The organism is Nocardiopsis sp. N85, from assembly GCF_028882275.1.
Taxonomy (GTDB): domain Bacteria; phylum Actinomycetota; class Actinomycetes; order Streptosporangiales; family Streptosporangiaceae; genus Nocardiopsis; species Nocardiopsis lambiniae.
The window spans coordinates 170,119-218,350 of the sequence record NZ_JARBUT010000012.1 but is presented as its reverse complement, the minus strand read 5'-3'; the positions used below and the strand labels follow the sequence as shown (position 1 = coordinate 218,350).

Annotated in this window: 38 protein-coding genes (1 of these 38 cut by a window edge); 15 read left to right on the top strand and 23 right to left on the bottom strand. The window is 72.4% G+C overall.

Annotation, left to right across the window (positions count from 1 at the left end; genetic code table 11):
- Positions 1-131: 131 nt before the first annotated feature.
- The 9 genes from PWG71_RS18380 to PWG71_RS18340 form a co-directional block, all read right to left on the bottom strand.
- Positions 132-1,142 (bottom strand): ABC transporter permease, encoded by a 1,011-nt coding sequence (locus PWG71_RS18380; protein WP_274811050.1) that lies wholly within the window; start codon positions 1,140-1,142, stop codon positions 132-134.
- Between the two features lie 186 nt (positions 1,143-1,328).
- The gene (locus tag PWG71_RS18375; protein ID WP_274811048.1) at positions 1,329-2,375 is read right to left on the bottom strand and encodes a cobalamin B12-binding domain-containing protein; all 1,047 of its coding nucleotides are present in this window, start codon (positions 2,373-2,375) and stop codon (positions 1,329-1,331) included.
- Positions 2,375-3,736: a PP2C family protein-serine/threonine phosphatase gene (locus PWG71_RS18370; protein ID WP_274811047.1), complete on the bottom strand. Its 1,362-nt coding sequence runs from the start codon at positions 3,734-3,736 to the stop codon at positions 2,375-2,377. The genes PWG71_RS18375 and PWG71_RS18370 overlap by 1 nt, the downstream gene beginning before the upstream one ends.
- Before the next feature lie 465 nt (positions 3,737-4,201).
- Complete coding sequence (locus PWG71_RS18365; RefSeq protein WP_274811046.1) at positions 4,202-4,630, bottom strand: VOC family protein; 429 nt, start codon at positions 4,628-4,630, stop codon at positions 4,202-4,204.
- A 297-nt stretch (positions 4,631-4,927) separates the two neighbouring features.
- Positions 4,928-6,640 carry an ABC transporter substrate-binding protein gene (locus tag PWG71_RS18360; protein ID WP_274811060.1) on the bottom strand — a complete coding sequence of 571 codons (1,713 nt, stop codon included), beginning with the start codon at positions 6,638-6,640 and terminating at the stop codon, positions 4,928-4,930.
- Positions 6,641-6,815: 175 nt separating this feature from the next.
- Entirely contained in the window at positions 6,816-7,844 is a 1,029-nt protein-coding gene (locus PWG71_RS18355; RefSeq protein ID WP_274811043.1) for an ABC transporter permease, read from the bottom strand.
- Positions 7,845-8,260: 416 nt separating this feature from the next.
- A complete protein-coding gene (locus PWG71_RS18350) occupies positions 8,261-8,605 on the bottom strand; it encodes an SH3 domain-containing protein (protein ID WP_274811042.1) in 345 nt (114 codons plus the stop codon).
- Positions 8,606-9,203: 598 nt separating this feature from the next.
- On the bottom strand, positions 9,204-10,892 hold the full coding sequence (gene pgi / locus PWG71_RS18345; protein WP_274811040.1) for a glucose-6-phosphate isomerase: 1,689 nt from the start codon (positions 10,890-10,892) through the stop codon (positions 9,204-9,206).
- Positions 10,893-11,062: 170 nt separating this feature from the next.
- The gene (locus tag PWG71_RS18340) at positions 11,063-11,905 is read right to left on the bottom strand and encodes an ion transporter (protein WP_274811039.1); all 843 of its coding nucleotides are present in this window, start codon (positions 11,903-11,905) and stop codon (positions 11,063-11,065) included.
- 170 nt (positions 11,906-12,075) lie between these two features.
- Here PWG71_RS18340 and PWG71_RS18335 point away from each other — a divergent pair, with 170 nt between their 5' ends.
- Positions 12,076-12,393, top strand: a complete 318-nt coding sequence (locus PWG71_RS18335; RefSeq protein ID WP_446725050.1) for a hypothetical protein — start codon at positions 12,076-12,078, stop codon at positions 12,391-12,393.
- 45 nt (positions 12,394-12,438) lie between these two features.
- Here the strand turns inward: PWG71_RS18335 and PWG71_RS18330 are convergent, their stop codons facing one another.
- Positions 12,439-13,161 (bottom strand): FadR/GntR family transcriptional regulator, encoded by a 723-nt coding sequence (locus tag PWG71_RS18330; RefSeq protein ID WP_274811037.1) that lies wholly within the window; start codon positions 13,159-13,161, stop codon positions 12,439-12,441.
- A gap of 214 nt (positions 13,162-13,375) precedes the next feature.
- Between PWG71_RS18330 and PWG71_RS18325 the strand changes: the two genes are divergently transcribed.
- The 3 genes from PWG71_RS18325 to PWG71_RS18315 are packed head-to-tail and all read left to right on the top strand — an operon-like array spanning position 13,376 to position 16,220.
- Positions 13,376-14,152, top strand: a complete 777-nt coding sequence (locus tag PWG71_RS18325) for a (Fe-S)-binding protein (protein WP_274811036.1) — start codon at positions 13,376-13,378, stop codon at positions 14,150-14,152.
- A complete protein-coding gene (locus PWG71_RS18320) occupies positions 14,149-15,582 on the top strand; it encodes a lactate utilization protein B (RefSeq protein ID WP_274811035.1) in 1,434 nt (477 codons plus the stop codon). Before PWG71_RS18325 ends, PWG71_RS18320 begins: the two co-directional genes overlap by 4 nt.
- On the top strand, positions 15,579-16,220 hold the full coding sequence (locus PWG71_RS18315; protein ID WP_274811034.1) for a LutC/YkgG family protein: 642 nt from the start codon (positions 15,579-15,581) through the stop codon (positions 16,218-16,220). Before PWG71_RS18320 ends, PWG71_RS18315 begins: the two co-directional genes overlap by 4 nt.
- 83 nt (positions 16,221-16,303) lie before the next feature.
- On the opposite strand, the gene PWG71_RS18310 is transcribed toward PWG71_RS18315, so the two are convergent.
- A complete protein-coding gene (locus PWG71_RS18310; RefSeq protein ID WP_274811033.1) occupies positions 16,304-17,806 on the bottom strand; it encodes a cytochrome P450 in 1,503 nt (500 codons plus the stop codon).
- A gap of 430 nt (positions 17,807-18,236) precedes the next feature.
- Between PWG71_RS18310 and PWG71_RS18305 the strand changes: the two genes are divergently transcribed.
- The 4 genes from PWG71_RS18305 (at position 18,237) to PWG71_RS18290 (ending at position 23,169) form a co-directional block, all read left to right on the top strand.
- Positions 18,237-19,526 carry a DUF2786 domain-containing protein gene (locus PWG71_RS18305; protein WP_274811032.1) on the top strand — a complete coding sequence of 430 codons (1,290 nt, stop codon included), beginning with the start codon at positions 18,237-18,239 and terminating at the stop codon, positions 19,524-19,526.
- A 162-nt stretch (positions 19,527-19,688) separates the two neighbouring features.
- A complete protein-coding gene (locus tag PWG71_RS18300) occupies positions 19,689-20,474 on the top strand; it encodes an RNA ligase family protein (RefSeq protein ID WP_274811031.1) in 786 nt (261 codons plus the stop codon).
- Complete coding sequence (locus PWG71_RS18295; RefSeq protein WP_274811030.1) at positions 20,458-21,597, top strand: AAA family ATPase; 1,140 nt, start codon at positions 20,458-20,460, stop codon at positions 21,595-21,597. Before PWG71_RS18300 ends, PWG71_RS18295 begins: the two co-directional genes overlap by 17 nt.
- 246 nt (positions 21,598-21,843) lie before the next feature.
- Complete coding sequence (locus PWG71_RS18290) at positions 21,844-23,169, top strand: MFS transporter (protein ID WP_274811029.1); 1,326 nt, start codon at positions 21,844-21,846, stop codon at positions 23,167-23,169.
- On the opposite strand, the gene PWG71_RS18285 is transcribed toward PWG71_RS18290, so the two are convergent.
- The 3 genes from PWG71_RS18285 to PWG71_RS18275 all read right to left on the bottom strand — a co-directional run bounded on the left by PWG71_RS18285 (position 23,081) and on the right by PWG71_RS18275 (position 25,937).
- Positions 23,081-23,665, bottom strand: coding sequence for a hypothetical protein (locus PWG71_RS18285; RefSeq protein WP_274811028.1), 585 nt, complete (start codon positions 23,663-23,665; stop codon positions 23,081-23,083). The two genes, PWG71_RS18290 and PWG71_RS18285, sit on opposite strands and share 89 nt — an antisense overlap.
- Positions 23,662-25,584 (bottom strand): nSTAND1 domain-containing NTPase, encoded by a 1,923-nt coding sequence (locus tag PWG71_RS18280; RefSeq protein WP_274811027.1) that lies wholly within the window; start codon positions 25,582-25,584, stop codon positions 23,662-23,664. The genes PWG71_RS18285 and PWG71_RS18280 overlap by 4 nt, the downstream gene beginning before the upstream one ends.
- 173 nt (positions 25,585-25,757) lie before the next feature.
- A complete protein-coding gene (locus PWG71_RS18275; RefSeq protein ID WP_274811026.1) occupies positions 25,758-25,937 on the bottom strand; it encodes an FXSXX-COOH protein in 180 nt (59 codons plus the stop codon).
- Between the two features lie 239 nt (positions 25,938-26,176).
- On the opposite strand from PWG71_RS18275, the gene fxsT reads away from it, so the two are divergent.
- On the top strand, positions 26,177-28,717 hold the full coding sequence (gene fxsT, locus PWG71_RS18270) for an FxSxx-COOH system tetratricopeptide repeat protein (protein ID WP_274811025.1): 2,541 nt from the start codon (positions 26,177-26,179) through the stop codon (positions 28,715-28,717).
- Positions 28,718-28,803: 86 nt separating this feature from the next.
- Here fxsT and PWG71_RS18265 read toward each other — a convergent pair whose 3' ends face one another.
- Both PWG71_RS18265 and PWG71_RS18260 read right to left on the bottom strand, forming a co-directional pair.
- On the bottom strand, positions 28,804-30,126 hold the full coding sequence (locus PWG71_RS18265) for an HEXXH motif domain-containing protein (protein WP_274811024.1): 1,323 nt from the start codon (positions 30,124-30,126) through the stop codon (positions 28,804-28,806).
- Entirely contained in the window at positions 30,127-31,353 is a 1,227-nt protein-coding gene (locus PWG71_RS18260) for an FxsB family cyclophane-forming radical SAM/SPASM peptide maturase (protein ID WP_274811023.1), read from the bottom strand. It abuts the gene before it with no gap.
- 280 nt (positions 31,354-31,633) lie between these two features.
- On the opposite strand from PWG71_RS18260, the gene PWG71_RS18255 reads away from it, so the two are divergent.
- The gene (locus PWG71_RS18255) at positions 31,634-32,815 is read left to right on the top strand and encodes a CapA family protein (protein ID WP_274811022.1); all 1,182 of its coding nucleotides are present in this window, start codon (positions 31,634-31,636) and stop codon (positions 32,813-32,815) included.
- A gap of 76 nt (positions 32,816-32,891) precedes the next feature.
- Positions 32,892-34,475 (top strand): hypothetical protein, encoded by a 1,584-nt coding sequence (locus PWG71_RS18250; RefSeq protein WP_274811021.1) that lies wholly within the window; start codon positions 32,892-32,894, stop codon positions 34,473-34,475.
- Positions 34,476-34,664: 189 nt separating this feature from the next.
- Here the strand turns inward: PWG71_RS18250 and PWG71_RS18245 are convergent, their stop codons facing one another.
- The 3 genes from PWG71_RS18245 to PWG71_RS18235 all read right to left on the bottom strand — a co-directional run bounded on the left by PWG71_RS18245 (position 34,665) and on the right by PWG71_RS18235 (position 36,810).
- Entirely contained in the window at positions 34,665-35,120 is a 456-nt protein-coding gene (locus PWG71_RS18245; RefSeq protein WP_274811057.1) for a GNAT family N-acetyltransferase, read from the bottom strand.
- Positions 35,121-35,236: 116 nt separating this feature from the next.
- Entirely contained in the window at positions 35,237-35,956 is a 720-nt protein-coding gene (locus PWG71_RS18240) for a hypothetical protein (protein WP_274811020.1), read from the bottom strand.
- Positions 35,953-36,810 (bottom strand): hypothetical protein, encoded by an 858-nt coding sequence (locus tag PWG71_RS18235; protein ID WP_274811017.1) that lies wholly within the window; start codon positions 36,808-36,810, stop codon positions 35,953-35,955. Before PWG71_RS18235 ends, PWG71_RS18240 begins: the two co-directional genes overlap by 4 nt.
- Before the next feature lie 255 nt (positions 36,811-37,065).
- On the opposite strand from PWG71_RS18235, the gene PWG71_RS18230 reads away from it, so the two are divergent.
- Entirely contained in the window at positions 37,066-39,015 is a 1,950-nt protein-coding gene (locus tag PWG71_RS18230; RefSeq protein ID WP_274811016.1) for a hypothetical protein, read from the top strand.
- A gap of 169 nt (positions 39,016-39,184) precedes the next feature.
- Complete coding sequence (locus PWG71_RS18225; RefSeq protein WP_274811015.1) at positions 39,185-40,330, top strand: hypothetical protein; 1,146 nt, start codon at positions 39,185-39,187, stop codon at positions 40,328-40,330.
- A 718-nt stretch (positions 40,331-41,048) separates the two neighbouring features.
- Here the strand turns inward: PWG71_RS18225 and PWG71_RS18220 are convergent.
- Positions 41,049-41,645 (bottom strand): histidine phosphatase family protein, encoded by a 597-nt coding sequence (locus PWG71_RS18220; RefSeq protein ID WP_274811013.1) that lies wholly within the window; start codon positions 41,643-41,645, stop codon positions 41,049-41,051.
- 334 nt (positions 41,646-41,979) lie between these two features.
- Here PWG71_RS18220 and PWG71_RS18215 point away from each other — a divergent pair, with 334 nt between their 5' ends.
- Positions 41,980-42,936 carry a hypothetical protein gene (locus PWG71_RS18215; protein WP_274811011.1) on the top strand — a complete coding sequence of 319 codons (957 nt, stop codon included), beginning with the start codon at positions 41,980-41,982 and terminating at the stop codon, positions 42,934-42,936.
- 27 nt (positions 42,937-42,963) lie between these two features.
- Here the strand turns inward: PWG71_RS18215 and PWG71_RS18210 are convergent, their stop codons facing one another.
- Positions 42,964-45,018 carry a hypothetical protein gene (locus tag PWG71_RS18210; protein WP_274811010.1) on the bottom strand — a complete coding sequence of 685 codons (2,055 nt, stop codon included), beginning with the start codon at positions 45,016-45,018 and terminating at the stop codon, positions 42,964-42,966.
- A gap of 505 nt (positions 45,019-45,523) precedes the next feature.
- Positions 45,524-46,153, bottom strand: coding sequence for a tetratricopeptide repeat protein (locus PWG71_RS18205; RefSeq protein WP_274811008.1), 630 nt, complete (start codon positions 46,151-46,153; stop codon positions 45,524-45,526).
- A gap of 342 nt (positions 46,154-46,495) precedes the next feature.
- On the opposite strand from PWG71_RS18205, the gene PWG71_RS18200 reads away from it, so the two are divergent.
- Positions 46,496-47,893: a hypothetical protein gene (locus PWG71_RS18200; protein WP_274811007.1), complete on the top strand. Its 1,398-nt coding sequence runs from the start codon at positions 46,496-46,498 to the stop codon at positions 47,891-47,893.
- Between the two features lie 45 nt (positions 47,894-47,938).
- Here the strand turns inward: PWG71_RS18200 and PWG71_RS18195 are convergent, their stop codons facing one another.
- Positions 47,939-48,232, bottom strand: the 3' portion of a protein-coding gene (locus tag PWG71_RS18195) for a YchJ family protein (RefSeq protein WP_274811006.1). 129 nt of this gene lie beyond the right edge of the window; the window shows 294 of its 423 coding nt (coding positions 130-423); its start codon lies off the right edge, out of view; the stop codon is at positions 47,939-47,941.

Genomic DNA, 48,232 nt, shown 5'->3' with positions numbered 1-48,232 from the left:
GGACGTCGCCGTCCATGGTCGGGAACGTCACCCGCAGGTCGTCCACCCGGACGACGGGCTCGGGTGCGGATTCGCTCATCGGGGACGCCTCTGCTCTCTGGGGCCGAAGTCGTGGTCACGAGGGCGGTGCGCTAGTGGATGCGCACGCGCGGGTCGATCAACGGGTAGATCAGGTCGACGACCAGGTTGCAGACGACGATGAAGAACGCGCCGAAAAGGGTCACCCCGAGGATGACCGGCAGGTCGCTCTGGGTGATGGCGTTCACCGCGTACCGGCCGATGCCGTTGAGGGAGAACACCTGCTCGGTCAGGACCGCTCCTCCCAGGACCAGGCCCAGGTCCAGGCCGAAGATCGTCACGATGGGGGTCAGCGTGGGACGCAGGGCGTGCTTGAGCACCACCTTGCCCTCGCTCAGCCCCTTGGCGCGGGCGGTGCGGATGTAGTCCTCGCCCAGCACCTCCAGCATGCCCGCCCGGGTCTGGCGGGCGTACATGGCGGCGTGCAGGAACGCCAGCGTCAACCAGGGCAGGAACATCCCCGCGGCCCAGGCCAGGGGGTCCACGGTGAGGGGGACGTAGCGCGGGGTCTGGAACCAGCCCCAGGAGTGCACCGGGAAGGCCAGCACCAGCAGACCGGTGAAGAAGATGGGCAGGGACACGCCGGCCAGGGCGATCGCCATCGCGACCCGGTCGAAGAGGCTGCCCTTCCACACGGCGGAGATCACGCCGACCGCGATACCGCCGACGAGCCAGATGACGCCCGCGCCCAGAGCCAGCGAGAACGTGACCGGCAGGCGGGCCACGATCTCGGGGAAGACCTCCTGGTAGGTCTGGAAGGAGTAACCGAAGCAGGGGGCCGAACACTCGATGGTGTCGCGGCCGAACCGGTACTCGGCGCCGAAGAAGATCCCGCGTACGAACTCGCCGAACTGCACGATGACCGGTTCGTCGAGGCCCAGGCGATCGATGGTGGCCTGGATCGCCTCGGGCGTGGGGGCCCGACCCACGTACATGGTCGCCAACTGCTCGGTGGTGCGGCCGGCCCACTTGGGCACCACGTAGAAGATCGCGAAGGTGACCATGGTGACCACGGCCAGGAGCAGCAGACCGGCGCCCAGACGGCGCAGGATGTAGGTCGGCAAGGCGCGTGTTCCTTCTGTCGTCGGGCCCGCCTCGGAGGGGGATTCGGCAGGGGCGCGAAGTCGCGACCCGAGACGACAAAGATAACGCAGCGCATTTGAATGATCACGCTTGATCACACGGCGTGTGGCCTGACCGGAAACGGGAGAACGCGGGCGCGGACCCGGGGAAGACCTGCGGGGCCCCGCTCACCCTTCCCCGGGGGCCGCCCTGCCCAGGGCGACGAGCGCCGCGGCCTCGGGGTGGTCGAACAGCTCGGCCTCCAGAACGCCCAGCACCCCCACGACATGGCCCCACGGCGCCCCGTGCGATTCCATCACCACCCGGGTCCACTCCAGGAACCGGGTGAACACCCGATCGTCGCCCACGTAGAGGGCCGCCAGAAGGAAGTCCAGGATGTGCGCGAGTTCCTCCACCGTACGGTCCAGGTCCGCCCCCTCCAGAACGCGCCCTCGGCCCCCATGGGCCTCCTCCGCGCTGCGCAGGCAGACGCCCATCAGACCCTTCCGTCGGCGCAGGATGGTCGTGTACTCGTCGCTGAACGGCAACGACGCGGGACCGCGCCGGACCGGGAACGGCGGCCCCTTCTCCAACAGGTCGGCGGCCTCGGTGGCGGTGGCGGCCCACAGCGAAGCGCCCATGCGCTCGGCCAGGGTGCCGTCGCCGCCGAAGCCCGCGCCGCCCACGATCGCCGGGACCCCGGTGCGCCGGGCCGCCTCGATCATGCCGTGCGCGGCGATCAGCCGCGAGGGCAGCGAGCAGCTCAGGGCGACGATGTCCGGCGAGTACTCCTGAAGGTGCAGGGCCAGGTGCCGGGTCCGGACGCTCGCCCCCAGGAACCGGACCCGCCAACCGCGCAGCCGCAACACCTCGCCCATGAGGCGGGCGGGCAGGCTGTGCCACTCCCCGTCGGCGCAGACGACCACGACGACGCCGCGCGGCGTCGCGGCCTCGGTCGCGTGCTCGGTGATCAGGGCGGTGGCGCGTTCGCCCATGTAGGTCGCCGCGTGCTCGCGGGCCACACTCCAGTCGTCGGTCTGCCAGAGCAGGCCCACACGCCGCTGGGCCCAGGCCACGACCTCCAGAAGAAGCGTCTCGGGATCGTCTCCGCGGGCCAGGGCGCGGCGGACGACGTCCAGGGCCGTCGCCTCGTCCATCGCGGTGACCGCCTCGAAGTAGGCGTCCCGGGTCCGGTCGAGCCCGGACGCGGGGGGCTCCGCGGCGCTGCCCGACATCAGGAGGTACCCGGGGTGGCCACGGCCTGGAGCACCAGGACCGTGATGTCGTCGTGTTCGGCTCCGCCCAACCAGTCGCCCACCGCCTGGGCGACCCGGTCGGCGATGGCCGGGGCGGGCATGCCGCCGCACTCGGCCAGTAGGCGGGCCAGTCTCTCCTCCCCGAGCATCTCCCCGTCCAGCAGGGGGTTGCGGGCCTCGGTGACCCCGTCGCTGTACACCACCATGGCCTCCCCCGAGGCCAGGTCGGTCTCGGCCTCGCGGAAGACCGCCTCCTCGATCGCGCCGACGAAGATCCCGCCCGGCGCGAACTCCCGGACCGTGCCGTCGACCCCCACCACCAGGGGGGCGGGGTGACCGCCCCCCGCCGCGCGAATCCGCAGCCCTCCGCCGGGCAGCGGCCGTGCCGTGCCCAGCACCATGGTGCTGAACTTCTCCGGGTCGGTGCGCAGGAGCAGGACGTTGAGCAGCTCCAACAGGCGCAGCGGCGCGGTCTCCACCAGACGCAGCGCCTGGAGGGACTGGCGGATGAGCCCGGTGAGCACGGCGGCGTCGTTGCCCTTGCCGCACACGTCCCCGAAGGAGAAGTGGATCAGGTCCCCCGCGTCCTCCACCTCGTAGAAGTCGCCGCCGATGCGCTCGGCCTCGAACGCCGAGCGGAAGGAGGAGCCCAGCTCCACCCGGTCCACCCGAGGCAGCGGTTCGGGCACCAAGGCGGCCTTGAGGGTGGTGGCGGTCCGTGCCTGGTACTGGTAGAGGTGGGCCGATCCCAGCGCGGAGCCGACCCTCTCGGCGTACTCGGAGAGCAGGTCCGCCTCCGACGGGGTGAAGCGGCCGTACCGGCGATACCAGAGCAGGGCACCGAACGCGCCCGCGAGGCCGGGCAGGGGGACCACCCGGATCTGACCCGAGATCTCCCGTCCGGTCACCTCGCGCAGCAGCCCTTCCGCCGGGTCTCCAGGGGGGAGGTCCACGGCGTCCGGACCGGATTCCGCCCCCTCGGTCAGCCACGGGGCGGCCGAGGCGGTCTCGGCGGACCAGCGTCCGCGCACCACCACGCCGTCACCGCCGTTCTCCCGACCGGACACCCCGGCCGTCCACCGCGGCGAACCGCCGGGGCGACCGGCGAAGAGCACGCAGACGTCGGCGATGGAGTCGAGCGGCAGGCGGACCGCCCGTTCGGTGAGGCGTTCGGGATGCAGCACCCCCGCCAGTCCGCGGAGGGACTCGCGCACCAGCGCGATACCCGACGGGTCGGACCGCAGGGTCGAGACGACCGACCGGAAGGACGTGGGTCCTCCCCCGTCGGCCGACGGCACGGATTCATCGGTTCCGGGCGGCGGCAATACCTTGCTCCCCATGAAGGCGCGGGTGGGGCGGATGAACGGCGCACATCGCCATCACCCGCTCACGAGGGTGGGGACGACGCCGCCGGGACGGCCCCGGATGAGGGGACGGTCGCCCCTGTGATCGGAACGGTATCCGAGCACGGTTCTGTTCCCGGGCCGCACCGAGGAGCGGGGGCATGCCCCCTGGAGTGGTGTGACTTCCTCTCGGTCGCGTCCTCGCAGTTCATTCAGACAGACGACAGGGCTTGAACCGCTGCCGTGACCTCTTGGCCACGCCCACCGGGACGGACACCGGTGCCGCGCACCCGGGGACGGACCGGTGCGGAGCGCGGTCCGCCCTGACCCGGCCGACCCCACCACGGTCCCACCCCGACCGGTTCCAGGAACACCTCCGCCGACATGCCGACGTCACGCCCCGCCCGGGGCGACATCCGCGGCCTCCGGGGGTGGAGGCCGCCTCCGGTCTCCACCCCGAACTCATGAGGAGGTGGCGGCAGCCGCGACGATGACCTGCCAGAGATGGCCGTCCAGGTCTGCGCAGACACCCGTGTACCCCCACGGCTGCTGCTGAGGCTCCGCAACGATCTCACCCCCGGCCCGCCGGGCCCGCCCGATCACATCATCGACCGCGCTGTGTGCGCCGACCGTCAAACTCAGCAGCACTTCGTGCGACTTCGCCGGTGCGACCTCACGCCCTTCCCCCAGAACCCAGCCGAACCCTCCCGAAGGAATGAGCATCAGCCGCGTCCGCTCACCGATCTCGAACCGCAACGGCTCCGGCACCCCGTCCTCGGCCGGCTCGCCCAGCGCCTCGAACCCGAACACCTCCCGGTAGAACACCATCGCCCGCATCCGATCCGCGATCGGCAGGCTCAGAACGATCCCATCGACATCACCCGAGGACATGAGCACTCCCTTTCCCTACGTCTTCCGACCTCTCCCGTTCCGACCCCCATCCACCTTCGAACTCATCGCCCCCGCGCCCACATCTTTCACCTCGGCTGCCCCTTCGGGGCCTCCGCGCCCTCGTGCGCCCTACCGCGAGGCCACATGACGCGGAGCCAACGCTCCGCGTTGACGCAGGTCATCAAGCACGAGCGCCGCGCACGCGGGGATGATCCCGGGTGCGCGGCACGGTGGTCGTCGCGGGAGGGCCGAGCCCCGCGTACGCGGGAACGGTCCCGCTGTCCTACCTACTGGTTCTCACTCCCGGGTGGTGCCCAGCGACATGTAGTCGTACATCGAGTAACCCGCGTGGTAGTACACGTTGGTGAGGTTCGGCGGCCGGTACATCACCGTGCGCTCGAACACCGCCGGCAGGATGACGGCCTGTTCCATGGCCCGCTCGTCGATCCGTGTGTAGATCGAGGCCCGCTCCTCGGGGTCCTCGATCGTGACGACCTCGTCGAACCAGCCGTTGACCTCGTCGTCGTCGAACTCGGAGATGTTGGAGTTGCCCGCGTCCTGGATGGCGTCGCCGTCCAGGATCTTGCTCATGAAGCCGTAGCCGCTGGCCCAGTCCGGGGCCCAGCCGTAGACCGTCAGCCCCAGGTCGTTCTCGTGGACGAAGTCCGGGGAACCGGCCTGGGTGTTGGTGTAGGTGTCGGACGGGTACTGCTTGATCTCGACCTCGATGCCCACGCGCTCCAGAGCCTGCTGAACGGCCTCGGCGGTGCTCACATCCGAGGGCCGGTCCGCGCGGGCGCCGATGGAGGTCGAGAAGCCGTCGGGCCGCCCGCACTCCTCCAGCTTCTCGCGGGCCATCTCCAGGTCGCCCTTGTCGTCGTCGGACGGGTAGGGGTCGATGTCCGGGTCGGCGCCGGGCAGGGCCGAGGGCATGATCTGGGTGGCGATGTCCCCACCGCTGTCACCGCCCCAGGCGCGGTGCAGGGCGTCGCGGTCGGCCGCGTACATGACCGCCTGGCGGCAGGCCGGGTCGTTCAGCGGCTCGACCACGGTGCTGATGTTGACGTACCGCAGGGTGTTGGTCTGCGGGTTGTCCACGCTGACACGACGGGCGTCATCGGTGATGAGGCTGCCGCGCATCGCCGGGCCCACGCCGACACCGGCCATGTCCACGTCGAGTTCGCCGTTGACCAGGCGCTGGTCGATCTCGTTCTGGTCGACGCCCAGCTGCACCTCGATGCGGTCGGGCAGCGCCTCGCGGGTGGGGTCGGTGGAGGCGTCCCACTGGTCGTTGCGGACCAGGTTCAGTGACACGCCCGGCCGGTACTCCCCGTCGAACTTGTAGGGACCCGAGGAGACGACCTGGCTCTGGTACTGCTCACCGCGGTCGGCGTCCGGCGGTACCGGCGCGGTCTGCGGCTGGATGAGGACGTACGGGAACTCCGAGAAGCTCTTGTTGAGACGGAAGACCAGGGTGTGGTCGTCCGGGGTCTCGATGCCGTCGAAGCCGTCCAGGGGGTCGCCCTCGGCGGCGTAGGGCCCCTCGTAGTCCTCGCTGTCCGCCAGGAGCTGCTGGAAGTACTTGGGCCCGTTGGGCAGGGCCTGGTCGCCGAAGTTGCTGCGGGCGATCGCGTACTTGACGTCCTGGGCGGTGATGTCCGACCCGTCCTCGTACCTCAGCCCCTGTTTGAGGCGGACGGTCCACTCGGTGGAGTCCTCGTTGGCCTCGGGCAGCGCCTCGGCCAGGTCGGGCTGGAGTTCGGTGCCGGCCTCGCCCGGGGCCTCGGTGTAGGTGAGCAGGGTGCGCGCGTAGTAGCGGGTGAAGTTCCAGCTGAACGCGTAGTAGGTGTTGCCGGGGTCCGGGGAGTCGAAGTCCGCGGAGATGGCGTACCGGAGGGTGCCGCCGGTCTGGTCGGACGGATTGACGACCTCCGCCTCCGCCTGGTTGAACTCGGCGTCGACCTCCCCTCCGCCGCCGCCTCCGCCCCCGCCGCCGCACGCGGTCAGCATCAGGACCAGGGCCGTGCCGACGGCCGCGGGAGCCGCGTGTCGGCGCCCCCGGAACGTCGCGGGTGTGCCGTGGTGGGTGTTCACCTTGCCTCCAGGATCGGGTTGCTGCGGGAACCGTGCGGAGCACGGTCGAGAACCGGGTCCGCCCGCCGCGTACGGCGAACGGGCGGGTCCGTCAGTCGGAGGAACGCGGGTCGAAGGCGTCGCGCAGGCCGTCACCGAACAGGTTGAAGGCGAGCACGGTGATGAAGATGGCCAGGCCCGGGATGATCACGAAGTGCGGAGCGATGGTGTAGAAGCGCAGAGCGTTCTCCAACATGCCGCCCCAGGTGGCCGTGGGCGGGTTGACGCCGACGCCGAGGAAGCTCAGGGCCGCCTCGAAGAGGATGTTCGTGGGGATGAGCAGTGTGGAGTAGACGAGGATGGGGGTGACGAGGTTGGGCAGGATCTCCCGGAAGACGATGTGGGGGCTTCCCGCGCCGAGGCTGCGGGCGGCCTCGATGAACTCGCGCTCCTTGAGGGTCAGGGTCTGCCCGCGCACGATGCGGCCGATGTAGGGCCAGTTGAAGAAGCCGATGATGAAGATCAGGACACCGATGCGCAGTCCGTTGCCGGTGAGGCCGAACGCTCCGTCGGGGATGACGCCGACCAGGGCGATGGCGAACAGCAGCAGCGGGAAGGCCAGGAAGATGTCCATGGCCCGGCTGATGACGGTGTCGACCCAGCCGCCGAAGTAACCGGCGACGACGCCGAGAACGGTGCCGATGACGACGCACACGACGGTGGCGACGGTGGCGACCAGGAGAGAGGTGCGGGCGCCGTGGACGATACGGCTGAAGAGGTCGCGGCCGTTGACGGGCTCGACGCCCAGGAGGTGATCGGCGCCGATGCCGCCCCAGGGGTCCAGCATCCCCGGCACGGGGTCGTCGGGGTCGAGCAGGACGCCGCCGGTGGCCGGGTCGATCATCTGCTGGTTGAACTGGTTGGGCGGGTGGCCGAACCAGGCGGTCAGCAGCGGGGCGAAGATCGCGACGAGGATGAGCAGGATGACGACGATCCCGCCGGCCATACCGACCTTGTCCTTGCGGAACCGTTGCCAGGCGATCTGGCGCAGGGATCGGCTCGCGGCGTTCTTCGCCCCGGCGACCACCGCTTCGGGGTCGGCGTGCTGGGAGGACTCCGGCGCGTCCATCGGCGCGGTCATGTGCGGCACTGCCCCCGTAGATCGCTTTACGTAGTAGATCGACTACGTAGAGCTTGCACGAATGGCGTGTCCATTTCCAACATCCGCGCCGACCGCAGGGCACCGTCCCCGTCCGCGCCCGGGTGGTGTCCCGCCGACCCGTCGGCGTCGGACCCTCGGCCTCCTCACGACCCCGGGCACACCACCGGCCGGGGACCCTGGGGTCCCCGGCCGGCGCCGACCCGAACGGCCGACACGTCGTCTCCCCGGCGGCCGGTCGACCCTCCGCGCACCCCGGGCGGGGACGCGCGGGACCCCGCGCCCCGTTCCCCACCGGATGGGGAACGGCAGGAAAGAGTGCTTCGAAAAGGAGGGCGGAAAGGAAGCGGTGCGCGCGAGGAGCACACGGAAAAGGACGGCGCGCGAAAAGGGGTCCGTCAGACCATGCACTGCCCGCTGGTGCGGCTCAGGTACTGGTTGGAGGCCCAGCGGTTGGTCCCGGCGAGCTGGCGGAACCCGTTCTGGACCGTGGAGGTGGCCGACACGATGGAGTTGATGCCCAGCCAGCCGACGGCGGGGTGGTTGGTGCCGGGGCCGCTGCGGACGCGCAGCCCGTCGACGGTGACACGGTAGGGGCACAGGACCTGGGAGGCCGAGGCCTCCTGGGGGGCGGCGGTGGCCTGCGCCGGGGAGGCCAACGCCAGACCACCGACGACGGTGACGGCGGACAGGGCGATCGCGGCGAGCGAGCGTGAGAGCGAACGCTTGGGGGGCGTGGTCACGATGATCCTCCGAAGATCATGGGAAAAAGCGGGAAGGCATTTCCATCCACCGGTACCGGAAACGATTCCGACGGACCCTTGGAACCGTAACGGCAATGCACCGCTCAATGCTTGAATTGTCCGGCTCAGGTCATGATGTTTCATCATTGGACCGTTTCTCTGAGCAGAACGGGACCCTTCCCGGCACGACCCACCTGCCCTCCTCACCCACGGCGAGGATTTAACGACGGCGTTCTCCCCCCACGTGTCCTGACCGAAAAACACGATCCCTTTCGGCTCCCGGTACCTTCTCCTGTGGCGGCGCCCCTGTACGGCCGTTGTCCCAGCGCACCGCCTCCGGCGCACGGCACCCACCCGGACCCGCGTCCCCCGCGCGCGGCACACCCGCCCGCCCTGTCGCGTCCCGGCCGCGCTCCGAGCGGTTCCGACCGCACGAGCGTCGAAGACGCGCACCATCCACACGGACCGGCACCCCGCGTGGGGCCCGACGCTCCCTTCCACCGGAGCCCCGAACACGTCGCGGGCCGCGCTCGCGTCCCCACGGGAGGGGAGGGTCGCGGCCCACGCCCGTCATCACGCGGTCCGCGCGATGACGGGGCTAACGCCCGCGCAGTGTGCGGTACCGGGCCACCAGGGCGGCCGTGGAGGCGTCCAGTCCCGATACCTCGGCCCCCTCGGTGAGCGCGGGTTCGACCCGCTTGGCCAGCACCTTGCCCAGCTGCACCCCCCACTGGTCGAAGGAGTTGATGTTCCACACCGCCCCCTGCACGAAGACCTTGTGCTCGTACAGGGCGACCAGTTGCCCCAGCACCGATGGGCTGAGCCGCTCCGCCAGGATCGTGGTGGTGGGGTGCCCGCCCGCGAAGGTACGGTGCGGGACCAGTTCGGCCGACACCCCTTCGGCGGCGACCTCCTCGGCGGTCTTACCGAAGGCCAACGCCTGCCCCTGGGCGAACATGTTGGCCATGAGCAGGTCGTGCTGGGGCACCAGGGCCTCGGGCAGGTCGGGGGCCGGCTCGGCGAACCCGATGAGGTCGGCGGGCACGAACCGGGTCCCCTGGTGCAGCAGCTGGAAGTAGGCGTGCTGTCCGTTGGTGCCCGGGGTGCCCCACACGATCGGCCCGGTCTCCCAGGTGACCGGCCGCCCGTCGCGCTGCACCGACTTGCCGTTGGACTCCATGTCCAGCTGCTGGAGGTAGGCCGGGAACCGCGCCATGTGATGGGCGTAGGGCAGCACCGCGTGGCTCTCCGCCCCCCAGAAACCGCCGTACCAGACCCCGATGAGCCCCAGCAGGAACGGCAGGTTGCGCTCGATGGGCGCGGTCGCGAAGTGGGTGTCCATCAGATGGAACCCTGCGAGCATCTCCCGGAACCGCTCGGGACCGATGGCGATCATCAGCGACAGCCCGATGGCCGAGTCATAGGAGTAGCGACCGCCCACCCAGTCCCAGAAACCGAACATGTGGTCGGTGTCGATCCCGAACCGGGTCACCTCCTCGGTGTTGGTGGACACCGCCACGAAGTGCCGGGAGACGGCCTCCTCCGCACCCAGTCCATCCACCAGCCATCGGCGGGCGACGGTGGCGTTGGTGATGGTCTCGATCGTGGTGAAGGTCTTGGAGGAGATCACGAACAGTGTGGTGGCGGGGTCGGCGTCCACCAGCGCCTCGTGCAGGTCGGCGCCGTCGACGTTGGACACGAACCGGAACTCCAGCCCCCGGTCGGTGTAGGGGCGCAACGCGTCGTAGGCCATGGCCGGGCCCAGGTCGGAGCCGCCGATACCGATGTTGACGACCCGCCGCACGGGCAGCCCGGTGTGCCCGACCCAGCGCCGGGAGCGCACCTCGTCGGCGAACTCCGTCATCCGGTCCAGGACCTCGTGCACCCCGGGGACCACGTCGTGGCCGTCGACCTCGATGACCGCCGAACGGGGGGCGCGCAGGGCGGTGTGCAGCACGGCCCGGTCCTCGGTGAGGTTGATGTGCTCGCCGCGCAGCATGGCGTCGCGCAGTTCGGCGACCCGGGTCGCCTCGGCCAGGTCCACCAGGAGACGCAGGGTCTCGTCGGTGAGGAGGTTCTTGGAGTAGTCGACGTGCAGGCCGCCGACGTCGAGGGTGAAACGGTCGGCCCGCGCGGGGTCGGCGTCGAACAGGTCGCGCGGACGCGTGCCGGTCAGCCGGGCCCGGTGCCCGGCCAGGGCCGTCCACTGGTCCCGTCGGTCCAGGGCGATGGCCGCGCGGGCACGCTCTCCGGGGCCCTCTGCGCGGGGGAGGGGTGTGGCAGACATCCGGTCGCTCCTCGTCGTCCGTAAGGTCCAGGTGCGGGGCGAGGGACACGTGTGCTCGGTCCGCGCCGTGCGCTCCGCGTTGCGGCTGTGATCCTTACCCTGCCACGTCCGGAGCCGAACGCGGGGTTTTCCACAGGTCCTCCCCGATCCGTCCCATCGGATGGGACGGATCAGCCCGGACCGACGCCCTCGCGCTCGCGTCGCAACGACGCCACCTCGGCCCGCAGGGCGCGCAGTTCGGCGAGGATGAGGCGCTGTCCCTCGGGGCCTTCGTCGTCGGGTCCGGAACCGCCGTGGCCGGCCCGGCCCTCGCCACCGCCCCGGGGCGGCTCGTCGTCGTCCCGTTCGAGGGCCTCCACCGCAACGGCGATGAACAGGTTGAGGGCCACCAGTGTCGACACGAGCACGAAGACGACGAAGAACACCCACGCCATCGGCTCGTGCTCCATCACGTCCTTGGCGATGGTGCCCCATCCGTCGGCGGTGGCGATCTGGAACAGCGTGAACAGGGAGGTGGGCAGGTCCGCGAAGTACTGCGGGGAGACCTCCGCGAACAGCCGGGTCGCCATCACCGCCGACACGTACAGCAGCAGGACCACCAGGAACAGGATCGACATCATGCCGGGCATCGCCCGGAACAGCCCGGCGACGACGTGGCGCAGGCTGGGGATGACGGAGAGCAGGCGCAGGACCCGCAGCACACGGAGCACCCGCAGGACCGCGAACGGTCCGGAGGCCGGCAGCAGGGCGATGCCGACGATGACGAGGTCGAACCAGCTCCACGGGTCGCGGAAGAACGCCGCGCGGTGGGCGAACATCCGCAGGGCCAGTTCCACCACGAAAAGGGCGAGGATGCACAGGTCGATGGCGTGCAGGAGCCCTCCGTGGGCGGCCATGACCCTCGTGGAGGTCTCCACGCCCAGGATGACGCCGTTGACGAGGATGAGGGAGACGACCGTGCCCTGGAACCAGGAGGCGTCGACGATCGTACGGACCCGTTCGCGCGCTGTCACGGGGAAGGGGGCTCCGTTCCTGTGGTGGGGGGTGGGCCGCAGAATCCTACCGTCCGTAACGGACGGCCGTTCCCCTCTCGTCCCGCTCCGTCCCGCTCGGAACTGGAATCCCCCGCTCCGAACAGGCATGATCGAAGGTCCAGGGATGACCGAGGGTGAGGGGGCCGCCGGTGGTCGGATCAACCGAGGAGTACCCGGACCGGAACCGGGACGAGGACATCGACGACGTCGACGCCGACATGGACGTGGGCGCCCCGAACCAGGACAGCGTGGTGGCCGGGTACCTGCTCGATCATCCCTACGGTCTGCGGATCGAGGAGATCGAGGACCAGGGCGCTCTGGGGATCGGTGCCGAGTTGCGCCGGGAGGTGCCCGAGCAGGCGCCCGAGCCCGAGGAGGAGACGCCTCCCACGTCGCGGCGCGAGGATCTGGCACGGGTGCTGCGGGCCGAGGAGTTCGCCGAGAGGTTGCGCGAGCGCGGAATGTGACGACGCGGGTGCGGCCCGGCCCGACGGTTCCGGAGCGCGCCGGGTCTACCGGTCCCGGGTCTCCCGGGTCGCCAGTTCCGCGGTGAGCCACCGCTCCACCCGCATGACGTGGACGGTGGCGGCGGCGCGGGCGGCCTCGGGGTCGCGGGCCAGCAGGGCCTCGTGGATGCGCCGGTGATCCTCGCGCAGCGCGTCGGTGAACCCGGCCTCGCGGTGGCCGGCCCACACACGGGCGTTGAACGTCCGTGAGGACAGACCGTCGTTGACGGCGGCCAGGGTGGCGTTGCCGGTGCCGGCCACGATCGCCTGGTGGAAGCCGAGGTCGGCGGTCACCGTGTCGGCGGCCGTGGCGGGGTCGCCGTCGATGCGGTCCAAAAGCGCGCCGATCCGCTCCAGGTCGGCGTCGGTGGCGCGGGCGGCGGCCAGGGCGGTGGCGGCGGGTTCGATGATCCTGCGGACCTGGAGGACTTCCAGGAGCGTCTCACCGCCGGAGACCTCGGCCAGCACGGAGAAGGTCTCCAGCAGGTCGGCGGGGCGCAGCGCGGTGACGTAGACGCCCGCTCCGTGGCGGGCCTCCAGGACTCCCAGGGTGGTCAGGGAACGGATGGCCTCGCGCATGGAGCTGCGGGAGACGCCCAGGCGGGCGGACAGGTCGCGCTCGGTGGGCAGGCGTTGACCGGGGCCGACCTCCCCGGAGGAGATCATCTCCTTGATGCGCTCGACGGCCCGCCGTGTGACCGAGGTGCGCTCGGAGTCGGAACCGTCCACGACACCCCCCGTCCGCAGAGTGCGGGCCGCCGCGCGACCTCTGACACCCTGCACGCGAAAGTGATCATACCAATCTGGACGACCACCCCTTGCCGTCCCTCGAAAAGACGAGTTCCTTGCCGCTTTTCGCCCACATGTGCAAAAGTGGTCAGACCACTGAGAGGCTCGTGGCGAGCGGTACGCCCGCCGATCCGGCGCGGCGCGAAGGAGGCACATGAGGGTCGCGTTGTTCATCACCTGTGTCAACGACACACTCTTCCCCGACACCGGACGGGCGGTGGTGCGCCTCCTGGAGCGGCTGGGTCACGAGGTGGTCTTCCCCGAAGGCCAGACCTGCTGCGGGCAGATGCACTACAACACCGGCTACCGGCGTCCGGCGAGCAGGCTCGCCGTGCGGTTCGTGCGGACCTTCGAGGACGCCGACGCCGTCGTGGTGCCCTCGGGCTCCTGCGCGGCCATGATCCGCGACAACTACCCGCGTCTGGGCGGGAGCGGCAGCCGCCTCTCCCGCAAGGTCGCCGCGCTGACCCCCCGCGTGTACGACCTCACCGAGTTCCTCGTCGACGTTCTGGGCGTCACCGACGTGGGCGCCTACTACCCGCACAAGGTCGTCTACCACCCCACCTGCCACGGACTGCGCATGCTCGGGCTGGGCGACCGCCCCTACGAGCTGCTGCGCGCGGTGCGCGGTCTGGACCTGGTGGAACTGCCCGGGGCCGCCGAGTGCTGCGGGTTCGGCGGCACGTTCGCGGTCAAGAACGGCGACGTCTCCTCGGCCATGGGCGCCGACAAGGCCCGCCACGCGCTGGAGACCGGGGCCGAGGTGCTGTGCGCCGTGGACAACTCCTGCCTGATGCACATCGGCGGCGTCCTGTCGCGCCAGCGCGCCGGCATGCGGATCGCGCACATCGCGGAGATCCTGGCGAGCACGGAGAAGGACTTCCGGAGCGACACCCGCGACCGGACCGACAAGGAGGAGGCGACCCGATGAGCGACGCCACGTTCCTGGGCATGCCGCCCTTCCCCGAGGCGGCCCGCACCGCCGTCAAGGACTCCCGGCTGCGCTACAACCTGCGCAAGGCCACCCACACCATCCGCGACAAACGCGCCCACGTGGTGGACGAGATGGGCGACGACTGGGCCCGGCTGCGCACCGAGGGCGCGGCCGTCAAGACGCACACCCTGCGCCACCTCGACCGTTACCTCGAACAGCTGGAGGCCTCGGTGAGCCGCGCGGGCGGGCACGTCCACTGGGCCTCCGACGCCGCCGAGGCCAACCGGATCGTCACCGCCCTGGTCAAGGCCACCGGTGAGACCGACGTGGTCAAGGTCAAGTCGATGGCCACCCAGGAGATCGAGCTCAACAACGCGTTGGCGGCCGAGGGCATCACCGCCTACGAGACCGACCTGGCCGAACTGATCGTCCAGCTCGGCAACGACCTGCCCTCGCACATCCTGGTCCCGGCCATCCACCTGGGACGCGCCCAGATCCGGGAGATCTTCCTGGAGCAGATGGCCGAGTGGGGCACCCCCGCTCCCCCCGGGCTGACCGACGACCCCCGGGCGTTGGCCGAGGCGGCCCGGGCCCACCTGCGCGAACGGTTCCTGCGCACCCGCACGGCCATCTCGGGCGCCAACTTCGCGGTGGCCGACTCGGGCACGCTCGTGGTGCTGGAGTCGGAGGGCAACGGGCGCATGTGCCTGACCCTGCCGCAGACCCTCATCTCGGTGGTGGGCATCGAGAAGATCGTTCCGACCTGGGACGACCTGGAGGTGTTCATGCAGCTGCTGCCGCGATCGTCCACCGGCGAGCGGATGAACCCCTATACCTCGACCTGGACGGGTGTGACACCGGGCGACGGCCCCCAGGAGTTCCACCTGGTGCTGCTCGACAACGGCCGCACCGACGTACTGGCCGACACCGTGGGCCGCCAGGCGCTGCGCTGCATCCGCTGTTCGGCCTGCCTGAACACCTGCCCGGTCTACGAGCGCACCGGCGGGCACTCCTACGGTTCGGTCTACCCGGGACCGATCGGCGCCATCCTCACGCCGCAGCTGCGCGGGATGGGGTCGGAGGTGGAGGAGTCCCTGCCCTACGCGTCGTCCCTGTGCGGCGCCTGCTACGAGGTGTGCCCGGTCGCGATCGACATCCCCGAGGTGCTGGTGCACCTGCGCGAGGAGGTCGCCGAGGGACACGGGCACCTGGGCGAGAAGACGCTGATGGCCGGCGCGGAGGCGGTGTTCTCGTCCTCGACCGCCCTGGGCGCGGTGCAGCGCGCCGCGGGGCTGGGCCGCACGCTGGTCCCGCGCCACCTTCCCGGGCTCGCGGGGGCCTGGACCGACACACGCGATGTCCCGGACGTGCCGGCCGAGTCGTTCCGCCGCTGGTGGAACGAGCGAGAGCGAGAGGAAGGCCGATGAGCGCCAAGGAAGCGATCCTGGCCCGGGTACGGGCCGCCCTGGCCGACGTGCCCGCCGACGAACCGCTGGAGCGCGCTCCGGACCGCGCCCATCTGGACTCCCACGGGGTCGGACCCACCCTGGACGTGCTGGAGGACCGGCTGATCGACTACAAGGCGCTCGTGCACCGGACCCCCGCCGACCGGGTGGGCGAGGAGATCGCGGCCGCCCTGGCCCGGCGCGGGGCCCGGCGCGTGGTGGTGCCCCCGGCCCTGCCCGGGGAGTGGCTGGCCGGGACCGGCATCGAGACCCTGACCGACTCCCGGGAGGAGCCGCTGACGGTGCGGGAGCTGGACGCCTCCGACGGAGTGATCACCGGGTGCGCCGTCGCGATCGCCGAGACCGGGACGATCGTCCTGGACGGCGGCCCCGATCAGGGTCGGCGCGCCATCACCCTGGTGCCCGACTACCACCTGTGCGTGGTGCGCGCCGACCAGGTGGTGGACGGGGTGCCCCAGGGGGTGCGCCTGTTGGACCCGGCCCGTCCGCTCACCTGGATCAGCGGGCCGTCGGCCACCAGCGACATCGAGCTGAACCGGGTGGAGGGGGTGCACGGCCCGCGCACCCTGGAGGTGCTGCTGGTGGAGGCCGCCACCTGAGATGCCCCGGACCGGTGGCCGACGCCACGGGGGACCCCGTGCACGCGCGGTCCGGCCCCTCCAGGGGTCCGGGCCGCGCCCGTTCAGCCCCGGGGGCTCCAGGTCGCCAAGAGCCGGTCCAACGGATCGGGGACGTCCTCCTGCTTGGCGAAGGGCGCCTGGTAGCGGGCTCCCGCCCCCTGCGGGGCGCGACGCCTCTTGGGCGCGGGGACCGCGACGACCGTCTCCGACTCCTCCCGGCCGCCCTCCCGGGACAGCGGGGCCTGATAGCGGGCCCCCTGCGCCGCGGGCCGTCGCCTTCTTCGGATCCAGGTGCGCATCGGGCCCGCTTCCCGTGGCGGCTCCTGCCGTTCGGTCCGTTCACCGGTCGCGGTGAACCACACCGGCAGTTCCTCCAGACCGTGCATCGACAGCGAGGGCCGCCGACGCAGATCGGCCGGTTCGACCGCCAGGACCATGCCGCGCAGCCGGTCCACGGCCATGTCGATGGCGGTGCGCACCATCTCCCGGGAGAAGGCGGTGGCCGGGCACCGGTGCGCGCCCGCCCCCCACGCCAGATGGGAGCGGTTGCCGGCCAGGGCCATCGCGTCGTCGCCGCCGCGCGACACCGACGGGTCGGTGTGCGCGGAGGCCAACCCGAACAGCAGCGGCTCGCCCTTGCGGATGTGCGCGCCCGAGAACCGGATGTCCATGGTGGAGTAGCGACCGGCCAGCACCTGGATGGGCGAGTCGGTCCACATGACGTAGTCGATGAAGTCCTCCGGTGTGAGGGTGCCGCCCAGGTAGGCGGTCCACACGTTGGGGTCCTCCAACAGCTTGAGCAGGGCGTTGCCGATGAGGTGGGTGGTGGGTTCGTGCCCGGTCGCCCACAGCATCGACAGTGCCTCGACCGCCTCCTCGTCGGTGAGCGCGTTGGGGTGCGCCAGTAGGTGTCCGACCAGGTCCTCGCCGGGTTCACGGCGCTTGCGCTCCACCAGACCGTGGAAGTAGCCGCGCACCGAGTCCCCGGCGTCCGCCGCCTCCCGCGGGTCCGCGCTCCACGAGCGTTCGGCGATGTCGGCCAGGAGCCGCCCGTACTCGTCCGGCAGTCCGAACAGCTCGTTGAAGACCATCGCGGGCAGCGGGGCCGCGTACTGACCGATGAGGTCGGCGCTGCCGTCGGCCGCGGCCCGGCCCAGCAGGTGCACGGCGGCGCGTTCGACCACCGGGACCAGCTGGGCGGTGCCGACCGCGGCCAGCGCCTCCACGATGGGGGCCCGGAGCCGCTGGTGCTCGGTGCCGTCGTGCCCCAGGGCCCCGCTGCGGGCCGGGGACCCGGCGGAACGCCAGGGACGCGGATCGGCCGAGAAGTAGGTCTGGTCCCGCAGCGCCTGGAGGTTCTCCTTGTAGCCCAGCAGGAGCCACCCGGGAACCCCCGGGCCCAGTTCCACCGGGACCAGTCCGCCGTGCCGTTCGCGCAACTGTCGCCAGGGCAGCTCTCCTCCCCGGTGCAGCGCGAGGGCGCCGTCCTCGCTGTAGGGGCAGCGGCCCGCCCCGTCTCCGCTCGCGGTTCCCTCATGGTCGGTGGGACCGGTGCCCTGGTGCATGGAGACTCCTCGGTGACTGCGGTTGAGGAGACGGTAGAACCGGGATGTTTCCGCAATGCTTCGGGTAGGAAAGTTCCACCTTTCCTCGACGGGCACCCGATCCCAGGAGAGGGCGAGTCCGGATTGGGAGGTATGGCGGACTTCGGGTCCTCTATCAGCCCTTACAGGATGCTCCGCACGTATACGCGGAAGCCACTCGCAGGCGCCGCTGACCGGCGATGTCGGGCCCCGTCCGTCGGGTTCCGGGTTCGGCCGCGAGCATTTCCCCTGGCGGGTGAAGTGATACGGGACACTTTCCCCGGCAAAGCCGCCGGCACGCCCGCCCGGACGTTTTTCTCGGGTATTTCCGTTCTCTCACGTGCGGGGCGGGTACGCGCCGCTCGGTAGGATCGTCCACCGATCACACGACACCGCGAACGAGGGGAACACCGTGGGTGCCAAGAGGCGACGAACGGCCGGGCGCCGCGACCGGACCGTCCCCGACTGGGACGGTCCCTCGACCGCGTCGTCCCCTGCCGAGATCGTCACCGAGGCGGTCGACGCCCTGGTGATGGGACGCGGTGGCGACGGCGTCGACCTGGCCGCGGCCCTGCTCGCCGACACCGAGGACGCCGCCCGGGTCCACGACGCCGAACGGGCCCTCACCGAGGCGCTGCGCGACGCGATGACGTCGGTGTGGGCGCGCGGCTGGCAACCCGCCGAGACCACGCGCCGCGTCGAACGCCTCCTCGGCCCGGCCGCCGCCGCGGTGTGCGCCCACGCGATCACCGCCGACCTGGAGCGGCACGCCCCCACCACCGTGGCCCCCGACTGGATCGCGCAGGCGCGTGCCCTCGACACCGTCGGGGATCCCCTCGCCCACCTGGCGGACGCCCACGGCCTGCTGCGCTTCGAAGCCGTCGAACAGGTCCTGCGCACCCTGGCCGCACTGCGCGTCCTGCCACCGTTGCAACGCCTCGTCGACCCGCCCGGCGCCCACCGTCCCGGCCGGGCACGCCCGACCCGCGCGCGCACCGAGGTGGACCGGGGCAAACTCGCCCGGGTGCGGGCCCTGCTGGCCAAGGCCGAATCGACGGAGTTCCCCGAGGAGGCCGAGGCGCTCAGCGCCCGCGCCCAGGAACTCATGGCGCGGCACAGCATCGACCGGGCGCTGCTCGACGAGGACGATCCGGACTCCTCCGAGGCCGGGCACGCCCGGCGACTCCCCGTGGACGCCCCCTACGACGAGTCCAAGGCCGTCCTGCTGCACGAGGTCGCCGAGGCCAACCACTGCCGGGCGGTGTGGCACCGCGAACTCGAAATGTGCACGGTCATGGGCTTCCCCGACGACGTGGACGCCGTCGACCTGCTGTTCACCTCCCTGCTGGTGCAGGCCGAGACCGCGATGCGGGCGGGCAGTTCGGCGCGCGACCGCTCCGGCCGCAGGGCGGGGAAGGACTTCCGCTCCTCGTTCATGTCGGCGTTCGCCGTGCGCGTCGGGGAGCGACTCACCGAGGCCGCCCGCACCGCCCGCGACGCCGTCCAGGCCGAGGCCGGCCGTGACCTGGTCCCGTTGTTCGCCGCCCGAGAACGCGAAGTGGAACGGGCCGTGGAACAGGCCTTCGGCGAGCTCACCTACTCGCGGGTGCGCGGCCCCTACAGCGAGGACGGGTGGAACGCCGGACGGGCCGCCGCCGACGCCGCCTCCCTGGGATCGCGCCGCCCCGTCACCGGACGCTGATCCCCGGCGGCACGGCACCGCACCACGGGACGCGCTCGGCGGCGGTGTCCTCCGGACCGCCCCGGTACCGTGCGGCGGTGCCCTCCCGGGGTGTCCCGGTGCCGTGCGGCGCCCCGGAAAATCCCTGGCCCGGCGGCCCGGCGCCGCGCTAGAACGGTCCTCATGCACAAGTACCCGCGGACCCGGCACATCCAGGGATCACGCCTGCAACCCGGCGACCGGGACCTGTCCGCGGTCCCCTTCTCCGCCCTCGCCGGACGGCACCTGGTCGTGGAGGAGAAGCTCGACGGCGCCAACGCCGGCATCGGCTTCGGGCCCGACGGCGACCTGCGCCTCCAGAGCCGCGGGCACTACCTCACCGGCGGCCCCCGCGAACGCCAGTTCGCCCCGTTCAAGGCCTGGGCCGCCGCCGTGGCCCCGCGCCTGCGCGAGCGGCTGGGCGACCGGTACGTGCTGTACGGCGAGTGGATGTACGCCAAGCACACCGTGTACTACGACGCCCTCCCCCACCTGTTCTGCGAGTTCGACGTCCTGGACACCCGCGGGGGCGCCTTCCTGGACACCCCCTCACGCCGGGCGCTGCTGGCCGGCCTGCCCATCGTGTCGGTGCCCGTACTGCACACCGGGCCCCTCCGCCGGGTGGAGGACCTCGCCGATCTGGTCGGCCCCTCCACCTGTCGCACCCCGCACTGGCGGCGGTCCCTGGAGGAGGCCGCCCGCGCGGGCGGGGCCGACCCCGCCCGCGCCCTGGCCGAGAGCGACGGCTCCGACCTCATGGAGGGCCTGTACGTCAAGGTCGAGGAGGACGGCCGCACCGTGGACCGCTACAAGTGGGTGCGCGCCGACTTCACCACCGCCGTCCTGGACTCGGGGACGCACTGGATGGACCGGCCCGTCATCGCCAACGGCCTGGCCGACCCGGAGGTGCTCTATGCGAACGTTCACTGAGTTCACCGACCTGTGTCCGGCCCCGCCCACCTGGGACCTCGACTGGGACAGGATCCGCGACGCACTCCCCGAGGTCCGCGCCCTGGAGGGGGTGGAACAGGACCCGGTCCACCACGCCGAGGGGGACGTGGCCGTGCACACCCGCATGGCCTGCGAGGCACTGGCCTCCCTGACCGAGTGGCGGGCCCGCCCCGCCGACGAGCGGGTACGGCTGTTCGCCGCGGTGCTGCTGCACGACATCGCCAAACCCCTGTGCACCCGACGCGACGCCGACGGCAGGGTGACCGCCCACGGCCACTCCCGACGGGGCGACCTCATGGTGCGCGGCCTCCTGTGGCGGATGGGCGCCCCCGTCGCCTGGCGCGAGCACGTGGCGGCGCTGGTCCGCCACCACCAGGTCCCGTTCTGGGCGCTGGAACGCCCCGACCTGCGCGGCATCGTGTTCCGGGTGAGCCTGACCGCGCGCAACGACGACCTGGCGATCCTGGCCACCGCCGACATCCTGGGCCGGGACTGCGGGGACGCCTCCGAGGTGCTGGAGAACATCGACCTCTACCGCGAGTACTGCGCCGAACAGGCCTGCCTGGACCAGCCGCGCGCCTTCCCCTCCGACCACGCCCGGTTCCGCTTCTTCCAGCGCCCCGAGCGCGACCCCGACCACGACGCCTACGACGACACCCGGATGACCGTCACCGTCATGTCCGGCCTGCCGGGGGCGGGCAAGGACACCTGGATCGGACGGGAGCGCCCCGGCGTGCCGGTGGTGAGCCTGGACGCGATCCGCGGCGAACTGGGGGTGCGGCCCACCGACGACCAGCGCCCGGTGGCGGCCGCGGCCCACGAGCGCGCCCGCGAGCACCTGCGCGCGGAACGGTCCTTCGTCTGGAACGCCACGAACGTGTCCCGGTCGATGCGCGACCGCTGCACGACCCTGGCCGCGGCCTACGGCGCCCGGGTCGAGATCGTCGCGGTGGAGGCCCCGCCCCGGACGCTGCGCGCCCGTCTGGACCGCCGTCCCTCCCCGATCCCGACGGCGGTGGTGGACCGCCTGGTGGGCCGATGGGAACACCCGGACCCCACCGAGGCCCACCGGCTCACCCTGGTGGACACGGGAGGCGCCTGAACGATCTTCTTCATCGGCTGTTGACGTGTTACGCGCACGCACGGACCCTCATCGCACTAGGCTGTCGCCGTCCCACTGCGGCGCCGGCGGGGAACACACGGCCGCGACGCCGCCTCACGGCCCATCCGGCCACCGAGGCAGGTAGGAGGACGGCAACCCGGGAATGCCATCGGATTCCCGCACGCCGTCGGACAACGACGTCGACTTCCTTCCGAGAGCCATGCCCGAGAACGTCACATGGACGGGGTGACCACCGAGACCCGCGCGGTGGCCTCGCCCCCCGTCCCCGAGAACTCCGTCGCCCAGACCCCGTGGCGGCGCCACTTCGCCCTGTTGTGGAGCGGCGGGGCGCTCAACGGCCTGGGCACCATGACCTTCACCCTGGCCGTGCCGCTGTTGGCGCTGGCACAGACGGGTTCGCCCGTGACGGCCGCGTGGATCGCCGTGGCGGGAATGCTCCCCCGCATCCTCCTGCACGCACCTGTCGGCGTCCTGGTGGACCGGGTGGATCCGCGCCGGGTCATGATCATCGGCCAGACCGGGCGTCTGGCGGTGACCGTCCTCCTGGTACCCCCCGTCCTGCTGTGGGACGCACCCGTCTCCCTCCTCATCGCGGCCATGGCGGTGCACGGGATCTGTTCCACACTGTTCGCCACCGCCGCCACCGCCGCGGTGCCCCACCTGGTACCCGAGGAACACCTGGCCGAGGCGGTGGGCAGGAACGAGGCCCGCGCCCACGGCACCCAGATGACCGGACGACCGCTGGGCGGTCTCCTGTTCGGCCTGGCCGCGTGGGCGCCCACGGCGTTCAACGTCGTGATGTCCTCGGGCGCGCTGCTGACCGCCCTGTTCCTGCCCCGGCCGGTGCGCCCCGCCCCCGTGGACAGGGACGAGGAACGGGAACCGTTCATCGAGGAGTTCCGGGCGGGCTTCCGATGGCTGTACCGCGATCGCCTGCTCAGGTCGGCCCTGGTCGTGTGCACCATCACCAACGCCATGTTCCAGACGGTATGGCTGCTCATCATGTCGACGGTCACGCACGAGGGTTTCCCGCCCGTGCTCATCGGCGTGGTCCTGGCCGCCACCGGGGTGGGCGGCCTGCTCGGATCACTGCTCGCGCCGCGTCTGGTGAGGCGTTTCCGCCCGGTGCACATGATCGCCCTGTGCCTGTGGTCGTGGATGCTCCCGCTGGGCGCCCTGGCGGTGGCCCACCACCTCGATCCCCGCTGGCTGATGGCCACGCTCCCCTTCACCTGGGGCGGCATCGGGTTCGTGGGGGCCCACATGAACGTGACGGTGGGGACCTATCACGCGGTCCACGTGCCCCGGAACCTCCTGGGCCGGGTCCTGGGGGTGGACCAGTTCTTCGCCCAGGGGGCCATGCCCCTGGGTCTGGTGTGCGGCGGCCACCTCTTGGAGGCCTGGGGGCCGGGACCCACCAGTGCCCTGCTCGCGGCGGCCAACGGGGGGATCGCGCTGGTGTTCACGGTACTGATGGTGGTCCTGAGCCGTCCTCGGGCCCGGACAGGGAACCCAGCAGTCGCCGTAGCCCCCGATCCAGGTCCGCTTTGACGAGTTCGGCGCTTCCGGTCTCGGCGCGTTCGGAGGTCACTCGCACGAAGACCCGGTCCACCGTCGCCACCAGCTCCTCCGCGAAGGCCCCCGCCTCCGCGGGCAGCACGCCCCGCAGCCTCTCCAGGGCGGTGAGGGCCGCCAGGGCGTCATCGGGAAAACGGTCCATGAGGTCGGCCAGGCTCTCCCGGCCCGGCCCGCTGGGCCCCATGAGCCGAACGTGCAGTATCCACCTCCCGGTCATGCCGAACCTGAGCACACTCGCGGCCGCCTCACCGATGAGGGCACGATGCGCCTCCTCGGACCGAAGGCCGCGTTCCCGCTCGAACCGGTCACGTTCGGCTTCGAGCGCGTGGCGCGCCCGCTCCCGCTCGGCCTTGACCGCCCGCCCCCCGGTGACGGCCGAGGCGGTGATCGTCGCCGTCGCCGTGGTCACCCCCGTGATGAGGGCGACCAGGACGGTGGGGTCCGACCATTGCGCCAGGACCGGCGTCACGCCTCCTCCGACAGCCGGGCGGCGGTGGACACCTGGTGCGGCGGCAGAGGCGGGTGATGCGCGCTCACGGCCCGGGCCGCCAGTCGGGCGGCGAGGTCGCGGTCGCCCCGCAGACGGCGTACCCGGGCCGCGCGCAGCAGGACCGGACCGCTGTCGGCGGCTTCGACCAGGGCCTCGTCCAGCTCCTCCGACCAGGTGCCGACCCCGGCGAGGGTGGCCTGGGCCAGAGCGCGGGCGGTACGGGTGGAAGGGCTCTCCGGTGCCTCCAGGCGTTCGAGGTCGCGCAGGGCGGAGACGGCCTCCCCCTGATCCGCGAGGATCTCCCCCCGGGTGCGGCGGGCCTCGGCGTTGGCACCGTCGCGGGACAGCACCCGATGGAGGACGTCCAGGGCGGATTCGGCCTGGCCCGCCTGCCACAGGGCCTGGCCCAGGCCGGTCTGCATCCCCGGGTCGGCGCCGGCCCGACCGGCCGCCACCGCGAGGGCGTTCAGGGCGGCGGGACGGTCACGGGCCAGCAGCAGGCAGCGGGCCTGGGCGAGCAGGGCGTGGCCCACGGCGACGCCCTCCCCCAGGGAGGCCCGGAGTCCGGCCGCGTCCTGGTACAGACGGGCCGCCGACGGGAAGTCCCCCTCGTGAAAGGCCAGGTCGCCGAGCAGGGAGATGATCCTGGCCCGATCGCGGGGCCGGGGTGGCGGCTGGGCGGCCAACGCCCGACGGGCGTGCTCACGGGCCACGGGGAGGTCTCCCCGCGTCCGGGTGCGGCAGGCGAAGGAGAAGTGCGAGGCCGCCCCGCGGGGGACCTCGGGGAGCGGATCCGGAGAGGTCAGGGGGCCGGTCAGCCTCGGGTGGCGCACGAGGTAGGTGCCGTTGGCGTGGTGTCGGCCGACCAGGTGCCGGTCCTGGAGGGCTCGGGCGGCCTCCTCCCCGCCCCGGAAGGCCCGCGCGCCCTGTTCCCCCGATTCGAGGACTCGGGCGAGCCAGGCGCGCAGCGCGCGGGGGGAGACGAGGCACTCGGCGGCCGTCTCGGCCACGGCGCGCGCCGTATGGGCGCGCAGGGCCCGGTCGGTGTCGGCGGTCGGGTCACGGGTGAGCGTGCGGGCTCCGGCGGGCAACGCCTCCCACAGCGCCCGTCCGACCACCTGGAGCAGGCCCGGGTCCACGATTCCGCCCCGATGGGGCGTTCCGGGGACGGGGAGGCACAGTTCCTCGGCGAGCAGCCGTCCCTGCCCCGGCTCCAACCGGTGACCCACCCGGTCCAGGGCCAGATCGACGGCCTCGGCCGCCGCCTGTGCCGTGAGGGGGTGCAGCGGGATCTCGGCGAACCGCACGGTGTACTTGTCGAGCAGGCGGCGCAACTCGTCCCAGTGGTCGGTGCGCACGACGAGCAGCAGGCGCAGCTCCTCGTGCCCGTCCAGACAGGTGAGCAACTCCTCCAGCAGGTCGCGCCGGTGATGTTCGCCCGCGCCCCCCGGCCGCAGGAGGAGTTCGACCCGGTCAAGGACGGCGTACACGGGGATCCGGCGGCCATAGCGGTCGGTGCGGGAACGTGTGCGCAGCAGGTCCGCGACGGAGCGTCCGGGCGGTCCTTCGGGGTCCCAGGAGGAGACCAGGGCGCGGCCGTAGGGGTTCTGGTCGGGCAGGACGGCGGCGGGGAACCCGGAATCCAGACAGAGGTCGTCATAGGGCAGGACGTCGCCGCCCCTGTCGGTGACCCCGGGAACGGCCCCCGCGCGCACGAGGGAGGTCTTGCCCACGCCCGTGTCACCGTGCAGGACGGTGAGCCGATGACCGTGCCAGGCCGCCGTCAGGGCGGCGACCTCCCGTCCTCGTCCCAGGAAGAACGGCCGATCCCGGGCACGGAAGGGTCGCGGGCCGACGAACGGCCCGGGTCGGTCGTCCCACCCGGCGGTTCGTTTCATGAAAATGGCTCCCGACCAGCGAGAACGAGAAATCGACAAGAGCAGGAACGACAATGGGAATGCTGTGGGAAACAAGGAGAACAATGCCCCACACAGGCATTCTCACCTGGAACGATGCGCACGGTTCACTCGACGAGCGCTCCACACCACGGGGAATCCGCCGTGGGAACGACTCAGGCCTTATCCCCTTCGTTGGCGAAGGAGGCGACGATCTCACCGTCGGCCTCTCCGGCACCCAGGACGGACCCGAGCGCACCGATGATCACCGACTCCCCGAAGCGGCCCAGGTCCCGTAGGGACAGGCCCTCAAGAGATACCAGGGCGAGGTCATCGCCATGTTGCACTGCCGTCACAGACCTCTCCGTTCCCACCCATCCGGAGGGCGGCGGACCATCCCCCGAAACGTTTTTTCCGACTACTTCCTCGTTGAGGTTTTTACCACGCGACTGTCGCTCCCTAACATGATCGCCTACCCTGAAAACCACCCGGTCCCGGAAGCACGGAAAAAGGAATGGTGACACGGACGGGACATCAGGACCGGATGCGGTAAAGGTTTTTCTGGTGTGACGCATGTGAAAACGGAGGAAGCCAAGTGGCCGATGCGCAAGGACCGGTGGGCGACCGAGCGCCGGGGCATTCTCCCGAGGTCTGGGGAGGGGTCCCCGGGCGCAACAAGAACTTCACGGGACGCGCCCAGCAGCTCAACGCGCTCAGGTTCGGTCTGATGAACCAGATCACCGCCGTGGTCCCGCACACGCTCCACGGCTACGGAGGTGTCGGCAAGACCCTCATGGCGGTGGAGTACGCCTACCGCTACCGCCACGAATACGACCTGGTGTGGTGGATCAACGCCGACCAGCCGGGCCTGGTGCGCTCATCCCTCGCGCACCTGGCCCCCCACATGGGCCTGCCGGGGGTGAGCTCCACCGGCATCGAGGAGGCCGCCGAGACCGTGTTGAACGCCCTCCGCAGGGGCGACCCCTACCGGCGGTGGCTCCTCATCTACGACAACGCCGACGAACCCGAGGACCTGCGCGATGTGATCCCGGAGGGTCACGAGACCGGGCACGTGCTCATCACCTCTCGCAATCACCGCTGGCAGGCGGTCGCCGAGACGGTCTCGGTGGACGTCTTCCCCGACGTCGAAAGCGTCGAGTTCCTCAAGAAGCGCATTCCGCGCGGCATCACCCGGGCGGAGGCGGAGGAACTGGCCGAGGCCCTGGGTCACCTTCCCCTGGCGTTGGAACAGGCGGGAGCGCTTCGGTCGGAGACCGGCATGTCCAACCGCGAGTACCTCAGGTTGTTGGCCGAACAACCCGTCTCCCTGCTGCGCGAGGGCGCGCCGAGCGAGTATCCGACACCGATGACGGCCGCCTGGCAGCTGTCGGTGAGCAAGCTCCGGGAAAACCTGCCCGAGGCCATGGACCTACTGCGCTGCTGCGCCTTCTTCGGGCCCGAACCGATCCCCCGGGACGTCTTCTTCCCGGTGGAGGAGGGCCCGGTCCGCCCGGAGATGGTCGACCTGTTGGCCAACCCCATCCGGCTGAGCCGGGTCATCGGCCAGCTGGCCCGGTACGCGCTCATCCGGCTGGACAACTCCAACCGGACCATTCAGGTGCACCGACTGATCCAGACCCTGATCCGGGCCGAACTGTCCGCCGAGGAACAGCGGGTCGCGCGCGAGGAGGTGTGGTCCCTCCTGGCCGCCGCCGCGCCGTCGGCGATGAACAACCCGGCCTCCCAGGACCGTTACCTCGAACTGCTGCCCCACCTGCGTCCCTCCGGCATCGCCGAGAGCATCCTTCCCGAGGCCAGGGAGTTCGCCCTCAAGGTCCTGACCTTCCTGTACACCTCCGGTAACTACGCGATGGCCGAACGCTACGCACACGAATTCGTCGAGCGGTGGGCCTCGGTGTCCGGCCCCGACGACCCCCACGTCCTGGAGGCACGGCTCAAGTACGCCAACCGACTGCGCGAACTGGGCCGTTATCAGGAGACGTACGACCTGGACCGGGCCCTCCTGGAACAGACGCAGCGCGTTCTGGGCCCCGAACACCGGTTGACCCTGGCCGTGCGCTCGGGCATCGGCGCCGACCTGCGCGCCAAGGGCGAATTCCAGCAGGCCCGCGAGAGCGACGAGGAGACCCTGCGGCTGCACCGGGAGGCGCTGGGCCCCACCGATCCGGCGACCCTGCGCGCCATGTACAACCTGGCCGTCGACCTCGCCCTGACCAGCGACTTCTCCGGGGCGCGCGACCTGCACGAGCGCGTCTACATGCTGCACAAGCGTCACAGTGCGACCCAGTCCGCCGTGCACCTGCTCATCTATCTGCACGGCCTGGCACTGGCCGTGCGGCTGGCCGGGGACTACATCGAGGCCTGCGACCTGGGCGAGGACGCCCTGGCCTACGGCCGCGAACAGTTGGGCGCCGATCACCCCCGGACCCTGCGCACCCAGATCGACCTGGCCACCTCCCTGCGCATGAACGGGGACCTGGACCAGGCCCTGGAACTGGCGCAGGACGCGCACTCCCGGCACCTGCGGCTGTACGGGCTCGACCACCCCGAGACCCTCGCCGCCGCCATGTGCCTGGCCAACACCTGGCGGATGCACGGCGCACTGGCGGAGGCGCTGCAACTGGCGGAGGACACCGACCTGCGTTACGACCAGATCTACGGCGCGGAACACCCCTACAACCACGGGTGCACCAGCAACGTGGCGCTGTTGTACCGGATGTTGGGCGACCCGTCGAAGGCCCGACGGCTCAACGAGGCGTCACTGGCGGGTGTGGAGGGGAAACTGGGCCGCGACCACCACTACGCGCTGGGCGTCACCCTCAACCTGGCCAGCGACCTGGCCGCGCTGAACGACACCAAGAACGCCGTCCGCCTGGGCCGGGGCAGTCTGCGCCGTATGCGGGCCCTCCTCGGCGAAGAGCACCCCATGGCCCTGTCCTGCTCGGCCAATCTCATCCTGGACCTGCGTGCGGAGGGAGAGGACGACGAGGCCGACCGACTGCTCGCCCAGGTGGAACCCCTGTACGCCCGCGTCCACGGCCGCGAGCACCAGTTCACCGAGGCCTTCCTGTCCGGTCAGCGGATGAACTTCGACTTCGATCCCCGCCAACTCTGACCGTGCGCCGGGGCCCCGCCCCGAGGAGAGGGAGAAGGTCGCCGGCTTTTCATGGAGAGAAGCCGGCGTGGAGGGGTACGAACCGGTCAGGCCCCCGAACGGTCGCCGTTGCGCTCCAGCCATCGGGCCAGGTGCTCCCGGGCGGCCCGGTCGGCGGCCTTCGCGGCAGCCGTCGGCACCGGCTCGTCCTGCCAGGCCTCCAGGGTGCGGTTGGTGGCCGTGAGAAACCGTTCCCCCTCCGGGGTGAGCCGGCCCGACCCCGCCAGCACCCGGGCGGCGTCCAGGGTGGAACGCCGCCAGTGCGCGAAGTCGGCGTGGGCCCGCTCCGACCGCGCCCCGGCCGCGGTGTGCCGGTGCCGCCGCCAGAAACCGGCCACGCCCAAGTGGGCGTACACCCCCTGGAACAGTCCGGCCGCGGGTCGCGGGTCGGGCCGCCAGGGCGCGTAGTAACGGCTGCCGTCGTCGGGCAGGGTGAGCGGGACCAGGTCCCACAGCGCGGTCATTTTGGCGTGCTGCACCTCGTGGGCGAAGGTGAGCGCCAACGCCACCGGTTCGGGTGGGGTGGACAGCCCCAGGTTCCCGAACGCGTGCCGGGCGGTCGCGCTGGTGTGCGCGCCGTCCGCGGTCCGGGTGGGGGTGAGGGTGAGGACGGTGTCGACCGTCTCCTCCGCGATCGTCCAGTGGTCCTCCACCAGGATCTCCCACGCCTTCCACAACACGGCACGCCAGTGGTCGACCTCCGGTCCGGTCAGACGGCGGGCGACGATGTCGGCCCCGGGCATGCGGTCGGGATCCTGGTCGTCCAAGAGCAGGGCCAAGCGGTATCCCGCGTGTTCGGCCTCCATCCGGCGCAGCGCCTGCCAGCCGGGGCCGTCCCGGTGCGGATCGGCGGGCACCGCCACCTCCCTGTCCCGCGTGGCCAGGACCGCCCGGCCGTCGGCGACCTCGGCCACCGCTCCGGTCTCGCCGCCGACCACGGCCCGGCCCAGGGACACGAGCGGGGCCGTGGGACCGTCCGGGGGGACCTCGATCCGCAGCGTCGTCCCGGCCCGCAGCGCGGCGGCGGCCGCCAGGGACGCCAGGACCGAGACACGGGGGTCATCGCGGCGCCGCCCTTCCAGGGCCAGCACCGTGCGCCGGGCCCACACCCCGACCGTGGGGTGGCGCAGGGTGACCGCGACCGCAGCGGGGTCCGTCTCCTGCGCGGCGATCAGGGCCCACCACGCCTCTTCGGCATGGCCCGTGTCGGGGTGGCCCGCCTCCCTGGCCGCGTCCAGCACCCGGCGCACCAGCAGCAGGTGCTTGCCGTACTGGGCTGCGCGCAGGTGCGCGGTGGCCTTGGTCCCCCCTCCTCCCACGGCCAGGGCGTCGAACACCTCGTCGGGAACGGTGGCGGGGGTGGTGGGCATTCAGTGTTCTTCCCGGATGCGGGCCACGTCGGCGGCCACGGTCTGGTGGACATGGGTGATGAGCCGGGCCAGGTCGGCGCAGTACACGGACGGGTTGCGAAACCCCGTGCCCCTCCGGTGGCGGTGCGGATAGAGGCCGCCCCCGCACACCCGGACCAGAGGGCACGCGACGCAGGTGTCGCTCAGCGCCCGCAGTCCGATCTGCCGGGCGACGATGCCGGGCGTGTACAGGGCCTCGGTGAAGGGGTGGGTGAGGATGTGGAAGGGCGTGCCGGCGGCGCCCTCGGCCACGGCCTTGAGGCTGTCGACCTGTTCGACCGATCCGTCGGTCTCGATCACCACCATGGCGGCCGGGGAGAGCCCCACGGACTCGGTGCGCGAGGGGGAGCCCAGGACCAGCCGGATGATCTCGGTGAACATACGGATGTCGGTCTCCCGCACGGGCGCCCCGTACCAGCGGTCGAACACGGCGGTCAGCCAGTCGCCGTAGGGGGTGCCCTCCCCGGTCAGGCCCGGTGGCGGTGCGTCCCAGGTACCGTGCGGGAGGAGGAAGTCGACGCCGGGCGGGTCGAACTCCAGCAGCGCCTCATAGGTGGTCACGGGGTCGGATTCCAGGTCGACGGTGGCCAACAGCCCGGACAGCAGATGCCGGTGACGGCGGGTGAGGCGGTCGAGGGCGGCCCGGACCTCGGCGTGGGTGCCGCGTCCGTTGGCACGGCGCCGGTGGCGGTCGTGGTCCTCTTCGGCACCGTCGACGCTCACCCCGACCCGCACGCCCAGTTCGTCGAACAGGTCGAGGAAGGCGTCGTCGACGAGGACACCGTTGGTCTGCACGCGCAGGGAGACGTGGACGTCGGGTTCGCAGGTCTTGCGGAGGGCGTCGGCGACATAGCGGATGTGGTCCGCCCCGGCCAGCAGGGGCTCGCCGCCGTGGAGGATGACGTCCACCCGGGAACGGTCGTGGGTCCGGGCGTGCTCGGCGATCCGTTCGGCGACGCGGTCGACGATCGATCGGGCCATTCGGCGCGGTTGGCGTCGCCAGCCCTGGTCCGCCATTTCGTACATGTAGCAGTAATCGCAGGCCAGGTTGCAACGGCTGTGGATCTTGAGGACGAACTGGCGAAAAGGGGTGGGACGCCATCCCTGGGCGAGCAGTTCCTCCACGTCGAGTCCGGCGGGCCATTCCGCCTGGTGGGGACGGGCTGTCGTGACAGGGTCGTCGGTCACGCGGCGCCCTCCTGGGACGAAAGCACACAAAAAGGGGGAATAGGACCGATTCCCTTCCCTATGTGCTCTTATGCGAGCGGGGTCAAACCTTGCTCTCGGACGGTCCCTTCCTCCGGGGGCGGCCCGGAGCGCGTTCACCGGCGACGATCACGAACGCGAGAACGACGCCGCCCGATGTTCGTGGGAACGGTTTCATCACGTTCGATTCTTTTCCTTTCCTCGACCGACCACACACCCATCGGTTCCCATCGCTCACCCGTGCCGTTCCTACCGTGGAACGATGACCGCATCCCGGCCCGCCCACCGCGCCGTCGTCCGTCTCTGCACCCCGTCGTTGCTGCTCGTGGCGGCCCTGGCGGGGTGCTCCGTTCCCGAGGTCGAGCACACCACCACCGCGGGTCCGCCCAGCCCTTCCCCGCACGTCCCCCGCACGCTGAGCGTGATCGGCGGCGGTGACGTGCTGGTCCACTCCTCGGTCTGGGAGGAGGCCCGCCGGAACGGGGAGGGGGAGTTCGACTTCGCACCCCTCTTCGCCGGGATCGCCCCCACCCTGAACGAGGCCGACCTGGCCCTGTGCCATCTGGAGGTCCCCTTGGCGCCGGAGGAGGGGCCCTTCACCGGTTACCCGGTGTTCGCCGCGCCCCCACAGGTCGCCCGAGGGCTGGCCGAGTCCGGTTACGACGGCTGCTCGACCGCCTCCAACCACACCTTGGACGGCGGAGAGGCCGGGGTCGTCCGCACCCTGGACGCCATGGAGGAGGCCGGGTTGGGCGCGGCCGGCAGCGCCCGCACCGAGGAGGAGGCCGCCCTGCCGACGATCTACGAGGTGGCCTCGGCCGACGGGGGCGACCCCGTGCCGGTGGCGCACCTGTCCTACACCTACGGCTTCAACGGCTTCCTGCCCCCCGAGGGCAAGGAGTGGATGGCCGACCTCATCGACGAGGAGGCCATCCTCGCCGAGGCCGCCCTGGCCCGGGAACGCGGCGCTCGGATCGTGGTGCTGTCGATGCACTGGGGCACCGAGCACATGCACCAGGCCGACGCCGACCAGCGCGAACTGTCCCGGCTGGTCGGTTCACCCGACATCGACCTGATCCTGGGGCACCACGCGCACGTGGTGCAGTCGGTGGAGCGCGTCGACGGTGAATGGGTGGTGTACGGCCTGGGCAACCAGGTCTCCGGCCAGTCCTCGCCGCCCATCGACTCGCGCCGCGAGGGGGTCCTGGCGAAGGCGGAGTTCACCGAGGTCGAACCCGGCGTATGGGAATCGACCGCCCTGGAGATGGTGCCCACCTGGGTCGCCCTGGACCCGTTGCGCGTGGTGGACCTGGCCGACGCGCTGGCCTCCCCCGGCCTGTCGAAGGTGGACCGGGAGGTGTACGGGGCGGCGGTGGAACGGATCGCCTCCCATGTCGACGGGCTGGGGGTGAGCGCCGATCCGGACTTCTCGATGGCCGGTTGACCGTCTCGGGGTGGGGCTCCGACGCGATTTCGGCGTTCCCGTCTCCGGCGGTGAGGGGCGCGGTTACCCTGAAACCGTGAGTACCACGACTTTCGGTGGGGAGACGGTGACGCAGGGCATCGCCTCCGCTGTGCGGGGATGCCTCGATTGGGCGCGGGACGCCGGCACCGGTCCCGTACCGGACGCCGACGCTCTGGCCCTGCTGCTCACCGCGCACCTGGAGCTCGGCGCGCCCGAGCCCGGGGACTGGTACGTGGACGACGTGCACGAGGTCGCCCGCGTCGTGCGCGCCGGCGCGCGCCCCGACGGCCGCCGCCACCCCGGTGCGCTCCGCGACACCGCTGTGCTCCGCTCCACCTGGCTGGCCTGGTGCGATCACCTGGTGGACCAGGGCGGTCTGGTCTCGGACGAGAGCCCTCGCCGCCTCCGGTCCGCCATCGAGGAGGTCGACCTGACCGTGGGAGGGGACCGCGAGCCCGCCCCCGCCCCCGCGGGCGCCGAACCGCTCCTGGACCGGCTCGACGGCACACCGCCGCGACCGGTCGCCCCCGCCGAACCGAGCGATCTGGACGACGCCGCACGTCAGTGCCGCACGCTGGCCGATGCCGCCCGGCTGACCGTCTGGGTCGATCGGGGCCGGCTGCTGCGCCCCGATTCCGAGGGCCGCGACGCGCTGTGCGCCGAGGACGTGCCGGCCGCCGCGGCCCACCTGGAGGCGTCACCGGCCGAGATCGACCACCTGTTCTCCGTCGCCCGCTCCGCGCGTCTGCTGCGCACCACCTACACCCGGGTCCTGGCCGGACGCGCCGCCTACGCCTGGTCGGCCGGTGTCCCCGGAGCGGTCGCCGACGCCTGGGCCGACGCGCTGCCCGCGATGACGGCCGAACACGGCACCATCGCCCTGTTGACGCTCACCGATCTGTTCCTCATGGGCCGGGAGCGCACCCCCCGCCAGATCACCGCCGCCTACCGGGGCAGGGACGGGATCGACGAAGAGCGGGTGCGCGTCGCCCTGGAACTCCTGGCCGACCTCAAGGCGGTCCACCGGACCGACGGAGGATTCCGGATCGGCCGCTTGGGCGACCACTGCGTGGTGCGCCGGCTCCGACGGGTCGGCGTCCCGGTGCGGGTGACCCGGGCGATCACCGACATGGACGCCCACGAGGTGCTCTCCCTGATCGAGGAGGGGCGTCCGACGGACACCGGGGACCTCCTGCACAGGTGGATCGAGGGGCGGGATCCCGACACCGCCGCCGGCGCCCTGCTGGAGGCCTCCACCGCCCCCGGGGCCTGGCACCGCCGCAGGAACGTCACCGAACTGCTCGCCCGGCTGGGGGTCGATCCGGAGACGACCCTGCGCCCCCACCTGGACCACCCCGTGCTCGGCGGATGGGTACGGCGCCTGCGTGCGACCGGTGAGGAACCACCGACCTCACGTCCCACGGCGTGGGCCCTGCTGGACGACTACGCCGTGCTGGTGGAGGCGGGCCTGCCGCTGCCCGTCCGGGACCGCGAACGGTTGTCCCCCCACGCCGAACACTTCATCCGTTCCGTACGGTCGTCCGACCACCCGGCCGCCGACACGGTCCTGGACCGCCTGGCCGACGGGGAACTGGGGCTGGCCCTGGCCCGGGCGGCCCGCCGGGCGCGCTCGGTGTGAACACGGCACCGCGACGCACACGACACCGGAACGAACGCGGACGGGACACGACCTCCCTCCCCCTTCCGAAGGAGGAAAGCCCGACCGCCCGCCACGGGACGGTTCCGCGCACGCGGCCGCCTCACGTCGGCGGTTCCACGGCGAACGCGGACGCGGCGGGGACCGGCCCCGCCACGGCCCCCACGGCGTTCAGTCCTTGAGCACCAACTCGTAGGTCGACAACACGACGTCGGGCAGGGGCGACCAGTCGCGCTCGGGAACCGGGACGAACCCGCGGGCCCGGTACACGTACTGGGCGGAGAGCATCTGCGGTTGCGTGGACAGCAGCAGCCGGGAGACTCCCTCCTCACGGGCCCGTTCCACCAGCGCGTTCACCAACGCGCGCCCCACACCCCGGCCTCGCGCCTCGGGCGCCACCGCGAACGCCCGTACCTCCGCCTCGTCCGCGCCCCGGGCCACCTCGCTCTGCGGTGACCAGGGTTCGAACATGATCGTCCCCAACAGACGACCGTCGTCCTCGGCCACGAGGACCTCGCCGTGGCCGTCGGCGCCCAAGAGCCGCAACGTCTCGACGTAGTCCGGGTTGACATCCAACAGTCCGTCGGCCGTGTAGGCGATCACCCGCAGCTCGCTGACGGCGCTCATCTCATCGGGAAGTACTCGACGCACGATCATGGTCGACATTCAACATGATCGAAGGGGGAGACGTGTGCGTTCGCCGCGCCTCCCAAGACGCCGAAAACGTCACCGTGAGTGACTTTTTACGTAGGTTCATCCCCTCTGTCGATCTCGCGTTCCCGCTGTTCCACCGGGACATCCCCGACGGCGAGGGGTTTCCGGCCATCACGCAACGCGTTCGGGGGCGCGCCGCGCAGGAACCGTTGGGCCCCCGCCCAACGGTCGGTGCCCGGTCCGGCCGGACGGTGATCGCCGGGGTCGCCCGACCACACCGGGCACGCCGGGGGCGGGTCCGTCCGTTCCCAGAACGTCGCCACCGGCGGTGGCCCCGACCGCACGGACAGGGCACCCCGGGAACGGCCCGCCCGGCGCAGCAGCTCCCCCCGTTCGAGGCCCCGCCACGTCAACAACAGGTACGGGTCGGCGTCGAAGACCCGCGCCATCTCCGTCACCGCCCCGCGCCCGTGGGCGCACCCCGGGACAGGACACGAGCAGGACACGTCGAGCGCCGAAGGATGCCGGGGGAAGAGGACGGCACGGTGCCGCTCGAACACCCCGGCCAGGGCCACCGGGGTCCGCCCGAGCAACACCGCCTCGCGCAGACCGTGATCGGCGGCGACGGAACCGAGGATCCGCTCTCGCACCGGTCCGGGCAGCGAGGCGTGACGCACGGTCACCCAGTGGTGACGCCGACCCGGGCTCACCCGGGCCGCGACCAACCCGGGGCGCACGTCCAACCAACCGGTCTCGACACGCTCCACCGGCCCCCACGACGCCACCGTCCGGGCGCATCCCCAGATCATCGTCGACCGTCCGATACGTACGCCGCGCACCCGGGGGCGGTCGGCACGGAGACGCCCCGCCCGGGGAGGACCGGCGCGGCGGCGGTCACCGAGGGGAGATCCCCGGTCGCCGCGCGGTGCGCGCGCACGAACCACTCCCGTGTCGGCCCGGCGGCCCCGACGAGGTCACCGTCACCGGGACGGTCGGGGAAACGATGGTCCAGGAGATCACGGACCGCGACGTCGGTGAGCGCGCACAGGCACTCCAACAGGTCGGTGACGACCGCCTCCCCCGCACGGTCCGGATCGGACTCCGGGGGGTGGTGGGCGCGCAACGACGGTGGTGACGACGACGCCGCCTCCCGCAACCAGGAGAAGCCGGCCGGGGCCAGCACCGGCCGCCACCGGACCCGCACGGTCTCCTCGTACCGGATGGAGGGCACGACGCACCCGTTCCCGGCGTGCTCGCGCGCGCTCCGGGAGAGCGCGGCCAGGTGACGCAGGCTCCCGCCGGCCCAGGGGGCGTCGGCCCGGGACAGCAGGACCGACGCCGCTCCCGGGTCGAGTTCGCGTACCGGCACCGACCACGGGCGCAGGGTCGGCGGCGCGACCTGGGCGGGGACCCGCCCCGGGGGGAGCAGACCGGGCGGGGCCATGGGGTGCCGGGGCCATCCGGGCAGGTGGAGCACCGCGACCCGGGGGGTGTCCGCTCCCGCCCCGTCCACGCGCCGCCCCAGGTCCTCGGGCGGCAGGGCGTAAGGGTGGGGCGGCACACGGCGACGGGAATCGGTGACGAGGGGCAGGGTGGCGTCCATTCCCCACACGTACAGTCGATCGTTGAACCAGAAACCCTCGACGATGTGCTGTTGGAGCATGCGCCCCAGTCTGATCGGACACCGCGCACCGCGTGGGGCTTTCCCACGACCGGCGCCCGGTCCCGTCGAACACCGACGGCATCGTCGCAGGTGAACGGATATCCGGGAAAACAGATCCTGGATTTTTGATTTTCGATCCGGACCGACCCGAGATTCGATAGAGGCAGGGACCGAAAAGGTTATCCACAGGCCTCCGGCGGCGATCCCCCGCCCATGCCACCATTTCCGGAAAAGCCCCTCCGGAAGGCGCAGGACATGATCACCGACACCGGACACCCTCCCGTCATCCGACTCCTCAGCGACACCGCCGTCCTGGCCCGGGGAGGCTGCCCCGCCCACCGCCGGGTACGCGCCGACCTCGCCCTCGGTCCGGCCCCCCACCGACCGTTCGAGGTGCCCGCGCTCGCCCTGAACGCCGTCCTCGACCTGGTCGAACACCGGGGGCGGTCGTTGGAGCGGGCCTGCGCCCACCTTCCCGCACCGGGACGCCCGGCGATCTCCGTGCTGGGCGAACGGGTACCGGCCGTGCACGACGGGGTGCGCGCGTGGGTCCGCCACGCGGCCCGCGCCCACCTCGCCGCGACGACGGGCCGCACCCCCGTCCGCGACTTCTGGGTGCGCCAGTACATGCCCGAACCCGGGTCCCGCCACCGCCGCCCCTACGAGGTGCGCGCCGCGGGGCGCTGTTACACCGACGGGCCGGTCAGGGAGCTGTGGGCGCCGAGCCTGGGAGGCCTGCGCCGGCCCCTCTCCCCCGACGCGGGGATCGCGGTCGCCGCCTACGTCCTGGCCACGGGGTCGCCGGTGGACCGGGACGCCTACGCCGCCGATCCACGGCGCTACCACGACGGGGCCCCTTACCCGATGCGCGGGCGCGGCCGGCCACCGGAACGGGTGCGGGTGATCCAGGTGTCGTGCCTGGACGGCGCCACGGCGGTCCGTTTCGACGGCACCGCCGACGAGGCCGGGGAACTGTTCGCCGCCAAGGGACGCGAGGGGTTGCGCGCCGCCCTGGTGGGCGGGGCCCGAGCCCCGGGTGCGGATTGCCTGACCTGCGGGGTCCGGCGCGGCTGCGGGCGGCTGCCCCGCGCTCCCGGACTACTGGGGTCGTCCGGCGGTGAGCGGCGGTCGTGGTCCCCGGCCCTCGCCCGCGAGTTCGCCCTCTGCCCCGCCCGCGCCCACTTCCACGCCCTGGGCCTGCCCGCCGTCATCGACCGCCGTCCCCCGACGATCACCCCTCGCCCGCCCCAGTCCCCACCCGATCGCGGCGACGGTGGGAGCGCCGCCGGTGTCGTCCCTCCTCCCGGGTGCGCGGACACGGCGCCCGCGTCCCCGGACACACCCGAGACGCCCGGCTCCCCCGGCCGTGGCACCGGACGGGCCATCGTGCGCGTGGACGGGTCCGGAACCGTCGAAGGACGGACCGGAGGGGCCCGTCGCGACGTCGTGCGCGTGGACGGCGCGGAAACGGACGAGGGTCCGCGGCCCGGCCGTCCCGGCGGACCCTGTCGTCCCGGCGGTTCCGGTGGACGGGGGTCGGGGGTGGTGGCGGAGGTGGTCCGGGCCTGGTTACGGCGGGCACACGACCGGCTGCCCCGGCGCGCCTGCGAACCGGCCGACCTGCCCGTGGACCCCTCCCGGTGGGCCTGCGCGGGTCGACGCCTGTTCGGCGACCGTGCGCGGCGGGCCGCCGCGATGCTCGCCGCCCACATCCCCGTCTGTCCGCTGCGCGACCTGCCCGCCGGTGACCACGTGCGCTCCGGTCCGACCCTGACCGCCGACGACACCGACGCCGACGTGCTCGTCGTCCACCGCGCCGACGTCCTGCACCACCGACGCGGTTCCTGGGTCCACCGCACCGTCCTGATCGCCGAGGACGGCCCGCCCGAGGCCCGGGGGCCGGAACTCTTCGCGGATGATCCGCGGGCCGCGCTGGGGGTGCTGTTCTTCGCCGCGGGGGTGATCGCCGCCGGCCCGGAACCGGCGGTGGAGATGGAGGTCCTCGCCCCCGACGGCGCCCGGGTCGACGTCGTCGACCCCGCCTCGCCACCGGTCCTGGCGGCGGCCGAGCGCACCGTCCGCACCCTGGTCGCCCCCTGGCACCGGGACCGGGTGCACGCCCCCGCACCCGGCCCCGTCTGCCGGACCTGTCCCTATCACCCGTGGTGTCCCGCATCCGAGCGGGAGGAGGGAGCGCCGTCGTGACCCCGCCCCGCCCGCACGCCCGCGCCCCACCCCCGCGGTCGGCGCCTTCGGCGCCCGCCCTATACCGGATGTGAGCGCTTGAGGGAGCGATTATTCGGATTACGGGTCGCCCGCGGTTTTCCCACCGACGGAGACCCCCGCCCACGCGAATCCCGCTAGTCTCCTTGCCATGACGCAGCACACCGCGATCGACGGGTCCACGACCCCCGATCAGATCCCACAACCACGGTTCCACAGGCCCAATCCGGACCTGGCCGCGGCGATGGAATGCGTCCGCTGCCAGGAGAACGGTGTGACCACCCCGCCCGGTTGGCCGCCCAAGCCGCCCAGGCGCAGGGAGGGTCCGCCGCCGCCGACCCCCCACCCCAACCGGGAACTGCCCATCAGCACCCGCAAGATGGACTTCCTCCGGGACGTGTGGACCTACGTCGCCTCGAAACCGGTGGGCGGTGACCCCGACAGCCGTTACCTCGCCCTCGTCTGTGCTCTGCGCGGTGCGATACGCGGCAAGGTCTACCTGCTCGGTCAGGACATGCGCATCCTCCGTCTGGAGGACCCGCACGCCGCGCTCAGCGACCTGATCGCCTCGGGCTGGCTGGTCACCACCCCCGAGCGGGTGATCGATTCCCACCCCTCCGACCCGGCCCTGTGCGACCTGCCCGACGTGGAGGGCAACCCCTGGGACGTCGGACAGGGGATCCGTTCCCGGGCCTCGGGATGGGTCGCCCGGTCGATGGGGCACAAGAAGATGCGCAAGAAGCCCAACCGGCTCCGTCTCGTGGGCACCTACCTGGCCGCCCGCGCCGAGCCGGGCGGCCTTATTCGGGTCCCCCGGGTGGAGGTCTCCGTGGCGTGCGCGCTGTCCGGCCCCGACGAGCTCACCGAACTCCTGGAATGGCTGGCGCGGATCGAGTGGATCGTCTCCGTCCGCGACGACGGGGCGATCGTCGAGGCCCGACTGGGTGAGACCACCGCCTGGCTGGCCCCCACCGCGCCTCCGCCGCCGACCCCGCCCCGGGTCTCCCCGGCCACCACGCCGTTGAACGTATCGGTCGCCGAACGCGCCGACCGCCTGCTCGCCGGGCGCGCTGCCGAGGTCGCCCACTGGGTGGACGGATACCGGGCCGACCATGGACACGGCCCCAGTTGGTCGGCCGTCTCCGAGCACTTCGGTTGGCCGCCCCGGTCGGCACCCGACCACGACGTCACCCAGGAGATCTTCGACCGCCTGGAACGCGATGGGTGGCTCGCCGGGTTCGGCGTGCCCTTCGGGCTCAGACCCGGCGAGGCGCTCGACCGCGAGAACGCCGCATAGACCTTCCCCGAGCGGCGGCGCCATCACCTCCGGTGCCGTCGCCACCGTCGGCCTCGCCCTCCGGCAGCCCCCGCGCGGAGGGCGGGCCGAGGTGGCGGGGTCCTCCATGTCCCCCGTTCATGGAAGGCCCTGCCACCAACGGTGTGCGCACCGTACCCCTGCGGACACGGTGCGCCGACATGATCCTCCGCCGTCCCCCCACGGGAACCGACGGCGGATCCGGCCCCTCTCACCTGAGGGAGACCGTCGGCGGTCGGGTCCTTCGTGTCCCCTGTCCACGAGCGGACCCGACCGTCCCCGTCCTCCACGGGATCACGAGGCAAAAGGTTCCAGAGTGGCCTCATGTGGCCCCCTGAGGAACCGGTGACGTCAGCCTCACGTCTGAACCAACAACCGACCCCGCACAGAACGCGGGTGTCGACTCCGGTCCGTCGAGCCCCGAGTTTCCCCTGCTCACCCCTGACAGGACCGCCCCCTCACCGGGGAAACGACACCAGGCCACCAGCCACCTTCGGTGCCGTATCCGTCCGGTCCTGACCGTCGGTGGGAGATCCGTCCCTCCCCCGTCCCGGTCCTCCGGACCCCCGCGTCACGCGCGGCCGGCCTTCCCGCGCACCCCCGACCCCGTCTTGGAACGGGCGACCACCTCCGTGAGGCGACCCGCCCGAGCACCACCCGATGGAGCGGTCGGAATCCCCCGGCCTCAGTCGGCGGAAGGTCAGGGCATGAGGTTCCACGAGGTGATCACCGGCCGATCGTGTTCGCGGCCCAGCGTGCACACCGCCCCGGTGCCCAGGGAGAACAGCGCCCCCGCCCGGCCGTCCAGCCCCAGCCAGCGCGCCGTGAGCACCCGCAGCACATGCCCGTGCGCCACCAGGACCACATCGTCCGAGCCGGGATCGCCCACCCCCTCGGCCGACGACGCCAGCACCCGATCGACCCGGGCCGCCACCTCCTCCACCCGCTCACCGGGATGGTCGGCGCCACCGGGGACCACCCCGTCGCGCCACAGATCCCAGCCGGGCCGCTCCTCGCGGATCTCGGCGGTGGTGATCCCCTCGTACCCGCCGTAATCCCACTCCCCCAGGTCCGGGGCGACCCGCGCGTCCGCGAGCCCGGCGAGCGCGGCGGTCCGCACCGCACGGCCCAGCGGGCTGGTGATCACCCGACCGATCGTGCGCCGGGCCAACAACGGCCGCAACGCCTCCGCCTGACGTTCCCCCTCCTCCGTCAACGGGACGTCCGTGAGCCCGGTGTGCCGCCGCGTGCGGCTCCACTCGGTCTGTCCATGCCTGACCAGTACCAGTTCACCCATGCCCGGGTTCGTGCCCCGGCAGCCCCTCCCGCACTCCGCCCGCACCGTTTGGACACCCCGTACCGACATGGACGACCACGTCGGCCCCTCCCCGCCGGCGGGCGTCTCCCCCGACGAGGGGATCCCGACGACCCGCGGCGGGCCGGGGATCGGAGTGCGCCCGGCCCCTCGCACCGCGACCTCGACAACGGCCGCACGTCCCCGACGCCGTTGCGACCGCGATCGACCCGCCTCCGACACGCCGCGCACCACCGCCCCCGACCCCACTACCCTGGTGTTCCGTGCCGCCCGCCCGGGGCTGCGCCGACCCGCCCGACGACCCGAACGGACACGCGTGGCCACTCACGGTTTCGCCGCCTACCGACTGTGGGCGGCCCCGCCCGGCCGTCCGGACGACCACCCTCCGGTGGACCGCCTCGACGACGAGGGGACCGACCTGCTCGATCTCCTCCACACCGCCGTGCGCGACCTGGAGAGCACACCGGTCACCGACGCCGAACGCCGCTCCCATCTGTCCGTGGGCTCCCACCGCCGGACCGACGACCGGGAGATCGAGGTCCGGCTGGACTACGGCAGGTTCGGCACCCCGGGCACCATCCGCAGCGTCGCCGAGGACCGGGACCCCTACCACTACGGGGCCCAGGAGGCCGCCACCACACACCTGCGCGCGCTGTTGGTCGTCCCGCGGGGTTGTGCCCACGCGCTGGCGATGACCGAACGCCACCAGGGGCGCGGGGCCGGGACCATCCTGTTGGACCACCTCAAACACGCCGTCGACGCCCGGCTGGGCGGCCGGCTGTCCCTGCGCTGCGCCCCCCTGTCGGACTCCGACGCCTACCGGCGGTTCCTGGAGAGCGCCCACGCCGTCAGGGTGGAGGTCGTGGAGATCACCCGCGGCGCCGACCTGTTCAACCTGGAGGACCCCCGCCCCATGGGGACCTTCCGGCACGTGCTGACCCCGCCGCCGGGTCAGCGCCATCTGCCCGCCTCGCTGACCGAGCAGATCCTGGCCCGTCGGGTGGACCTGGCCGGGCTGTTCCACCTGCGCGGTACGGACAACATCACCGAGGTCCGGCTGACCCTGCGCGACGGGGCCCGGCAGAAGACGGTGGTCCTGGACGACGGCGGGACCGCCCCGCCCCTGACCCACCTGCTGGCCGAGGACGGTGCTCCGCGCCCCTCCGACGAGGCCGCCTACCGGCGGATGCGCGAGGTCGCCGCCGAGGCCCCCTTCCCGTGGGCCGCCCCGGCGTCCCCACCGCCCGGGGACCAGGCCGCCCTCCCGGACTGACCGCACGCCGACCGACGCCGCGCGCGGTCAGGAGACGGAGGCGGTGCGGTCCTCTTCGGGGGCCAGCCCCAGGAGTTCGCGCATGCGCGCGTACCGCGGCCCCTCCCATCCCTCCCGAGCGCACACCTCCGTCAACGCCCGGTCCAGCCGGGCGGCCCGGCGGGCGACCGCGTCCGGATCGGCGTCGGCCAACCCGGCCACCGCGCACCCGAGCGCGTACACCACCTCGTCGAACCCCTCGCGCCCGGCCGAGGTCGCCCGCATCCACGACGCCAGGGCCCCGCGCACCCGTTCGTGCGCCCCGAACTCCAACAGCGCGTACCACGCGGCCCCGACGAGCCGTTCGCTCTCCTCGTCCGGTCCCCGCAGGTGCCGTGCCAACAGGACCGGGGTCATGTCGTCGCCGGCCGTCATCAGACCCTCCAGCAGGCGCACACCCGCGTCGGCCCGCACCGGCGAGGTCGCCCCGGTGTTCCACGGCAGCGCCCCACCGATCCATCCCAGCGCCGCCCGCGTCAACGCCGGGTGCAGCCCTTCGTACCGGGCCAGGTCGCGCAGCGCCGCCTCGGCGTCCTCATCCACCTCCACCAGCCACTTCAACCGGGTCAACGCACCCGCCGGGTCGGCCTTGCCGTACTCGGCGCACACCCGGGCCACCACGCGGGCGGTGATCACCGACGCGGGCGCCCGGGCCTCCTCGTACAGGCGTTCGCGCAGCGGACGCGCGAACCGGGGGTGGACCAGCGCCGCCGAGGCCAGCGACACCACCACGTCCACCAGGTCCGGTTCCCCGACCCAGGCGTCGAACAACCCCACCAGGGCCCGAGGGTCGTCGCACCGTTCGAACAGGGAGAAGAGCCGGGCCCCGATCCGGTGCGCGGTCCCCCCGCCGCGACGCACCGCCTCCTCCGCCGCCCACCGGGTCAGGCCCGCCCGCACCCCCGGGTGTTCGGCCCACAGGTGGTCCAGCACGCGGTCGGCGTGGCCCTCCCTCTCGAAGAACACCTCCCCGGTACCGGTGCGCCGGGCACCCACCCGCTCCAGGGTCGGACCGATGCCGATCCCGTCGATGCCGTCGGTCTCCCGGGGGACCACCCCCCATTCCTCGGCCAGCCCCCGGGCTCCCGCCAGGGCGGTCTGGACCGGTTCCCCCTCCAGCACGGCCAACGCCACGACCACGACCCGATGCCACACCCCTTCGGACCCGGTGGCGGCGGCGAACCAGGAGGCGATCTCCCCACCGCCCAGGTACCGTTCCCGGATCAGCGCCAGCCGCTCCCGGTCGCCCGATCCGCGTTCACGGCCGCGGAGAACGCCGTGCGCGGTCCGGGCCAGCGCGGCGGCCTCGGCCGGGGTCGCACCGCGCAACAACCCGTACCCGTCGAGTTCGCGTGCCCAGCGGGCGGCCCGGTAACGGTCGCCCGACAGGCACCCCAGGTGCGCCGCGAGCACCTCGCGCGGTCCCGGTGGGCGCACCCGCAGGTGAGCGGCCCCGGGCACCGGGTCGGCATCCCACTGGCCGGGGTCGGCGATCACCACCAGCGCCGCCCCGCCGTGGGCCGCCGCCGACGCGAAGTCGCCGAGCGCCCGCAGGAACCCGTCCGGCAGCGGTCCCGCCCCGGACACGTCGACCAGGTACCCCCGCCCGGCCTCGGGCCAGACCCCCTGGAACGGGTCGTCCTCGTCGATGTCCACCATGAGCGGTCGGACCGTCAGCCCGGCCCGGGTCAGAGCGGCGACGGCCGTGCCGGTCCGGCCCTCACCGGGCCGGCCCACGACGATCCCGCACCCGCGTTCGCCCTCACGCAGCCCGGAGCACAACGCCGCGAACCCGGGGCCGTCGCCGACCACGAACGAAGCCGCGACGAACTCCTGGTGTTCGCGCAGCAACCAGCCCAGACCGACCCGTTCGGAGGGGGCGAGCCGGACGTCCTCCATCATCAGGGCGCACCACAGGACCCCCTCGACACCGTCGCGCACCGACGACCGGCCACCGTCGCCCTCCACCGCCAACGCCTCGTCCAGCGGTGAACCGGGAACGATACGGACGATCTCCTCACCCGAACCCGCTGCGACGGCCACGGACCCCTCCAGAGCGAACCTCCGGACACCCGCACGCGCCCGGCCCACGACGACCAAGGAAGGTCGAGAGAACAGAATCGTAGGCCACGATCATCCGTCGCAGGGCGTTGTGCGCGGATCGCGGCGGCCGCACGCGGCTCGGACCGCGGTGTTCGGTGGTCGGTGCCACGGCGACGGGCGTGGAGACCCCGGAATCGCACCGGTGGGGCGCGTCCACCCGGGCGGCCGGGCCACCGACCGCCGGTCCTCCGGGTCCAGGGCCCGTTCCGCCCGGATCCGCGGCGCCCCTCCCCCCCACGGGTCCGGGCCGGGCCCACCGGCGAAGCCCCGGATCTCCTCGACATCGACGAGGCCGACCCGGACGCGCCGCGCCCTCGTCGCCACGGTGTCGTCGTCCGATCCGGGGCAGGACACCCTCCCCGGCCCCGTTCGGTGGACGCCGTACGGGCCTCCACCCGCCCACGGGACGTGATCGGGCCTCGGTGACCGGCACGGACATCACCGCTCACCGAGAATGAAACGCCCCGGGGGTGTCCGTCCCCTGTTCCGAGCGCTCTCGCCAGAACCGTCCGGCGGCCTCCATCACCACCAGGTCGTGCACGTCCGGCTCCAGACCCGCGTCCCCCCGCAGGCGGGCCCGCCCCACCAACGGACCGATGTCGAAGACGCTCGCCCCGGCCAGGGACTCCCCGGGACGGTCCAGGAACTCCCGGGCGGCGATGTTGTAGCAGTGCAGCGCCCGCACCGGGTCCCCGTCCCCCTCGAACAGGTCGGCCAACAGCCCGGCCGGGCCCGGCCGCAGGTCGGCCGACTTCATCAGGTCCTCCACCATCCGCTCCGACTCCGCCGGATCACCGTGTTCGCGCAGGTCGCGGGCGATCTCGATGAGGGCGTACTGGGCGTCCTCGGGCGTCGGCGGATGATCGCGCAGGGCCACCAGCAACCGCAGGCCCTGCTCCCGGTCGCCCTCGTGCAGCAGGTACTCGGCGGTCTCGACCAGGATGGTGCCGGTCTCCTCCGGATAGCGTTGCAGCTCACGGCGCAGCCCCTCCCGCAGATCCAATTGCTCCAAGACCTCCGCCAGCGCGGAGGGAACCGTCGCGGGGTAGGAAGCCCCGATCGTGTCATCGGTCATGGAGACGACGCTAAACCGCCCGGCACCGCCGTGTGGGGTGTTCATCCGAATCGGGCCCTCCTTCCTTCTCCACGGGACCGGCCGCCGCCCCACACCCGGGGCGCCGGCCCGCACGGGCTCCGCCCCGCCCGATCCGCTCCCACCGCGCCTCCCACCCGTCCTCACGGGTCCACGGACCGGGCGCACGGGCCCGGCCCCGATGCCCCTTTTCCCGACGAACGCGCGGTTCGGCCTTCTCGGCCACGGTTTTTCCGCGCCAATGTTCGGAAAACCCGCCCACGACCTCACCCCGGAGCGGTAGAGAAGGGACGTCGCTTCCTTCCTCGTAAGGAGAATCCGGGATTGAACACGCCCTCTCATCACCCGCGGCCCCCGGACCCTCCCCGGGTCTCCGCACGACCGATACACCTGCACCCGGAGACACAGCTGGCCTTCTCCGCCTCGCACTGCCCCCTGTACGCCAACGCCCTGGCGCTGGCGCGCTGGGCCGGCCCCACCGTCCCGGTCACCCCGCGCGGGTTCCCCGAACCCCCGCTGATCGGGGAGGCCGTGCGCGCCCTCTCCCTACGGCCCGCCGGACTCCCCCCGGAGCCGTCGGGGCACGCCGGCCCGACCCGCGCGGAGGACCTCTCCTCCATCGACCCCCTCTTCGCCCTTCCCTGGTGGGAGGCGATCCGCCTCGGCATGGTCGAACTCACCGCCGGGCAGGCCCGCCCCGCCCCGGACCTGGAGGAACGGGCCCGCGACCCCCGACAGATCCTGCGTTGGTGGAACGACATGTTCGAGACCACCGTCGAGAGCGCCCGCGGCGACCTGGCCGGCACCGGACCCGGCACCACCGGCCCCGACCTGCTCCCCCGGGTGCTGCGCTCCCTCTACGAGGCGCCCGACCGGTCCCGTGTCCCGCTGGCGGACCTGGTCACCGAACTGTCGACGGGACCCGAGGCCCTGAGCGGCCCGTCCGACCGGGTGCGCCGCCGTCTGTCCGACCTGCTCCTGCCCATGCTGTGGCAGCTGACCGAGATCGGGGCGGTCCACCTCGACCACCGACACGCACGGCCCTCCTCCGGGCCGTGCCTGGTGCGGCTCACCCCGCTGGGCCGTTTCGGGGTGCGCGAGATCCTCCTGTCCGTGGGGGTCCCCGCCCCGCTCATCGAGGACTTCGGCCGGGTGGGCGCCGCCGAGTTCCTCGACTCGCTGCACTCCTTCTCCCTGGACGGCCGGCTCATCGCCATCGACTCCTGGCTGGCCGCCCGCACCCCGGCGCGGGCCCTGCGGGAGATCGGCGGCGCGGTGGACCGGCCCGGGTCGGCACTGCGCCGCTGGGACGGCGCCAAGGTGCTCAACCTGACCAGTTCGCACCTGGGCCCGCACCTGCGCGCCCTGCTGGGCTCCGAACGGCCGGCCCTGGCGAGCCTGGCCGCGATCGTCCTGCTCGGCTCACGGATGCTCGATCAGGGGGAGATCGACCGGATCATGGAGGACCACGGCCCGTGGGTGGTCGTGGACATGGTCGCGGCCGCGATGTCGACGGGGGAGGTCGGCCTCGTCGACTTCCTCACCTCTCCCGACACCGCCGGTCTGGAGAGCCTGCTCCTGGACGACGTCGACCGGCTCCGGCGGGTCGACCACCCCGACACCGTGCGGGTCCTGGAGGCTTTGTGCCGTGTCCACCCCGACCCGGACCGCGCCGCCCGCTTCCGGGCCGCCGCCGTCCGGGTCCGGCGCGACCGGGATTGACCGCGGTGGTCGCGCCGACCCTCCGGCACGGCCCCACGGGGACGTTCAGGCCCGCGCGTCCAGGTAGACCCAGGCGCCGTCGACCCGGACGAACCGACTGTGCTCCACCATCTCGCCCGCCCGGCCGCCCTCCCGGTACCGGGCACGGAAGCGCACCGTGCCCTCGCCGTGGAAGGGGGTACCGCCCTCGGTCCCCAGGATCTCCAACCCGGTCCACTCGGTGCCCGGATCCACCTCCACCCGGGCCGGGCGGGTATCGGGATGCCAGGTGCGCGCCAGGTACTCCCGGTCCCCGACGGCGAAGGCGCTGTAGCGCGAACGCATGAGCGCCTCGGCGGT

Excerpts from the sequence above, each read along its gene's own strand:
- PWG71_RS18375 (WP_274811048.1), bottom strand. The coding sequence starts at position 2,375 with ATGTCGGGCAGCGCCGCGGAGCCCCCCGCGTCCGGGCTCGACCGGACC.
- PWG71_RS18370 (WP_274811047.1), bottom strand. The coding sequence starts at position 3,736 with ATGGGGAGCAAGGTATTGCCGCCGCCCGGAACCGATGAATCCGTGCCG.
- PWG71_RS18365 (WP_274811046.1), bottom strand. The coding sequence starts at position 4,630 with ATGTCCTCGGGTGATGTCGATGGGATCGTTCTGAGCCTGCCGATCGCG.
- PWG71_RS18360 (WP_274811060.1), bottom strand. The coding sequence starts at position 6,640 with ATGCTGACCGCGTGCGGCGGCGGGGGCGGAGGCGGCGGCGGAGGGGAG.
- PWG71_RS18355 (WP_274811043.1), bottom strand. The coding sequence starts at position 7,844 with ATGACCGCGCCGATGGACGCGCCGGAGTCCTCCCAGCACGCCGACCCC.
- pgi (WP_274811040.1), bottom strand. The coding sequence starts at position 10,892 with ATGTCTGCCACACCCCTCCCCCGCGCAGAGGGCCCCGGAGAGCGTGCC.
- PWG71_RS18325 (WP_274811036.1), top strand. The coding sequence starts at position 13,376 with ATGAGGGTCGCGTTGTTCATCACCTGTGTCAACGACACACTCTTCCCC.
- PWG71_RS18320 (WP_274811035.1), top strand. The coding sequence starts at position 14,149 with ATGAGCGACGCCACGTTCCTGGGCATGCCGCCCTTCCCCGAGGCGGCC.
- PWG71_RS18315 (WP_274811034.1), top strand. The coding sequence starts at position 15,579 with ATGAGCGCCAAGGAAGCGATCCTGGCCCGGGTACGGGCCGCCCTGGCC.
- PWG71_RS18310 (WP_274811033.1), bottom strand. The coding sequence starts at position 17,806 with ATGCACCAGGGCACCGGTCCCACCGACCATGAGGGAACCGCGAGCGGA.
- PWG71_RS18300 (WP_274811031.1), top strand. The coding sequence starts at position 19,689 with ATGCACAAGTACCCGCGGACCCGGCACATCCAGGGATCACGCCTGCAA.
- PWG71_RS18295 (WP_274811030.1), top strand. The coding sequence starts at position 20,458 with ATGCGAACGTTCACTGAGTTCACCGACCTGTGTCCGGCCCCGCCCACC.
- PWG71_RS18280 (WP_274811027.1), bottom strand. The coding sequence starts at position 25,584 with ATGAAACGAACCGCCGGGTGGGACGACCGACCCGGGCCGTTCGTCGGC.
- PWG71_RS18265 (WP_274811024.1), bottom strand. The coding sequence starts at position 30,126 with ATGCCCACCACCCCCGCCACCGTTCCCGACGAGGTGTTCGACGCCCTG.
- PWG71_RS18255 (WP_274811022.1), top strand. The coding sequence starts at position 31,634 with ATGACCGCATCCCGGCCCGCCCACCGCGCCGTCGTCCGTCTCTGCACC.
- PWG71_RS18245 (WP_274811057.1), bottom strand. The coding sequence starts at position 35,120 with ATGAGCGCCGTCAGCGAGCTGCGGGTGATCGCCTACACGGCCGACGGA.
- PWG71_RS18240 (WP_274811020.1), bottom strand. The coding sequence starts at position 35,956 with ATGATCTGGGGATGCGCCCGGACGGTGGCGTCGTGGGGGCCGGTGGAG.
- PWG71_RS18235 (WP_274811017.1), bottom strand. The coding sequence starts at position 36,810 with ATGCTCCAACAGCACATCGTCGAGGGTTTCTGGTTCAACGATCGACTG.
- PWG71_RS18230 (WP_274811016.1), top strand. The coding sequence starts at position 37,066 with ATGATCACCGACACCGGACACCCTCCCGTCATCCGACTCCTCAGCGAC.
- PWG71_RS18225 (WP_274811015.1), top strand. The coding sequence starts at position 39,185 with ATGACGCAGCACACCGCGATCGACGGGTCCACGACCCCCGATCAGATC.
- PWG71_RS18220 (WP_274811013.1), bottom strand. The coding sequence starts at position 41,645 with ATGGGTGAACTGGTACTGGTCAGGCATGGACAGACCGAGTGGAGCCGC.
- PWG71_RS18205 (WP_274811008.1), bottom strand. The coding sequence starts at position 46,153 with ATGACCGATGACACGATCGGGGCTTCCTACCCCGCGACGGTTCCCTCC.